Source organism: Mycobacterium mantenii (genome assembly GCF_001667865.1).
Classification (GTDB): domain Bacteria; phylum Actinomycetota; class Actinomycetes; order Mycobacteriales; family Mycobacteriaceae; genus Mycobacterium; species Mycobacterium mantenii_A.
In genome coordinates this window covers 1-57388 of record NZ_LZJP01000042.1, presented here as the reverse complement: position 1 = coordinate 57388, position 57388 = coordinate 1, and the positions used below count along the sequence as shown (strand labels likewise).

Genomic DNA, 57388 nt, shown 5'->3' with positions numbered 1-57388 from the left:
CAGGTCCTTCTCCCCCAGCCCGCGGGCATGCACGAAAGACTGATACAGGAAGTTGTCCGGCTCAATGTCTTTCATGTTGTCGCGCACCATGATCGCGCCCGGGCCACCGGTGAGGGCGTCGGTGTGGCGCACCACCCGGCCCAGCGCCTGCAGATCCAGACCGGCGGCCTCGGCGAGTTTCATGGCCTCGCATGCCACTGCGTACGAGGTGAACGTCAACATGTTGCGGGCCAACTTCATCCGGGTGCCCGCGCCGGGCTCACCGGCATGGATGACCATGGCCGCCCAGTGTTTGAAGGCCGGCTTGATCCGTTCGTAGACCTCGCGGTCGGCGCCCACCATGGTGGCGAGTTCGCCCTTGGCCGCCGCGGCGGCCCCACCGCTGACGGGCGCGTCGACGATGTGGATGCCCTGCGGTTTGAGTTCGGCCGCAAGTTCCACCGCGGTGCTGTCGCTGATGGTCGAGTGGATGGCGATCACCGTCCCGGGCTTGGCGTGTGCCGCCAGCTCGCCGACTACCTCCCGCACCTGGGCGTCATTGAGCACGGTGATGTGAACGATGTCGGCGGCGGCGATGTCGGCGACGCTGTCGGCCACCCCGGCGCCCTTTTCCACCAGCGGGGTCATCGCCTCGGTCCGGATATCGTAAACCGTTATTCCGCCCGGCCATTCGGTCATCTTCGTGGCCATCGGGGCGCCCATGTTTCCCAGGCCGATGTAGCCGAGCTTCAGATCGTCACTCATGGCGCCACTCCTGTTCATCGCTTCGCTTTGCATCGTCGCCGGCGCGGCTCATGACCGTATTATCTGCCCGCCGTCGACGTTGAAGATCTGCCCGGTGATCCACTGAGCCTCATCCGAGAGCAAGAACAGACACATCCCGACCAGGTCCGCGGGAGTACCCATGCGCGACAACGGAAGTCCCTTGACGATGTCGTCCACCATCTCCTTGGGCGTGGTGGTCCGGTTGGCCTCGGTGTCGATGGGCCCGGGTGCGATGGCGTTGATGCGGATGTTGCGGCCGCCTAGCTCCCGCGAGAGTTGTTGGGTCAGGCCGTTGATGCCGACCTTGGCCAGGCCGTAGTAGTTGGAGTACAGCCAGGCGGCGGTGGACGACTGGTTCACGATCGCCCCGCCACCGCGCTTGCTCATTTTCTTGTAGACCGCGCGGGTGCACCACAGCGCGCCATCGAGATTGACGCTCATGAATTTCTTGTAGTACTCGGGGTCGATGGTGAGCAGGAAGTCCAGCTTCATGCCCCCGAAGATCGCCGCGTTGTTGACCAGGTAGTCGATGCCGCCGAACTCGGCCAGCGTGCGATCGGCCATCGCCTTGGCCGACTCCGGGTCTGACACGTCGACCGGGATGCTGATGGCGGTCCCGCCGTCGGCGACGATCTGCTTGGCGACCGCGTCGGCGGCCTCTGCGTTGATGTCGGCGACCACCACCGCGGCGCCCTCGCGGGCCAGCGCCTCGGCGTACGCCTGCCCGATGCCGCCACCGGACCCGGTGACGATGCCGACTTTATTCTCGAATCGCATGTTTTCCTCTCGGTCGCCCAGTTGGCGCGGTCACTGCACGGCTGTGGCAATGGTTTTGATTTCCAGGTACTCCTCGAAGCCGGCCAGGCCCATTTCGCGTCCGTTGCCGGATTGCTTGTAACCGCCGAACGGCGCGTCGGCGGAATACCAGACACCGCCGTTGACATTGACGGTGCCCACCCGCATCCGCGACGCGAAGTTGGCGGCGCGTTCCGGATCGGCACTGAACACGGTGCCCGACAGGCCATATGGCGAGTCGTTGGCGATGCGCAGTGCGTCGTCTTCGCCGTCGTAGGCGATCACGGTGAGCACCGGCCCGAAGATCTCCTCACGGGCCGGCCGGGCGTCGTTGGTCAGCCCCGCGATCACGGTCGGTTCGATGAAGAACCCGACGTCCTTGTCCGCCGGGCGGCCGCCGCCGCACGCGAACGTCCCGCCTTCGGCGATCGCCAGATCGAGGTAGCCCTGCACCCGCTCCCGCTGCCGAGCCGAAATCACTGGCCCGCAGACGGTTCCGGAGTCGTTGGGGTCGCCGGGCTTGATCGAGCCCATGGTGCCCGCCGCGATGGCGACGGCCTCGTCGTAGCGGGACCGCGGCACCACCAGCCTGGTGGTGATGGCGCAGCCCTGCCCGGCGTGCATGGCCGCGGTGAACGCCGACATCGAGCACGCCCCGCCCAGGTCGGCATCGTCGAGGACAACGAACGCCGACTTGCCGCCCAGCTCCAGGAACACCCGCTTGATCGTCGCGGCGGCGTCGCCCATCACGCTGCGGCCGGTCGCGGTCGATCCGGTGAACGAAACCATGTCCACCCGCGGGTCTTTGGACAGCAGCGCCCCCACGCGGTGGTCGTCGGACGTGATGATGTTGACGACACCGGGCGGAAACTCGGTGTGTTCGGCGAGGATCTCGCCGAGCACCGCGGCGCACCAGGGGGTGTCCGGTGCGGGCTTCAGCACCACCGTGTTGCCCGCGGCCAGCGCGGGGCCCAGCTTGGCGAGATTGATCTGGTGCGGGAAGTTCCACGGGGTGATGGCGCCGACGACACCGACGGCTTCGCGCGCGATCGTGCGCCGGGTGGGGATGCCCATGGGCGATGCCTGGCCGAGGTCGACGTTCCACTCGTAGGACTCGGCGGTGTCGGCGGCAAAGCTCAGGTCACCGACCGGTCCCTCCAATTGGGCGGCCGAGGTGAGCATCCGCGGGGCGCCGACCTCGGCGATGGTGATGTCGCGCAGTTCTTCGATGTGGTCACGCATCGCATCGCGCAACTGCCGTATGCAACGCACCCGCAATTCGGTGTTGCGGGACCAGTCCGTCTCGTCGAACGCGCGCCGCGCGGCGTCGATGGCGCGATCCATGTCGCCGGCGTCGGCGTTGGCGGCGACGCCGAGCACTTCCTCGGTCGCCGGATTCACCGTGGGAAAGTTGCCGGCGCTGCCGGCCGACAGCTTGCCGTCGATGAAGAGTTCACTCACGCCGTCGGCCAACAAGGCCATGTCCCGCTCCCGTCTGTGCGCGGCCAACCCGGCACGCCAATCTAGTGGACAGTTGTCCGATATTGTCCGATCGAACCATAGCCGCCCGGTCGTCAGCGGTGCAAGAGCCGATCTCGAACGTCGGCCGACAGCCGCGACAAAATGACGATTAAGCAGCATATTCTTGGATCGGGCTTGCTTCGCGAGGATCCGATCCACTAGCTTGGACATGTGTCCAGCGACGCACTGGTAACGATTCCAACCGACGGCGGCCGCGAGGCCGGCCAGCCGGCGCGCAACCGTCGCCAGGAGGAGACCTTCCGCAAGGTGCTCGCGGCCGGCATCGAAACCCTGCGCGAGAAGTCCTACGCCGACCTGACGGTGCGCGCGGTGGCGGCCCGCGCCAAGGTCGCCCCGGCCACCGCCTACACCTACTTCTCGTCGAAGAACCATCTGATCGCCGAGGTCTACCTGGACCTGGTGCGGCAGGTCCCCTATTTCACCGACGTCAACGACCCGATGACCACCCGGGTCGAACAGGTGCTGCACCACCTGGCCCTGGTGGTCGCCGACGAACCCGAGGTCGGTGCGGCCTGCACGACGGCGTTGCTCAGCGGCGGTGCCGACCCCGCGGTGCGTGCCGCGCGCGACCGGATCGGCGCCGAGATCCATCGCCGGATCACGTCCGCGATGGGTCCCAATGCCGACCCCACCGCCGTGTCCGCGCTGGAGATGTCCTTCTTCGGGGCACTGGTTCAGGCCGGCAGCGGCGAATTCAGCTACCGCGAGATAGCCGACCGGCTGGCCTACGTGGTGCGGCTCATCCTCAGCGGCGCCGGGCGGACGAGCCAACCGACAAGCCCCGACGCAAACCCCGAACGATTAGGTGGAGACGCACGATGACCGTCCATGTGGGCGACCACGAGCTGGTCCTGGATCCCTACGACTACGACTTCCACGAAGATCCGTACCCGTACTACAAGCGGCTGCGCGACGAGGCCCCGCTCTACCGCAATGACGAGCTGAAGTTCTGGGCGCTGTCGCGCCACCAAGATGTGCTGCAGGGATTCCGCAACAGCACAACGCTTTCCAACAAGTACGGCGTCTCGCTGGACCCGGCGTCGCGCGGCCCGCACGCCAGCAAGACAATGTCGTTTCTGGCGATGGACGATCCCGCCCATCTGCGGCTGCGGACGCTGGTGTCAAAAGGCTTCACGCCACGCCGGATTCGCGAACTCGAGCCCCGGGTCACCGAGATCGCCACGCAGCACCTCGACATCATGCTGGAAAAGGCTCGGTCTTCAGCGGACGGCACCGTCGATTTTGTCGACGAGTTCGCCGGGAAGCTGCCCATGGACGTCATCTCCGAGCTCATGGGTGTTCCGGAGAAGGATCGCGATCAGGTACGGGCCTGGGCCGACGGGGTGATGCACCGAGAGGAGGGCGTCACCGACGTGCCGCCGGAGGCCGTCGAGGCTTCGCTCAACCTGATCGTCTATTACCAGGGGATGGTGGCCGAGCGGCGCGAGAAGCTGACCGGCGATCTGACCTCGGCGCTGCTGGAAGCCGAGATCGACGGCGACCGGCTCACCGACGACGAGGTCCTGGGCTTCATGTTCCTGATGGTGATCGCCGGCAACGAGACCACCACCAAACTGCTTGCCAATGCCGCGTTTTGGGGCCACAAGAACCCCGATCAGCTGACGCAGGTCTACGACGATCTGTCGCGGGTGCCGCTGTGGGTCGAGGAGACCCTGCGCTTCGACACCTCCAGCCAGATCCTGGCCCGCACCGTGTCCGGCGAGTTGACCCTCTACGACACCACCATTCCCGAGGGCGATGTCCTGCTGCTGCTGCCCGGTTCCGGGCACCGCGACGAGCGGGTCTTCGACCGCCCCGACGACTATCTGATCGGGCGCGAGATCGGGCCCAAACTATTGAGTTTCGGTAGCGGCGCACACTTCTGCCTGGGCGCGCACCTCGCGCGGATGGAGGCACGGGTGGCGCTCACCGAATTGTTCAAGCGAATTCGCGGCTACGAGGTGGACGAGGCCAACGCCGTCCGCGTCCACTCGAGCAATGTCCGCGGATTCGCTGACCTACCAATGACCGTGGAGGTCCGCTGAATGCCCCGCTTTGAATCCTTGCCCGAACGCCGGCCTGCCATCGTGGCCGGCGCTTCCTCAGGCATCGGAGAGGCAACCGCCATCGAGCTCGCGGCGCACGGTTTCCCGGTTGCCCTGGGCGCCCGACGGGTCGAGAAGCTCGACGACATCGTCGGCAAGATCAACGCCGAGGGCGGCGAGGCGGTCGGATTCCACCTGGATGTCACCGACCCCAACTCGGTGAAATCCTTTGTCGCGCAGTCGGTCGACGCGCTCGGCAACATCGAGGTGCTGGTGGCCGGCGCGGGTGACACCTACTTCGGAAAGCTCGCCGAGATCACCACCGACGAGTTCGAGTCGCAGCTGCAGATTCACCTCGTCGGCGCGAACCGGCTGGCCGCCGCGGTGCTGCCCGGCATGCTGGAGAGGCAGCGCGGGGACCTGATCTTCGTCGGCTCCGACGTGGCACTGCGCCAGCGTCCGCACATGGGCGCCTACGGTGCGGCCAAGGCCGCGCTGGTCGCGATGGTCACCAACTTCCAGATGGAGCTCGAGGGCACCGGCGTGCGGGCCTCGATCGTGCACCCCGGCCCGACGAAGACGTCGATGGGCTGGAGCCTGCCGGCCGAGAAGATCGGTCCGGCTCTGGAGGACTGGGCCAAGTGGGGCCAGGCCCGCCACGACTACTTCCTGCGCGCGGCGGATCTGGCACGCGCCATCACGTTCGTCGCCGAGACGCCGCGCGGTGGCTTCATCGCGAATATGGAGCTTCAGCCCGAAGCCCCGTTGGCCGACACGAAAGATCGCCAGAAGCTCGCGCTCGGCGAAGAGGGGATGCCAGGACAATGACTTCTTCGCGAATCGACGATGCGGCGCGAAGCATTCGCGCCGAGGAGGAGTGAGCAAGTGACCACTGCTACCGTGCCGCGGGTTTCCGGCGGCGAGGAGGAGCACGGACACCTCGAGGAATTCCGCACCGACCCAATCGGTTTGATGCAGCGCGTCCGAGAGGAGTGCGGCGACGTCGGCTGGTTCCAGCTGGTCGACAAGCACGTCATCCTGCTGTCGGGCGCGGGCGCCAACGAGTTTTTCTTCCGGTCCGCCGACGAGGATCTCGACCAGGCTGCGGCGTATCCGTTCATGGCGCCGATCTTCGGCAAGGGTGTGGTGTTCGACGCCAGCCCCGAGCGGCGCAAGGAGATGCTGCACAACTCGGCGCTGCGCGGCGAGCAGATGAAGGGCCACGCCGCCACCATCGAGGCTCAGGTGCAGGGCATGATCGCCGACTGGGGCGACGAAGGCGAGATCGAACTGCTCGACTTCTTCTCCGAGCTGACCATCTACACCTCGACGGCCTGCCTGATCGGTGTGAAATTCCGCAACCAGCTCGACCACCGGTTCGCGGAGTACTACCACGAGCTGGAACGCGGCACCGACCCGCTGTGCTACGTCGATCCCTACCTGCCGATCGAAAGCTTCAAGCGTCGCGACGAGGCCCGCGTCAAACTCGTTGCGCTGGTGCAGGAAATCATGAACGAGCGGCTGGCCAACCCGCCGAAGGACAAGGCCGACCGTGACATGCTCGACGTGCTGGTTTCCATCAAGGACGAGGAGGGCAAGCCCCGATTCTCCGCCGACGAGGTGACCGGGATGTTCATCTCGCTGATGTTCGCCGGGCACCACACCAGTTCGGGGACCTCGGCGTGGACCCTGATCGAGTTGATCCGGCATCCCGACGTGTACGCCGAGGTGCTGGCCGAGCTCGAGGAGCTCTACGCCGACGGCCAGGAGGTGAGCTTCCATGCGCTGCGCTCGATTCCGAAGCTGGACAACGTGGTCAAGGAGACCCTGCGGTTACACCCGCCGCTGATCATCCTGATGCGGGTGGCCCAGGGCGAGTTCGAGGTCGAGGGCTTTCCGATTCACGCCGGTGATTTCGTCGCGGCGTCCCCGGCGATCTCGAACCGGATTCCGGAGGATTTTCCCGACCCGGATGCGTTCAAGCCCGATCGCTACAACAAACCCGAGCAGGCCGACATCGTCAACCGGTGGACCTGGATTCCGTTCGGCGCCGGCCGGCACCGCTGCGTCGGCGCCGCCTTCGCCCAGATGCAGATCAAGGCGATCTTCTCGGTTCTATTGCGCGAGTACGAATTCGAGATGGCCCAGCCGGCGGACAGCTATCACAACGACCACTCCAAGATGGTCGTGCAGCTCGCCCGGCCGGCGAAGGTCCGCTACCGCAAGCGCAGCGCGTAAGGAGTAAGTCCGATGGGCGGCTTCAGAATCGAAGCGGATCTGGATTTGTGTCAGGGCCATGCGATGTGCGAACTGGAGGCGCCGGACTACTTCCGGGTGCCCAAGCGGGGCAAGGTCGAAATCCTCGACCCCGAACCGCCCGAAGACGCCCGCGACGAAGTCGAGCGCGCGGTCGATATGTGCCCAACGCAAGCACTATTCATCAAAGAAAAGGAAGACTGACAATGGCGTCACACTCGCGTGCAGACCTCGAGGCATGGGTCGACCGCTGGCTGCAGGCCAACAAGGACTGCGAAAAGGCCGGTGACTGGCGGCCATTGGCGGATTTCTACACCCAGGACGCCACCTACGGCTGGAACATCGGCCCCAAGGAAGACGTGATGTGCGTGGGCGTCGACGAGATCCGCGACGTCGCCCTCGGCCTCGAAATGGAAGGTCTGGAGAACTGGGTGTACGAGTACCAGAAGGTGCTCATCGACGAGAAGCAGGGCGAGATCGTCGGCTTCTGGAAGCAGATCGTCAACAAGGGCGACGGCACCCAGGACGAGATCTACGGCATCGGCGGCAGCTGGTTCCGCCTGAACAGCGACCAGCAGATCGAGTGGCAGCGCGACTTCTTCGACTTCGGTCACGTCGCGTACATGTTCGGCAAGCTCATCGAGTCCGGCGACCTGAGCGAGGGCATGCAGAAGCGGATCGAACGCAGCATCGCCGGCGAAAAGCTGCCCGGCTACTACCCGCTTGGCCAAGCCCCGGTCCCCATCTGGTGACGGGTCCAATGGCGGGCCGCTGCGCCCGGCTCCGCCGCGCTTGCGATCGCCGCGGAGCCAACCAAGCATTTGATTTGTTGCACGCGCTATGCTGACGCGACAAGGGTGCCTGTGGCACCTGTCACCTAGCTGGCCGGCATGAAGGGGCCGGTCAGCTCTGATCAATTCAAAGGCGAAATGGGGTCAGGACCATCGTGAAGACAAAAGGCGCACTGATCTGGGAGTTCAACCAGCCCTGGTCCATCGAGGAAATCGAGATCGGCGACCCGCAAGCGCATGAGGTCAAGATCCAGATGGAAGCGGCGGGCATGTGCCACTCCGACCATCACCTGGTCACCGGCGGTATTCCGATGGCCGGTTTCCCGGTGCTCGGCGGTCACGAGGGCGCGGGCATCGTCACCGAGGTCGGTCCCGGCGTGGAAGACATCGCCCCCGGTGACCACGTCGTGCTGTCGTTCATCCCCTCCTGTGGGCAGTGCCCGACCTGTCAGGCCGGCATGCGCAACCTGTGCGACCTTGGCGCCGGCCTGCTGGGCGGCGCGGCGGTCTCCGACGGCACCTTCCGCATCCAGGCTCGCGGCCAGAACGTGTACCCCATGACGCTGCTGGGCACGTTCTCGCCCTACATGGTCGTGCACCGCAGCTCGGTGGTGAAGATCGACCCGTCGGTCCCGTTCGAGGTCGCCGCGCTGGTCGGCTGCGGCGTCACCACCGGCTACGGTTCGTCGGTCCGCACCGCTGACATCCGGCCCGGCCAGGACGTCGCCATCGTCGGCGTCGGCGGCGTCGGCATGGCGGCGCTGCAGGGAGCCGTCAACGCCGGCGCGCGCTACATCTTCGCGATCGACCCTGTTGAGTGGAAGCGCGACCAGGCGCTGAAGTTCGGCGCCACCCACGTCTACCCCGACATCATGGCCGCGATGGCGGGCATGGCCGAGGTCACCTACGGCCTGATGGCCCACAAGGTCGTGGTCACCGTGGGCGAGCTGCACGGCGCCGACGTGGACAACTACCTGAACATCACCCAAAAGGGCGGCACCTGCGTGCTGACCGCCATCGGCAGCCTGCTGGACACCAACGTCAACCTGAACCTGGCGATGCTGACCCTGATGCAGAAGAACCTGCAGGGCACCATCTTCGGTGGCGGCAACCCGCAATACGACATCCCGCAGCTGCTGTCGATGTACAAGGCCGGCAAGCTGAACCTGGACGACATGATCACCCGCCAGTACAAGCTGGAACAGATCAACGACGGCTACCAGGACATGCTGGACGGCAAGAACATTCGCGGCGTCATCCGGTTCACCGACGCCGACCGGTAAACCACCGGTCATCGGCCGCGTCCATTCGGTGACCGGCTTCGGCCACCTCATGGCGCCGGGACGAATCGGCGCCATGACGGTGCGCAACCGCGTGGTCATGTCTCCGATGGAGACGATGTACGGCACACCGGACGGGCTGCCGTCGGAGCGCACCCGCGACTACTTCGCGGCGCGCGCCCGTGGCGGGGTCGGGCTGATCACGTTGGGCGCCACCGGGATTGACCACCATCACCCCGAGACTCCCGGTGGTTTGCATCTGGGCACCGACGACGCGGTGGGTGCGCACCGGGCGCTGGTGGAGGTGGTGCACGAGCACGGCGCCAAGATCCAGCCCCAGATCGTGCACGCCGGGCCCGACGGCCTGGGGCCCGAGATCTTCGGGGCCACCTCGCTGGGCCCGTCGGTGATTCCGTCCTATCTCACCGGGCGCCCGTCGGCCGAGATCAGCACACAGCAGCTCGCCGAGGTGCTCGATCTGTTCAAGGCCGCGGCCCGGCGTGCCGTCGAGGCCGGCTACGACGGCATCGAGCTGCACGCCGCGCACGGCTACATGCTGCTGGGCTCATTCCTTGCCCCGCAACGCAATCGGCGCACCGACGACTATCGCGGCGACTCGGCGCGCGGCCGGGTACGGTTGGTGCTCGAGGCGCTGGCCGCGATCCGCTGCGAGGTCGGCGACGCCCTGCCGATCACGCTGCGCATCTCCGGGTACGAACGCGTCGCCGGCGGCCGGGCCATCTACGAAACCGCCCTGCTGGCACCCCAACTCGTCGCCGCGGGCGTCGACGCGTTCCACGTCAGCGGCGGCGTCATCGATCGGCTGGTCACCGGCATGGTCAACGGCGCCGACGACGGCGACGAACTCAACGTCGGCGCGGCGGCCGCCGTCAAGCAGGTGGTCGACGTGCCGGTGATCGCCGTCGGCCGCATCCACGACCCGGCCCGCGCCGAACAGATCCTGGCCGACGGCCGTGCCGATTTCATCGCCATGGGGCGTCCGCTGCTGGCCGACCCGGACCTGCCCCGCAAAGTTCTGTCCGGACAGGCGTACCGGGTCCGCAAGTGCATCTCCTGCGAAAACTGCATCGACGCAATGGAACAGCGCTTCTCGGTGGACTGCGCGGTCAATCCGCGCACCGGCAAGGAACGACAACTGTCCGCCGCCCGCGCCGCCCGCACCAAGCGTGTGGTGGTGATCGGCGGCGGACCGGCAGGGCTGGAGGCCGCCCGCGTCGCCGCCGAACGCGGCCACCGCGTCACGCTTTTCGAGCGCAGCGCCGCACTGGGCGGGGCGCTGCGCTGGGCGTCGGTGCTGCATCCGGAGAACCAGCCGTTTCTGCGCTACCTGTGCGACGAGCTCAAGGCCGGCACCACCGACGTTCGGCTGGGCCACACGGCGTCGGTGCACGACGTCGTCGCGGCCGCACCCGACGCGGTGGTGGTGGCCACCGGCGGCCGCGTCGCGGTGCCACCGATTCCCGGCGCGGATCACGCGCACGTGCTCACCGGGCCCGGACTACGCGAATTGCTCGGTGGCCGTGCGCAATCCGGCGCTCCCGCCTGGCAGCGCGTCGGCGCCTCGGCACTGTCGGGCTGGCGACAGCGGCTGGTGCGGCCCGCCGCGATCCGGTACGCCAGCCGGGTCTGGATGCCGTTGGGCCGCCGGGTCGTCATTATCGGCGGCGACCTGGTCGCCCTCGAACTGGCGGAATTCCTTGCCGGCCGGGGCCGGTGGGTGACCATACTCGAGGCCGGCAGAGACATCGCTCCAGAAGTGGGCAACAAGCGCAAGACCGAACACATGGACCGTCTCGACCGCCTCGGCGTCACCGTGCACGTCCGCGCGGCCACCGAACGCATCACCGTCGATGCGGTCATGTTCACCCCCGACGGGGGGATCACACGGCGGCTGGCCGCGGACAGCGTCGTGCTGGCCGGCACGGTCGAGCCCGACACCACCCTGTTCGACGCCCTCGCCGGCGCTCTGCCCGGCGCCGAGGTGCACGCCGCCGGCGACTGCACCGGGCTCGGCCTGATCCGCAAAGCCACCGAGGAAGGCGCGCGCGCCGCGTGCGCTATCTAGTGACAGGAGAAGAGAAATGACCGAAACCGCGAAAGCTCAAGAATCCCAGGCATCCCCGGCCCTGGCCGCGTCGCAGTCGTCGTGGCGGTGCGTGCAAGCGCACGACCGGGAGGGCTGGCTGGCGCTGATGTCCGACGACGTCGTCATCGAGGACCCGATCGGCAAGTCCGTCACCAACCCCGACGGCAGCGGCGTCCGCGGCAAGGAGGCCGTCGGCGCCTTCTTCGACACCAACATCGCCGCCAACCAGCTCTCCATCACCTGCGAGGAAACCTTCCCGTCGAGTTCGCCGTACGAGATCGCCCACATCCTGGTGCTCGACAGCAAGTTCGAAGGCGGCCTCACCAGCTCGGTGCGCGGGGTGTTCACCTACAAGGTCAACGACGCCGGTCTGATCACCAACATGCGCGGATACTGGAACCTCGACATGATGAAGTTCGGCCAGGAGGGCTGAGCGGGGCCGTGTGATCGCCGCACATATGCTGGGCCCATGGCGTCGATCTTCACCAAGATCATCAACCGTGAACTCCCCGGCCGTTTCGTCTACGAGGACGACGACGTCGTCGCGTTCCTGACGATCGAGCCGATGACGCAGGGGCACACGCTCGTTGTGCCGCGCGCCGAGATCGACAACTGGCAGGACGTCGACGGTCCGGGCTTCGCCCGGGTCATGGGCGTGAGCCAGTTGATCGGCAAGGCGGTGTGCAAGGCTTTCAGAACCGAGCGGTCCGGCGTGATCATCGCCGGGCTGGAGGTGCCTCACCTGCACGTGCACGTCTTCCCCACGCGCAGCCTCAGCGACTTCGGCTTCGCCAACGTCGACCGCAACCCGTCGGCGGAATCGCTGGACGAGGCCCAGGCGAAGATCAAGGCGGCGCTGGCTCAGTTGGCGTGAACCGGCTCGTGCGCGGGCACGTCACTGATGCGCGGCAGCGTCACCCGGAAGCTGCATCCGTCGCCGGGCGCGGTGGTCACGCTGACGACGCCGCCGTGTGCCCGGACCAACGACTCGACGATGGATAGCCCCAGCCCGGTGCCGCCGCTGGCCCGGGCCCGCGACGAGTCGGTGCGGTAGAACCGCTCGAACACCCGCGACGCGTCCTGCTGGTTCATGCCGGGACCCTGGTCCGCCACTTCGAGCACCGCGTCGTCGCCGTCGGTCCCGACCCGCACGGTGACGGCGGCGGTTTCCGGGGTGTGCTGCAAGGCGTTGGCGATGAGGTTGCTCAACACCTGCCGGATGCGCGGTTCGTCGCCGAGCACCTCCGGGGTGCCGGGACCGTCGAGGACCTCCAGGGTGATGGTGCGTTTGGGGTCCATCGCCTGCCCGTCGTGCACCGCATCGCTGGCCAGCGCCAGCAGGTCCACCCGATGGTGTTCGAGCGGTCGTTGCACATCGAGGCGGGCCAGCAGCAGCAGGTCGTCGACCAGCAGGCCCATCCGGGAGGCCTCGCTTTCGATCCGCGACAACAGCATCGCGACGTCACGGGCGGCGCCCTGCCGATACAGTTCCGCGAAGCCGCGGATGGTCGTCAGCGGGGTGCGCAGTTCGTGGCTGGCGTCGGTGATGAAGCGCCGCATCCGGTCCTCGGAACTGCGGGCCGTTTCGGCCGAGGACTCCGAGGACGCCAGCGCTTCCTGGATCTGCGCGAGCATCCCGTTGAGCGCCAGCGACAGCCGGCCCACCTCGGTCCGCGGATCTCGTTCCGGCACACGGCGATCCAGCTGGCCCGCGGCGATGTCCGCGGCGGTGTGCTCGACCTCGGTGAGCGGGCGCAGGCTGCGCTGTACCACCGCGAAACTCGCGATTCCGACCACGGCCAGCACCACCACCCCGATGCCCATCTGCAACCAGACCAGCGAGCTGACCGTGTGCTGAAGGTCGGACAGGTCGATCGCAACGGTGGTCAGCCCGTGCGGGCCGTGCACCGAGACGGCCCGCCATTGAATGTCCGAGCCGTTCACCGAGGGCAGCGTCGTGGGGTTGGGGCCCACGTCGTTGTCGGCCGGTAACGCCGGTTCGGCGTTGCGGTCGTTGATGGCGGTGAACGGGGTCCCGTCTGTGCTGACGCCGCGCACGTAGAACTTCGACGGCGGCCGGCCCGGGTCGGGCCCCTCGTAGGGCGGCGGCGACTCCCGCCGCGGGGCCTGCGCCCAGCCGCGGGACGCGTCGAGCAGGGTGGAGTCGATGCGGCTGACCAGGCTGTGCCGCAGGATCGACGTCACCGCGATACCCGAAACCGCGAGGCCGCAGGCGACCAGGGCCAGGGTGGCGGCAACGAGCCCTAACCGGAGGGGCACTCCACGCCGAGGCTTGGTGACCATCTGTCTACTTCTCCGCTACCACCGCTGGCCGCTCTGTGGCTCAGCGCGGTTCCCGCAATACATAGCCCACCCCGCGCAGCGTGTGCAGCAGTCGCGTCTCCCCGGTGTCGATCTTGCGGCGGAGATACGACACGTAGGACTCGACGACATTGACGTCACCTCCGAAGTCGTAACGCCACACGTGGTCGAGGATCTTCGGCTTGCTCAACACCGTGCCCGCGTTGATGACAAAGTAACGCAGCAGGGTGAATTCGGTCGGCGACAGCGAGACCGGCTGACCGGCCTTCCACACTTCGTGGGTTTCTTCGTCGAGCTCGATGTCGGCGAAGGTGAGCCGCGCGCTGCGCGGTTCGGCCCCGCCCTTGCCCGCGCGGCGAAGGATGACCCGCAACCGGGCAACGACCTCTTCGAGGCTGAACGGCTTCGTCACATAGTCGTCGCCGCCGAGCGTCAGGCCGGCGATCTTGTCCTGCAAGGAATCCCGGGCGGTCAGAAACAATGCCGGCGCCTCGATGCCGTCGGCGCGCAGCCGCCGCAGCACCCCGAAGCCGTCCATGCCCGGCATCATCACGTCGAGGATCACCGCGTCGGGACGCGCCTCGCGCGCCCGATCCAGGGCTTGGGCGCCGTTGGTTGCCGTATAGACCTCGAACCCCTGGAATTTCAGACTCACCGAGAGCAGCTCGACGATGTTGGCTTCGTCGTCGACCACGAGGACGCGAGCCTCGGGTTTCGTTTCGTTGGGGGTTGCCGCTGTCATCAGATGCTTCTGTCCCTTACTTGAACGTTTGCTATGTGATGGTTGTGCACTTCCTGAAAGCTCAGTGCCAACCGTCTGATAGTAGTCTGCCAGGAATCATCGCATTGCCTTGGGACGTACAGGGCTAGCCGGCCCGAGTCGTGAATAGACTCGTGGAATGAACCTCGCCAAAAACATCGTGTCGGCCGCGACCGCGCCCGCCCGGGTGGGGCTGGCCGCCGCGGACGCGAGTTTGACCGTCGCGAGCGCGGCCGTCGGCGTGGCGAAGCGAGCACTCGGTGACGGCGGGACCGGCGGCACCAACGCGATGACGTCCATGCTGGGGATCGACGACGCGATCGTCCGGGCCAATCGGCTGGCCAGGCTGCTCGACGACGACGCCCCGCTGGGCCGGGCGGTGGCCCCGGACGGCCCGATCGATCGCCTGCTGCGCCCGGGCGGGGTGGTCGACATGCTGACGTCGGAGGGCGGTCTGCTCGACCGGTTGACCGCCGAGGGCGGCGCCCTGCATCGCACGCTGCAGCCCGGCGGGCTGGCCGATCAGCTGGTCGCCGAAGAGGGGTTGATCGAGCGGCTGCTGGCCGAGAACGGGCTGGCCGACCGGCTGCTCAGCGACGGCGGCCTGGTCGACAAGCTGACGGCGAAGAACGGACCGCTGGATCAGCTCGCCGACGTCGCCGACACCCTGGCCAGGCTGACGCCCGGGATGGAGGCGCTCGAGCCCGCCATCGCCACCCTGCAAGACGCCGTCATCGCGCTCACCATGGTGGTCAACCCGCTGAGCAATATCGCCGACCGGATCCCACTGCCGGGACGGCGGCGTCCCTCGTCGCGTCCGGTGCGCTCAGCACGCGTGATCGACAGCGACCAGTGACCGATTAGGCTGGGTCCGGTTTTACCCCGCCTCCTTAGCTCAGTGGTAGAGCACTCGCCTTGTAAGCGAGCGGTCGTCAGTTCAATCCTGACAGGGGGCTCCCACTTTCGGTTCCGGTCGGTGCTGGTAGAGGCGTTTTCGCCGTCGAACGATCGTGCGGTTGCGACGTTCTTGCCCACAGTTTGCCCACACTCTCTGCAACAGATGAGAGATCTGAGTCGAACAAATCGGCGTAGACGTCCAGGGTCATCGCCGCGCTGGCGTGCCCCAACATCCGTTGCACCACCTTCGGATTCGCCCCGGCACTGATCGCGAGCGACGCCGCCGTGTGCCGCAGGGCGTGAGCCGTCACGCGCGGAAACGTGGGATCGGCCTTTCGGCACCGTGCGACCGCGCCGGATAGCCAGGAGTCCTTTGACGCGGGCGGCCCCATGTAGCGGCCGGACGGCGTCGGCCAGAACAGATCGTCGCGGCCCTTGCCCGCGGCGGCCTCCGCTAGTGCTTCGATCACGAACTCGGGCAAGACCACAGCCCGGTTCTCATTCGATTTCAGGGTGCCGACCACAATCTTGGTGCCCACCTGCACGGCGTTGCGGTGCAGGTCGATGCGTCGGCGCAAAAAGTTGACGTCGCCAACCCGTAGCGCCGCCGCCTCGCCCCAGCGCAGTCCTCCCACTCCCAGGAGCAGCACAAGCGAGCGGTAGCGCCCCGATTCGTCGGCAAGCCTGTTTAGCTGGCCTGCGGTCAGGTACACGTTGCGCCGTGGGGGGCGCTTGGGCAGCTTCACGCCGCGGGCGGGGTTCGACGCCAGCAGGCGGTCTTGTACCGCGTCGTCGAGTATCCGTGCCAGTACCGAGTAGGCCGTCTGCACAACGACCGGACCTCGGTTTGTAGCGAGTTGCGAGACCCATGCCTGCACCGCGGTGAAGCGGATCTCGGACACCCGGCTGCGTCCCCAGGTTGGCTCGACGTGGACCCGCCAGGCGCTTTCGTACGACCGGAAGCCAGACGGCTTCATGTGACCCTGGCGGCGCTCCAGCCACGCCGGGCCGAGTTCCCGTATGGTGATGCGACCCAGCGTCGGTGAGATGTACTCCCCGCGCAGCTTGGCCACTTCCACGGTGGCGGCGAATTGCTCGGCGTCCCGCTTGGTCCTGAAACCGCGCTTGTCGGTCTGCCTGCGGTCGGGCGTGCGGTACCGGACGCGATAGCGCTTTCCGTGTGCAGTGTCGTAACTACTTATCGTGGCCACGAGCCGCCGCCTCTATCGCAGCCTGGAGCTCTTTCCGCAGCTCACGGCTGACTTGGCCGCGCTTCTGGGCGTTCGCCCCTGGGCCCGCTCTGCGGTCGCGTTCCTGCGAGAAGGTCCGCTTCCACAACGCCGCGGACAAGTGGGCTAGCAGCATCGAAGAAATACCAAGAGCCTTTTTGGTCCGCTCCTCCGATGCGCCAGACGCCTTGATGACCGCATTCAGAATGCCGGGGCTGTAGAAGGGCAAGCGCGCCGTGATTACCGCTTCGTCAGGCTCTAGCTCCGTGAATGTTCTGGGAACCCCCTTCCGCTTGTGCCCAAAGGGGTCCGGCTTCCCGGCCGGCTGCCCGCTGAGCAGCTTGATCACCTGTTCGTTCCATAGCGCCAGCGAATCGTTGATCTGGATCGGCTCGCCCGAGACCGGCTGCAACAACTTGGGGAATGTGGCGTCGGCGCAGCCCACATCCTGCAACGCAAGGACGACCGCGACTAGGGTTGCCAGGTTCGGGGCAACACGTCCAGATTCGAAATCTGCGACGCGCGCTTCCGACCAGCTGAGGCCGCGGTTCCGCGCCGCGATGCTCACTTGGTCGAGTTTCAATCCTGCGTTTGCCCTAATCCGACGGGCGTTCTTCCCGATAACAGTGGCCAGACGCCGGTCAATTGTGTCCGGTCTCTGAACCTTCTCGTCCACGAGTTCAGCCTACTAGAAATCTGGAGAGTTGACAGGACCCACCGATCAGGAGTATCAAGATATCAACCTTCTAGAAACCCAGAAGCTTGATCGGAGGCTCTGCATGATCTCAGAGCTCGCTACCCCCGCGGAGGTGGCGAAAGCCTTGCACACAACGCCCGCGAGCCTCGCTCAGATGCGGTACCGGGGTGACGGACCCAACTTCGTGCGCGCCGGGCGGAGGCGCGTCCTCTACAGGTGGGCCGACGTGGATCAGTGGATTACCGACTCCCTACACACCCGCACGGATGACTAGCCCTGGGGCACCGCCGGGGTCTCGACTCCGGGAACGCCAGTGTCAGCGAGCAGACAAACGTAGTGAAGACTTCGACGTTTTGTTCGAGCACATTGGCGAGTACTTCGACGATGTGCTGGTCAGCCCGATATATGGCGCGCGCAGCGAGCGCGCGGTGGCCGCGATCAATGCATTGCCATCGTGGGCCCGGCGCTGGGACGCGGCCTTCGAGGTCTGGCGCATACACCCCGGCTACGCCGACCGGCTCGCGATTAACTTGTCGAGGCTCGGCTTTACGGTCGGCGACGGTAATGGTCGCTGGTCCTCGCGGCGAAATGGTGCACGAGGAAGGTGGCGGAGTGCAACTTCCAGGATCACGTGTCACGCGGAAGGCGGAGTTCTGTGACCGCGCGGACCCATCTGGCCGAGGTTTTAGGGGAGCAGGCTTCGCGTGATGAACATGCAGACTGCCTCGGCGCGGAGGCGGCCAACTTAACCACAAGCACCACCGACCGCAACTACGTGACCGGCTGCCCGGATTCGACAGGCTCTGGTGAGGCCGACGCAGTCTCGGCTAAACGGGAAGCGCCGCCATACGGCAGCATCGACGGCGCTGCGGTGCTTGACAAGGTCGAGGCGTGGTATCGGCGGTTCATAAGGGTGACCTTCGATCACGACTATCACTTGCTGGCGCTATGGACGGTGCACACGCACCTGGCCGAGGAGTGCCACACCAGCCCGCGCCTGCAACTCGACTCGTTGATGCCGGGTGCAGGCAAGACGACGGTTCTCGATCACTTCAAGCGCTTGTGTCACGACCCGGTTCTGATTGCCTCCATGTCATCCCCGGCGTTGCTCCCGCGCATGCTCAACAACGGCATTCGAACAGTCCTGCTCGACGAGGTCCACCGAACGTTAAGTCCCGACAAGCCCGGGGTTGGGGACTTGGTGGCCATCATCAACACCGGATACCGGCGCGGTGCGAGTCGCCCGGTCAACGTGCCGGTGAAGGGCGGCGGCTGGGAGGTGGTCGAAATGCCGACCTTCGCACCTGCCGCTTTGGCGGGTAACGACCCGAACCTCGCGGAAGATACCCGTTCACGCATGATCCGCGTCTTGCTGATGCCCGACCTCGACGGCACCGTGGAGGACTCTGACTGGGAATACCTCGAAAACGAGGCCGACGCGCTGCAGGACGAGATCGCCGAGTGGGCCGCCAGCGCCCGCGAGAAGGTCAAAGGTATGGTCGTCGATCTTCCAGCTGGATGCGTCGGTCGCGCCAAGGAGAAATGGCGCCCGATCAAGCGGGTTGCCGTGGCGGCCTGCGGGCGTTGACCGGGGATCTCCGACGAGCTGATCGAGAACGGGATGGCGGAGGATGCCGCCGTGCGCGAGGCTGGGCTGAAGAAGCAGCCGCCCGGCATGGTGTTGCTGACTGACCTTCATGCGGTCTGGCCCGCCGGCAGGGACTTCATGCCGACCCTGGACTTGGTTAACCTGCTCGTGGCCCACAACCCGGGGTACTGGGGCGACGATAGCCCTTACGGCAAACGTCTCACGGAGACGCGGCTTGGACGCATGCTCAACCAGTCCACCAACACAACTTCGGTGCGACCCGGCGGCAAGGGTCGTCGGGGGTACCCACTATCCGCGCTTCGGACGGCGTGGGACAGGTTGCGCATAGGCCGAACGATTCCCGATACCGCAGCAAGGAACCGGATAAATCCGGCGAACTTGGAGCATAAATCCGGCGAACCGAAAACCCACAGCGCCGAGTTAACCGAGTCCTCCGGGTGCACCGGGTTAATTAAGAAAGCCGCCGAGTTCGACAAAGCCCTTTCTCCTGCCCAGGAACCTATCGCCACATGCGACACCGACAACAGCTTTAACGCGCTCCGCGCTGAAATAATGGCCACCTTCGCCACTGCCGGCCAGCAAACGGCCGATAGCGGTGAGGAGTACCGCGCCGGAGTCATCGAAACAGACACAGACCCTGGCCTCCCGGGAGCCATGGCGAACTCCACCACTGGTCTAACCGATCGGGTCCAACGGGCATTGGCGAAGGCACGCGCCACCACCGCGATACTGTGATCGCCGGTCAAGCTACCGGGCGTACATCCGATGGCGATAGGAGAGGCCGGGGTGGGCCTTCTCACGGCTGCCGTCCTACGGCGCGTTGCCCAAGAGGGGCTGACGAACTCCGCGGGACCGCTGCCGCCGCGCTACTCCGCTGCGATCTAATCTGGCGCTGGTCACCCGGACGCGGGGGTGGTGAATCAAAGTGTCAGGGCGCTCGCGTGACCTGCACCTCCAATGCGGTTTGAGGTGCTCGGTGATGCCTACGCCGGTGCCCAAACCATGCCACGCAAGCGTTCCGGAAGGCGCATCGCGCTTTGAGGCGTCACGGAATCGGCCGCGCCCGTTTCTTACACGAAGCCGCCGGATGGTGCGACATCGATCTCCATGAACCCGGGACACCCGGAGAACCCGGCGAACCTGGGGCGGGGATCGGCCGAATATGAACCCGACTGTGCCGGGTTAGCCGAGTTCTCCGCGTGTACCGGCTGCTGCCCCGGGCACCTTCCCCCAGAGAAGCCAAAGTTCCGGGTCTCGCCCGTGTCGACAGCATGTTGGAACGAGGCGAACGTCAGCCCGCAAGGAAACCCACGGCGCCGTATTCACGCGTGAACCATACCGGATCACAGCCCTAGGAAAACTCGTCTCAAATGCAAGTACGGACGTCGGTGCCGGTCCGGGCGCGCGAGGAATTTCCGAGTGGGACCCGATTAACTGGGCTTTTCGCTGGGCCGGTCAGTGCCTTCGCCGACACCTGCCCAAACGTCCGCAATGATCGTCAAATAATCGCCGACCGGCGATCAACCAGGTGGGGCAGCCGATCCCGCCGTGCCGGGTCTGCCACCCGGCTAGCGATGCCGGACAACGCACTTCACCTAAGCAGGCCGAGCAGGCGGTGGCGCCCTCGGCGGCCGACGGCCGCTGCGAAATTCACGGACCGGCCCCGGACAGTGCCATAGTCGAGGCTTGGGCCGATGACTACATCCGCTTCGAGTGCCGACCCGCCTGGCAAGAGCGCCTACGGACCGAGATCCGCAGCCGCTGCCGACAGCTCGAACCGCCAGCTGGGATGGTGCTGCACGCCACGTTTTTCGGCGACAAGCTCCCGAACGCCGACGTCGAGAATCTCGTGCTCTACAACATCGGCTCGTTTGCAGTCGCCGGCCGCAACGGGACCCGCTTCGAGCTCGGCGCCGCCGTACCTGCGGCTCCCGATGGTGCTGAGTACCGGTTCGGCTATCGCTACGCGCTCGCGCCGCAGTCCGGCGCCTTCGCCGACTGGCAGCAGGGGCGGACGTTGGCGTCGTTCGACTGGACCGACCTCGGGGCGTTCGCCGATGACGTGAAGCTGGCGCAAGTGTGGCTAGCGCTGCGCGGTCGCCAGGTCGAGGTGGACGGGTCGCCGCGTGCGCCCGAGACGCCATTCGCGGTCAAAGTTCAGGTCCGGCCGCCGCGCGGGAGTCAGCCGGTCTTGGGCAATCTGGTGAAGGGGATCTTTGACGGGGTGGTCTGCGCTTTCCAGGCCCACACCGACACGGCGGCGCTGCCGGAGGTCGTGGCCCGGATCGCGAGGGCACTTCGGGTAGATCCCGTCGAGATCGAGGAGCTGCTACTTGATCAAAGCCGGGCCGTGCTCGGCGTCGTGCCGCAGCTCGTCGCCCCGTACGGCGAGGGCGTCAGGTGGGACCCCGCGGACCACCTGTGCGTTGCCGGCGAGTTACTCCGCGCTGAACCGATCGGTCCACGCTGGACGATCAGAGGTGAGATCGTCGAGCTCGCCCGCTAACACAGCGGATCCATAAGGAGCCCTGAGACCGGCACCCAACCAAGCAAGAAATCGGCACTGCCAGCGCCTGCCTTGAAGCCCTTGAGGATGCTTTCAAGCACAGCAAAGAGCAGAGCTTGTAACCGACCTTTCGGCTCCTGAACGTGCTGCCGGTGCACCGTGCTGTGGTTGCTAGACCGCCTGCACCACTACGTCCTGCTTCTTCAAGATCTTCAGGGTCCTGAACACCGTGCTCCGACTGATGCCGAACATGGAGGTCAACTCACTTACCGGTTCACCCTGTTGGTATAGGCGGAGGAGTCGCTTCTGCTGGGCAGCATCAAGTTTCATGGGCTTGGTGGCGGCCAAGCCACGGGCGAGCCGAGCCTCGCGGGACGCGGCGCGGCGCTCCTTGCCGAGTTCGAGTTCCAGCTCCGCGATGGTGGCCATGATGCTCGTAACGGCACGCCCCGTGGGGGTGCTTGTGTCCACCCCTTCGCGCAACGACCGTACGTGGACACCGCGGCTGGTCAGCTCGTGCAGTGCAGTTGCGACTTCCCGAACAGACCGTCCGAGTCGGTCGACGGCGACGACGACGAGACAATCGCCTTCGCGGAGCCAGCCCATGCACTCGCGCCAGCCCGGTCGGTCGCTGCCAGCACGCCCGGAGGAGGTGTCGCTGAAGGTCCGGTCGGGCGCGATTCCTGCGGCGGCGATCACGTCGTGCTGCTGATCGACGGACTGCTGCCCGGTAGACACCCGGAGGTACGCGGCGGTGCTCATGGTCATACAGAACCACCGCGGTGCGACATTTAATTCGATGTCAGATCCTCAGAAGTCGGACTCGCCTTGTGACACTAGGAAATCGGACTCGGCGACCTGCGCAGATCTGGCGCTTGCAGTCGACCGTGCGCTTGGTCCCAGATGTTTAGAAACGGAACCTGGTCGGCGAACCGAGATGCGGCATGGACTCGACCGCCTCGAAGCGGGCGACTCGCACAGTAACGGCACCCAAGTTCGGGCGGTCTAGTAAGGTCGCTAACGCTGAGCACATCCTGACCGCAAGAGGATGCAGGGTGACGGCCACACAGGTAAGGCGATCGCCGTATCTCGGGGGCCAGCCGGGCGACCCTTACCGGTATCTAGCCGTTGATCAAAGCTCGGTGCGATGAAAATTTCAGCACCTGGGCCGGCGCAGCTTCCAGATCTGCGCCGCTTGCACGAGGCGAAAGCAGTCCCTTAGGGAAGAATGGTCCGATGGAACAATCTGAGGCGAGGGACGTAGTCCTCGACGCCATTTTTGGTCGGCCTAAGGTGGAAAAGGCCCCGCAGCTAAACGCGGAAAATGTCCTATCTCTGTTGGATGATTCACCGGAGCTGAACGGCACTATCACATCACCGGCGGGTGACGTCCTCTACGAAGGGCCGCGGTTCACGGTGCAGTACGCTGCTACCTACTTCGACGTCTCCGAGACCACAGCTCGGCGGAAACTGTATCAACTCGCCGATCGCGGATTGTTGGCGATTACCGCTGTGCATACCCCGGGCGAACGCGGTCGGCGGCTTTGGATTCACCGCAAGGACTAGGGCTCAGGCCGTGCGGGATGCCACGCGGTCGACGCTTTTAGCGCCGCCGAGGTCTGAACGTGGATGAATCCGACGACGACTGGGACGCGGTCCTGAAGCCACGGATGTGGCGTCGAAAGCCTTCAGGCCGAACTCCGAAGTCGGACAACGGCTTCGACTTGAGCGGCAACCTCGCCAGGAGGTTGGTGTTCCCACACCCTCACGACCGCCCACCCTGCGTCGATGAGCCGCCGGTCTGTATCGGCGTCGCGGGCTCTGTTCCGTTCCATCTTCGCCGCCCAGTACTCCGGATTTGCGACGGTCCTTGGCCGCCCGTGGTCGGGGCAGCCATGCCAGAAGCATCCGTCGACATAGACCGCTACCTTTGCGCGACCGAACACAATGTCTGCCCGACGCCGAAGGCCTTTGAGAGGCGCGCGGTCCACCCGATAACGGAGACCCGACGCGTGCAACAGTCGACGGATCGCCATCTCTGGCTTAGTGTCACGCGTTTTCTGCACCTGCATTCGCGCCCTGACGCCGGGCGTGCTCGCATAGGAATTCAACGCGGACTCTGGTCGGCGCACACGCACGCTGCCAGAAGGTCTGCCATCACTGCCCCTCGCCTTCACGGACCCATTCTGGCGCGCGGAGCCTTCTGCGTGTCACTCAACTTGGGCCACTTTTCGCTGACTGGTGTGGCCGCCGGTCGCTGATCTGCTTGTTTTGATGATGGCGGACGTGGATGTGTGTACTAAATAGCGGGCTTGGTCGTGTCGCGGTGGCATCTGTGGGTGTCGTACCCATCGGCGCCTCGGTCGGACCCGCCACGCCGTCGCGGTGAGCAGAACTGTCGGAGGCGGCTGGCACGCTGGTCGAGCTATGACCAAAGTTCGCACTGTCAGATTTCACACCGAGTATGGCCCTGCGCAGTTGTTCGATAAAGCACGCGAGCAGCTGAAAGACTTGGTCGGCCTCAGTTTGGAGATACCGCACGCAAAAGCTCGCTTCGAAGAACGTGGGATCCCACTGGAGTATCTGACCGACTTTCGCCCTGAGTGCTGGGAGGTGATCACTGTTGAGACCGCTGTGCGCACTGGCCGCATCATCTATATGTCGCTGCAGCGCAAACTCGAAGGCAAGAAGTACCTTTGGATCGTCCTCGCCTTCGAGCAGGTAATCACCGCGTTGATCACGGAAAGCCCCAGCAACCGCGCAACGAATCCGCTGATTGTGAAAGATGGGCCTGCTTGGGACGCCGCTGCGGAGGGCCGGGAGCCGACAAGTACTCATGCCATGGCCGAGTGGGAGGAGGCATACGCTCGTCGCGTTCGCGCGCATCGGATACTCGCCGCGCTCGCCACCGTGCCTGAGCGTGCCAGCGGGGACCGACTCGCGCATGCGGCGAGATTTGTTCTCGCCGGCGGCACCTGGAGTCAAGCTGCGGTTGGGGCTGGGTGGGCTACCCGCGAGGGCATGGACGCCGCGATCGCCCGCCTGCTCCGGGCGGTCAAGCGCGGCGGCTCCGCAGGGGATGGTGATTAACCCCTCCCGGGGGGCACGCGAAGTCAGACGCAACTCGTCGCGGTTGAATCATCGGTTCCGGTCCCGATGCAGGGCTCGGCTCGTGCGGGTCTGCACTGCCGATCGATCAAACGTCACGACGTGCATTGACGCGGCTCAACTCAGGTGGCGCGTTAGTGCCTTCAGCGTGTCAGAACAGGGCCGCATTAAAGTGGCTGAGTCCTACATTGCCAAATCTTCCGAGCGACGTCGGGTTCTGCTCCCATGCGAGCATCGGATTGTTCGCGAACTTAGAGGATTGCGAGTAGCCGCCTGGCGATTGCGGCGGCCATCGGTGGTGGCACGGCGTTGGCGACCTGTAGTGGTTGCGCCGCGCGCGGACCGCTGAACGTATACGAGTCCTCGAATCCCTGAATGCGGGCCGCCTCACGAACACTAATGGTGCGGTCGAGCGTCGGATGGACCGGTAGGGCCCTGTGGCCGGCAACGATCGTGCGGGCGAGGTCTTTGTGGAGTCTCCGATAAGAGATCGGCCCTGTGCCCGGTTCGATGAGCGAAATCTTCTTTAGAACTTTGTCCGAGTGAGCCATTGTGCTCGCATTGGTAACGGTCCGCCCGCCTACTTCACGGCATTCGGCGTACTCTCCACAACCGAATAAGGGCAGGTCGGCAAGAGCCTCTATAACGCTTAGCGTCTGCGGCAAGTCGCAAGGTTGTGGATGGACAGCGCAATTTACGCCCGCCCATTCGGGGCAGTGTGTGGGTTCTGGTGCGCTCGGCGCATCACCTCTAGTGGCTTGCTGCGCTAGGAACACGATGCGACGCCGGAGTTGCGGGACACCGAAATCGCATGCACGCAGAAGGTATTCCTCGCCAGCGTATCCCGCGAGGCGAAGCTCATCGATGACTGCGGTCGTAAATTGAACCCCACTCACGCCGCGCATGCCCGGCACGTTCTCGATCGCCACGAAGCGAGCATTTAACTCGCGAGCTAATCGTGTCACCTCGCAAAATAGTGCGTTTTTCTCATCGCCAGGTTGACGTTTGCCGGCCGCGCTGTAGCCCTGGCATGGCGGCCCTGCGATGACGGCGGTGGGCTTACCCGCCGAGGGGACGAGAGCGCGCACCGCGCGGCCACTGATCGTCCGAACATCAGCTTCGAGGACCACCGTCCCCGGGTGGTTGAGGCGATAGGTCTGAGCGGCCCGCTTCTCAGACTCGATCGCTAGTGCGATCCGAAAGCCTTCTTTCGCGAAGCCGGTACCGAGACCCCCAGCGCCAGAGAACAATTCCACGGCAACGGGACGAGCGTCTCGCCGGGCGGCCAACCTCCCCGTCTTGCAGAACGAGATCAGCACACATGCGTCACACGAAGGTTTCGATTCGCGGCATATTCGCTGGCCATGTTTGTCCAGATTTTGGTACAACCTGTCGGCGGTTGATCCGCCCGGTCGGTTCTCTTGCCCGCCCTGGGCATTCTTCGCGATTAGGCCTATCCTCCGCAGAACCCGATTTGCTTGCCCCGCAGATGCTTTCCCCTTCACGAGTTTGGCCTGCTGTCCCGAATCGCCCTCTGCGGCTGCCCTAGAAGGCCGGGTCCGTTCGCATGGCTCCTTACTTCGGTAGGTGAACTCAAGTAGTTCATGGACGCGGTCGAAGACCGCCCGCTCCTCGAAGGAGGAGAGAACATCGCCTGGCAGTGGCGGCAGGGAGTCGGAGTTCATCACCATCGATCCTGGCATGCCCCAATGACACCTCGCCGTCCAGCGGTCTAGGACACGCCGGACGCGGTAATCAACCGGCTTGCCAACGGCCAACCTCTGCCACCGCGTCAAGCGGCGTACATAGGAACCCCTGCAAGTGTTCAAGTCTCCCGCCATGGTCAAACAGCAGGTCACCTTTATCGCGGAGCGACTCTGCCCCACCGCGCCCAATGATGGTTATTGAGTCCTGAGACGCCTGCACTCTAAGCGCCACACGCGCTGTCAGGTTGGCTTTGATATCGCCCGTTATGATCTGGACACTCGGCCTCTGGGTTGCGAGTACGAGGTAGATGCCAAGTGCTCGAGTCATCTGGGCGAAACGCTTCACGTTTTGCATGAATGCGGCTCGTGCGTCCCGTTGCAGTGCGTCGGTAAGGTCTGCGAATTCGTCGATGATGATCACCATCTGTCGGAGTTCTTCCGGCACCCCGCCCTCTTCATAAAATTCGAGTGCGCTGGTCACGCGGGCTGCACGCAACGTCGCGCGTCTGCGGTCCAGCTCCCGAGCCAACGTGTCGTTCAGCTGTCCGACCATCTCTAGAGGGTCGGTGATGATACGGCCTTCGACCAGGTGCATCCCGCCTTCGAACGGCTCGTAGTTGACGGTTTGCGGATCGCACACAAGTAGTTGCAATCCCTGGGGATTTCGGGCCCGCACGAGGCTCGAAACCAAAGCCCTAAGGAGCACACTTTTTCCGCTGCCGGTCGCGCCAGCCACCAGCAGGTGTGGCAGCCTCGCGAGATCTGCTATCCGAACCTCCCCGCTCGGGGCGACACCGAGCAAGAAGTTCAGGGCGCCTGGTTCTGCAGGGCCGTCCAGGAGATGCGCATAGTCGCTGTACCTGACGGTTTCGCGTTCTGCCCGAGGAACATCCACGGTGACGTAGTACGGCTCCTGGTCGATGAGCAACCCTTCGGCGACACCCACCTCACGACCGAGATCGTCTGCCCGCGACTGCAACCCAGAAAGCGTCTGCCGACCGAGAAGGCGCGTGCGCAGCCGGATGATGCTTGGACCGACTTCTGCCAGGGCCGGGTCGAATGGCTCAACGTTGAGGCCGTATTTTGCCGCCGCCTCGGTGAGTTCGGATGCAACGCGTTGAGTTTCGGCATCCCTAGCAGGGTCCCGGCGCCCGGCGGGAACGCGCACTTCCGGCTGGTCAGGTAGCGGCGCGTCGGGGCTTGGTGACGAATCCCCGGCGGCAGGCGTGGCACCGCCTGAGTCCACAGGGGTGTCTGGTGCGCCGGCCGGGCCACCATGGCCGGACGGGGCGGGCCCTTCCGGAGGCACGATCGACGGAACCGTTGCTGGTTTAAATGTCGCTGGCCCCGGTACCGGGGCACCGGCCGCGAGCGCCTCCAGCACGGGTCTGCCAAGCCTTAACCAGCTGAGCGGTTGACCCGTCCCAGGCAACACCTGCCGGTGAGCGGCGAACCCGCTGTCCGCTTCAACCGAGATGAACTCGCCGTGGAAGCGGCGTGCCTCAACGTCGAACGAAAGGTCTAAATGAAACTCTCCCTGCGACACCTGCTCGAGTCTGGCCTCGACAGCATCGATGACTGGGCCCGATGCGACCTCGGGTATCAGACCGAAAGCCTCGCCGCGGGCAATCCCTCCACGAATCAACTCCGCGAGGTCACGTGCCCGAAAAAGGCGTGACGGACCGTCGCTGTTGAATTTGGATGCCAGCCACTCCCGGGCTGCTTCCAACTGCGGTCGTGCGAGCGCCGGCAGCTCTGGATCGCTGACGCTCCGGTACTTCACCTCCAGTAACCGGCCGCTAATCCTGACCGGCCCGTCGGCTACTGGCGTTGTCCCGCCGGTTAGCGGCATCGTTAGGACAAGAAGGTCGTCACAGTGCCGCCCGAGCGGCCTCGTGCGTCCATCAGTCGGCAGCGCATCGAGGACCTCATCGAGCGCGAGCATGACGGTGACAGATTCTTCTTTCGGGGTAAATGCACCGTCAAGATCAGCAACGGCTGCAATCCCTGCGACAATGCCGACCCGTTCCCGGATACGCGAAGGGTCCGCGCCGAGCAGGTCGAGGGCCCATTTGCCATTGACACTGTTCAAGTGCGAGAGAATCCGGTCTAGCGCGGACCGTCGAGGATTGCCGATCTCGCGCAGCACCTTCCGAAGTGCCAGATGGTAAGGGTCGACGCGCTCTGTGGCCGTAATCGCGTCGAGCCCAGGCTGGCCAGCCTCCGCCCGGTCTTCGTAGTCGATTAGGTAGCGCTGATTCTCGCCTGCCCCGCTTGCCGCGAAGGCCTCGAGCCCAAGCAGCCGGTCGAGGTGTACGACCCAGACACTGCGGGTGTAAATCTCAGTGAGGAAACCTGTTGACACGCGTGTGCTCGGCATCCGCGTGGAGTTCGGAACGATCTGCTCGCGCGGCATACCGCCAACCACTTCCAGACATGCGTGAACAAGCCCTTCTAGCGAATCGCCCTGTTTTGGTGAGCGCCCCGGGAAGGTACCCCACGAAAACTGAGTCTCGTTGCGCCCCGGAGTTGTCTGGCGACCGGGGGCGGATGCGAGACCACCGACGAAGAGTGTCGAGGCGCGCGCCGAGAAATTGAGCGTGGCGGGCTGCCTTCGCAATGGACTGCGGAAGATGAAAGTGAGGTGGGCGAAGTCTGGCCGCTGCTCACCGGGCTCCGCAACGGTCAGTGACACCCGGTCGCGCAGTACAGCGTCCACAAGCTCGTCAATCGCGAACATCGCCCGTTCGAGCTTCTCGGGCCGATTGCTAGCGACAACGGTCAGGTCGATGCTCGGAAGCGGCGAGGCAGTTCGGCCCGGTCCCGCCACACGGGCAAGAGGCTCATAGAACCTCCGCAACGCGGTAAGCACAGCTCCGCCGTCCCCTGGCTCAATGAAAGATACCGCCAACACCTGCCGGTCATCTCGATATTCCGGGAACACCTCGAGGAAATGATGCAACCGGCGGGTTATGTAACCCGAATCGTGGTCGGTCCCCAGAGCCGCAGACGGCAGCTTGCGGTAACGTCGCCAAAGCATTGGGACGCCGCCTACCGATTCGTACCAATTCTCCCGTAGCGCGAAGGTTGGGAGCAGGTGACGGATTGAGCATGACTTCAGGTCAGCGTCAAGAACCTCTACGGCTTTTGGCAACCACGATGTGACCTGGTCATCAAAGCGCTGCAAGAACGCGATGGTGACTGGGTTCGTAGGAGCCAACAGTAGCTCTCCGCTGGCGACGTCGGTGATGACGTCGCACAAGATCAGTCTTTCGTACTCGGCACGGAAGGGGCCACCTAAAGCGGCGCGCTCCAGCAACTGCGCGTACGCCTTGACGTACCTTGATGCCTCGTCACGCGCCACACCTGCTGCTATTGCGTGAGCACTGCCATGAGGTTGCAGCGCTTGAAACATATCGCGCCTAGCGGACCAGAACGCCTCAAGCTCGGCCTCGCCTAAGTCGTCGAGCGCGAGGCGCTCAAGCAGCGAGTCCGGTTCCAGCTGCAACTGGCCCTCTTCAAACCCGGCAGTGTATGCAGTCGCTTGGGGCAACGCGAGGATCTGCCTTTCCAGGTCAAGTCCATTGACGGTCACTCCGCCGATCGATAGCCGTTGTGGCGAAAGCTTCGGCGAGGGGCCGCCCATGTTGCTTATGAATCCGCGGCCGTCAGCGACACCGAACTTCACGGCGCTCAGGTCGGCATCCAGTTGGCGCCTCGCAACTTCGAGCTTGGCGTGAGGAACACTCGGTAACGGATCCGGGATCGCAGTACCTGGCAGAGGCGTCTGTGAATCCCCACCACCATCCGGGAAATTCGACTGATCATCGCCGTCGCCGCTGTCGCCGGGCTCGTCTACACCCTGAGCACCCGGCTCCCCCGGCTCGCCGGGTGTTTCGGCTCCGACCTGGCCGGTGTCGAGTAAATAGATTGGGTGGCTCTCAGAGCCCCATACAGCGGCGTATTGGATCGGCTCGCCCGCAACGACGACCCCGGTGCCGGCCGGTTCGATACCGGGGGCGAAGACGATCGTGCCGCTGCTGTCCACTGCCACGACTTCGGGTTCGCCCTCATAGAGGAAGCAACCGGTTTGAGGGTCAACGTCGAACGAAGCCTCTGCGGGGAACCAAGACCCCTCACCGGTGAACACGGCTAGCCTCAGCGGCACACCTTGTCCAAGAGCAAGTACGCCGAAGACCCACTCACCACTCGCCTCGCAGGGTATGCGCAGTTCTCGGCGACCTGCGTCAATCACCGCTTCGTCGGGTTGGGCGCCCCTCCATGTAATTGTCGCGTGATCGGCCGGAGAAGGCGTGCCCTTCAAGAGGATTGCGAACGTGCCTCCCCCAGGAAGCCACAGAGCGACGCTGTCGCCGCCGGCGACAGCGACGGCACCACGGACATTGACGGGCCTCGCGATGGTCAGCCGATCCTTCGGGAGCGCCTCCGGGAGATCGTTTAACGTGAAGGCGCTGTAGTCGATGCCGAACGCAGTCGCCGCGTTGAGAATCTTCTTGCGGCCTGGCGCTTCCGCGTCGCCGTAGGCAGCGGTGAGCTGCAGAGCAAGATCCTGCCCCGGTGCGCTCCAGCGTTCTAGCTTGGCGCGCCAATTGACACCCCGGCGGAGCCGCTGAGGATCGTCGGTGGCGAGTTGCGGATCGGACAGGTAGCACCCGAGCTCGTACAGGCGTGCGCCAAGTTGGGTGTCAGTTCCGCTTTCCCGGAACAGGCGTAATAACGCTGCAAGTTGTTCCGCGTCCTGCGGCACGTCTCGCTTTACGAAGTCGGCGACGACGGACTGTGAAATTGGCGGCGCCGCAGGCAAGTTGGAGACCGCTCGTTCAACAAGGGCGCTCCATTCGAGTTCGGGAAGTTCGCGAGCATCTTTCGCGGCTGTGAGGACCGTATCAACCGGCTCGGGGTCGAGCACTAACAGGAGCACGGGACGCTCACTCGCCGCGTACTGAACCTCGTCGCGGACCCTCGCAGCGAAACCGGCTGAGCCGCAGTTCGGCTTATGGGAGCTGCCTTCAGTACCGTCGGTGCGGGTCACGAGGTATGGGATGAGGGTCGCGCCTGCGGTCGGAATACCGAGAAGCCCGATGTGTCCTCCGGGGATACCAATTTCCACTGCGGGCGTCGGGTCGAACTCGGCTTCTAGCGCTAAGAAGACGTCGGCGGGCTCAAGGCCGAACAAACTCGGCAAGTAGACGCGTTGCACGCGCGGTGTCGCGGCCGCGACATCGAGCATCGCGGCCGCGACTAACTTTGCGGCGTCGACGATGCCCGGCGCGGATTCAGTGCGGGTAGTGGACATACGCGGACTCCCCAGCGTCGGAATAGCGAACAAGGAGGCCGAGCCTTTCCAGGGCATCGGCGAGGCGGTTCCGTTCTTGAGGGCTTTGTGGCACAAGGCCGTATTCTTTGAGGCCAAGCAGGAACTCGGCAAGGGGCACGGGGTCGTCCCGACACACCAGCCGCACCAGCAGCTGAAGGAGCCGTTCGTCAATCTCGTAGTACGCGATGTTGCCGTTGCGGTTAATCAACGAACCTGCGCCCGTGTTTTCTACGAACAGCAGCTGATTGAGGATGTCCCTGCTTTGGTGGCGCAAATCACGCCGACGCAGACGGAGTACGTCTTCCCGGAGCGCGTAGACGCCTGGACGAAGCCTGCCAACCTGCCCGGCATCGGCGAGCTCGTGACGGAGCGCGGCAGGGCCGCGGTGTGCCGCATGGTGGATGACAGCGATTGCGGCGCATGCGGCGTCGAATGTTTTACGGAACTCAGCGTCGACTCGCAACTGTGATACGAGCGGAGTGACGTCGCGGATGGTGGTTGCCTCAGCGTTACGAAGCCCGGACCACGCAAGAGTCGCGAGGTTGAGGGTTATGAGGGTCGCGGGAAGCGAGTGCAGCCAGCGCTGGTCGAGGCTCGCATAGCTCGACCTTGCGCCGTCACGGAGGCGGATTGGTTCGTAGCGCCCGGTGCCCGTGCGGAATTCGATCGCGCCGGCCATCGGGCATTCGCGTAATGATGTCGGGTCGCACCCAGCGCGGTGCGCATGACAACCCTCAACCTCCGGCGCGGCTACATCAGCTGCAGCCGCGATAACGGCGTCGAGTTGTGCCCCCTTGACCAAGGCTCCGCGGTACATCCAAAGCCCTATGTGCAGGCTGATTAATAGGGTCAACCAGGCAACCTTGTCCGACCGGGGCAGGTCGGTGGACAGCACGGTGTCCAGGTCCCGCCTGAAGCGCGCAAGGGCCGGGGCGCAGAATGGACCGCCGGCATCGGACATGTCGGCGCGGATCGCGGCCCCGTACTTGTTCAGCAGCGACTCGGCGTTTGGGACCGCCTCGGGATTTGCGGCGGTTGCGCTCGCAACGTCCAACAAGAGCTCGTCAAGGCGCGTGAGATCGCTATTTCCGTCGATCACCCTAAGGACGCGGTCCATGAGATCGCGGTCAAATTCGGACCTGGGCTCATCCCATAGCAGGAATGGGAGGAGTATCCCGCTGAACATTCTGTATCGGGCGGGCTGACGAGTGCGAGTGCTATGCGCGTAGTTCGCAGGCAGCACCGCCTGCAGCGGTAGCAGGACGCGCGCCTGTTTGCGACTGTAGAAGCGGTCAACGAGTGCATCTGCGACCGCTTCGCGCACCTCACCCGGCGGCAGCGGCAGCTCGGCGCGGAACTTCTCCTCGAGCTCTAAGTCAAGAGGAGGATTGGGCCAGCGATCGGGAGTTGGATCAGCGGACGCCTCCTGATAGATGCGCCAGAGCAGCTTGTCCCGATCATCGGCACGCGGGACCGTCGGCACAAATCCTTGCGTTCCCAGGAGTTCTTGCCGCTCACCCCATAACCGCGGCAGCTCAATGCGATGCCCGGCTACAAAGAGTGTGGTAGGGGACTTGGCGGGTTCCCCAGGCTCCCACTCGACGCCAACGCCGGTCGCAGCTGCGACATCGGCGAGCGCGGCGCTCACCTCCGCCGCTACGGGAGGTGGGGGTGTTCTGTTCGTAACCAATTAAAGGACCTCATTCGCACGAAGTATTCGGCCACCAGGACCAAATGGCGCGATCCGGAACTTCCGATTGCTCCCCCGACGGCGGACGAGCAAAGGCAGCATCCGATCCTGACCGGCAAGCCGTCCAACCGACTCCATCGCTCGCCTCAGTCCGAGGAAACGCTCCTTGTCGACCGATGACGGAACGGTTCCCGCGGCGGCGCGGCCCAGCAGATCCCAAAGCGGGAGACTTACGTCAAGGGGCTGGATCACGGCAGTTCCGCTGCCCCTTCGCTGGGCCTGCACGGTGAGCTGCATCGCGATGGTGAGTGGACGGTAACCTACAACTTTGGCGCCACGCGGATTTGCGGCGACGATCGGGTCGCCATCTGGGGGTGGCCACAACATGCCCTCCTGGACAAGATCCGCGCGGACGAAGACGTCCGTCTTCCTCGTCACGCCCGCGCCATCGTCAGTCGGGAAAAAGGACTCGGGCCCAGAAACGACGCCGAAACCCGAAGCGAGCCCCTCTGCGACGTACTCGATCGCCTCGAGGAGCTCCCGCGGTGTCTCTGCCCCGTCTGACAAGCCTTGCTGCGCAATCAGTGCGGCGGCAAAAGAATCTGGGATTTGCGCGCGGGAGGGCACGAGACCGCCCAGCCAAGCGGCTCGTGCGAGCTGTCGGCCGCCGATCGCCGCCCGCCCTTCACGGATTGCGGCGGCGGCGGTCTCGACAGCCGGGCGGGTTCCGGACTCACCGGCCAACGCGCCGCGGACCACTGAAGCGTCAGCGTGCGGATCCAGACCTGCCGCCGCCACAAGGTCATGAACCTGGCTCGATGGAGCCAGGCTTGGGTCGGCACCAACCAAGTCAGCGCATAGGCCCGTCCCGTCATCAAGTGCGGTCCCTGTTGCTAGTCCTTGGATGACTGCCGTGATGTCATTCGCCTCCGCAATCTCTGCGATGACATCGCAGGGATCATTTTCATTGGTGTTTATGCCTCCGAGCGCAAGCTGTCCAGCTAGGTCCCAAAGCGCGCGAGGCGCAAGGTTTCTGCCTCGTCGCAGTGCGATGTCCCCAACCGCACCATTCAGCGCGGTCCGGCCCGGCTCGCTGCTCATTATTTGTGCGTTTGCGCGCGGATAGCACCAACCAATGACCTTGCACGTCTCACATCGTGGCGCCCCTTCGAGCACTCCATCGACCCTGTCCGGGTCAAGCCGCTCCAGCATGAGATCGAAGATGTCGCCCGCCTGTCCAGCAGTCGGCCGATGATCCAGATTGATGATCAAAACCGCGTCGTTCAGCCAACTGGGGTAGTCAACGCTGACTGACATCGGGACGTTAAGGCGTTCCTTCATGTAATGCTCAAGGGCAGCATATTGATTGGCTCGTCCCCGGCGAGACAGGTCCCTGAAGAACTTCAGCACCATGCCGGTGTTCATCGCGATCAGTCTTGTCGGTCCACCAGGCCTGTCCGTGCCCACGAACGGCGAGAAAAAGTCCGCAAGCCGATCTACCTGTTCTTTATTGGGCGCTTCGGCATGCGTCGCATCTGCGATGCAGTCGCCGAAATTTGTGCCCGAATCGTCAAGGACGTGGCGGATAATCGCTGACTTCCCCCCGCCGGCGGAACCGGCGATTACAACCAAGTCGGGCCGACCGTCGTCTCTCACCAAATCGAGCAGGTGACGTTCGAGGTCTCCCGCCTGGTACATGCGCTGCTGCACCGAAGAAAGGGTTTCACCTACAACGGCCTCACCAGCCGACGCGAGGAGGTCACGAAGTCGGCCGATCGGGCTTGGCAAACTTCGATCGAAGGGCTCGGGAGTCGTCATCGGCCCCACCCCGTGATTGGAGGTAAATCCATCAGACCCTCCTCGACAAGCCGACGGCATGCGAGCCACCCGGGAACGTTCAACTGCGTCGCCACGCGCGTCACGATGTCGACCCATTCCGGCGAAGCCTCCCCCGCCACTTCCGGGAGGCCGATTGCCCAGAAGTCGGCCTGCTCGTCAGCACGGGCAATTGCGACAACCGCCTCGTCGTGGGCACGCCTAACGGCTTCTTGCGGCGCCAGCAACCGAATGGCGACATTGTTCGCCATCACCTCTACCTCAGGCAGGTTTGAGATGGCGCCGAACGCCCGCAGAGATGACGACAGCGCGGGCAGGAATTGGCAGCGGTCTTTACCGAGCAGCCGGTGCGCCGCGGCGTGGGCGAGGGCGAATTGGTAAACGGCCGGAGATGCCGCGGCTGGCAGCGCAATTCGCACATCGACCCTCTCTGGAGGCTGGTTGTGAACCGGCTTTGACGTGAAGGCCACGAGTGGCGTGTTGGGTCCCATGTCTGACGGCGGAACAAAGAAGGGCCGGTTGATTTGCCCGATGCGGGCTAAGACGTGGTCCGGCACCGGGATGGGCGGCGGTGACGGGTCGCGCGCGTACACCTCCTCCGCAATAAGTTCGGCCTCGATCCGCCTAACCGTGTCGATCGTTATCGGCAGGCCGTTGCTCCCGACCGCCCGTCGGTAGACGGAGAGCTTCTTCTCCGCTGTCTTCGGCAGAATGCCGAGGGCAACGTACAACCGGCCTTCGTCATCCGGCAATTCGAAGACCGCGAGCTGTTCGACCGTTTCCCGGGCAATCTGCTTGGTCGGCCCGTTTTCCCACTTTGCGACTGTGCTGGGGTCACAGTTTTCGATCTGGGCCGCGAGCCTCGCCCGTGAAAGCGGGGCGTCCCCCGGCCGCCGCTCCTTACCGTCAGCGTTCAGCTTCTCCCGCTGCTGATGGAGCACATTCCTGAAGGCGTCGGTCATAACCACCGTGTCGGCGGCGCTGCGGGAAGCCATGCGGTTGAGGATCCGCTTTAACGCGGGCCCCTGTCAAGCGCTCGTTGCGCATTGCGCATTGCGCAATAGACCCTGGCCCCAAGCCGCGCTATTCGGGAAAGTCGGAGGCATACAGCGCCGACAAAAGCCGGCCACTATCAAGGAGTACCAATGATCGATCCCATTCGATTCCATAAGACCCGGCACGGGGTGCCCTTTATTGTCGCACCCCAGCGGGGACAACCACTGACAGTTGCCCTGGCATATGCCAACCGGGCACGTGCCGAGCGCCAGGCCAGCGCCTGGAATGCATTGCAGCCGATCGACGGCCTAAGGGTCAAGGTCGGGTGCCGAGACGACAACGGCCAGTGGCCGTTGGTCTGGACGGAGTCGGCGAAATGACTGTCATAAAGGGAGGTGTGCCCCCGGCGGCTAAGTCGTCGGGCGCTCATCTCGTCCCAGGGCTTGGCCTGCACATTGCGGGCGTCGACATTCTCGACCCTGTAGTTGCGGCCGAAGCGCTGCACTGGCCGACCGGTACCCGTGGGGAACCAGTCGACGAAACCGTTGCGGAGGGGCTGGACCTGACGCCGTTCGTGTGCGAGGCGGTCGCACTGGGAGCACGCGTGTTGTCAGCAACCGCGGATTCCGCCGGTGTTGCGGCGCTGAACACAACCGTCGCCGCGCTCACCGAGCGCGCCGAGAGTGCGACGACTGGCTTGGTGGAGACTGCGCAACGTGCGAGCACCAGTGCGATTGAGGCGTCGGCGAAGGTGTCCGAGGTGGTACAGGCCGCGCTCAAGCGGTTCCAAACCGAGTCCGCCCAGACGCTCGATGCGCCCGTAAAAGCAGTGGCCGAGCGACTCGACCGGCTGCTCGCCGCCGACGGGAGCCCGATTGCGGCGTCAATCAAAGAGGTCGTCAGCGGCGCGATGGCCGAGGCCCGGGAGGGTTGGCACCGTTCACTGACGGACACGCTGACGACAGTCTCGCGGTCACTCGACGCCACAGACCCGGGTACACCATTCGGCCAGCTCAACCAACAGCTAAAAGACGACCGACAGCGCCAGAATGCCGACCTCTATGCGCGAATCGACCGGCTCATGGAGCTTGTGGTCGAGGTGCGGAACGCGGCGAACACGACGGCCGCCGTAGCGGCGGTACGGAAGGCGTCGCCGGCGAAGGGCAAGCCATACGAAGAGGCCGTCGGCGCCGTGGTCGAGGGCATTGCGTGCGGTATCGGCGCGTCATATACGGAAACGTCGGACGTGGTCGGCGAAATCCGTGGTTGCAAGAAAGGCGATGGTGTGATCGAGGTCGCCGCCGCCGACTCTGCTACGCCTGCTGCGCGGGTCGTCCTCGAATTCACGACGAGCGGGGCGACGCGAAATTGGCCAAATTACCTTGCCGACGCTGAGCGAAATCGCGGCGCGCAGGCGTCGCTGGGCATCGTGCCGACGCGGGACCTGGTTCCGGGCAAAGAGATGATTGCCATCCTCGGGCCCGGCCGTGCGGTGATCGCTTACGACGTCGAGGACGACCCGGGGATGGTGCGTGCGACGATCCAGCTTCTGGTCGTGCAGGCGCAGCGGCGGGTCGCGGAGGCACGCGGCGGCGACCTCGGTGTCGCTGACCGCAAGATCGCCGAGGCACACCAGCAGCTCGTCACGATGCAGGACATCCTCAAATCCGCCCTGACGGTTCGCGCGGGCGCGAGCAAGGTGGTCACCGGCCTCGAGGCCCTGCACGTCACGTTGTCGCAGCTGCTGGGGCAGGCGCAGGCCGCAATCCGCGCGAGTGTGCCCGCGGCAGGTGACCAGTGAACCTGCGCGCGGCTATCAATGTCCGCTGTGACCAGCGAATATCGCAATCAAATACGACCTTGGAGTTAACCAATGCATACGCAACAGACGTCTAACCTCGCCATCGTTTACGGCGATGCCGACACTGTCCAAAACCATGCCGACCTGGTTAGAGAGCTCGCACATAGCGTCGGCCTCGACATCAAAGCGTGGCACTCTGATCCCCACGGGACACGGCAGGTTGATCCGCTAGACAGCGCCGACGGCCTCGTGTCCGCACTGTCGGACTGCGCGCGCCTTCACGCTGCGCTGTTTGTCCCGTATCCGGTAGATATGCCAGGGGCGCAGACCCCGAGACTGGTCGCTAATTGGCTGAACCGTCGCGGACTTCGGCTTCAACTGGGGCCCGCGATCTACTGTTGGGAGCACCCGGTCGACGAGTTCGATTTCGCGGTTCGCCGCACGCTCGATGCCGCTCAGGCGCTTGATGCCGCGGTCGTCGGGCGCCGAGCCGTGCCGACGATTGAGGCTCTACTGGACCAACTGACGGGAGGCCTTGCCCAGCCGGACGACAACGGGCATGCGGGTGTGCTGGACACCGAGCCGCGATTCCGTCGGCTTCGGATCCGCCGCGATCGTGACTTAGCTGCAGGGCTACAGGTCCCACCAGAACCCGATCTGGCAGCGGCGTGGCCTGAGCGACGCCTGCAGACACGGGCCTTCGCCAGATGGCTGCAGTCCTACGCCTCCCAATCGCTGATCGCCGATGTACTGAACTCTCGCGGAGTCAAACCGCAACGCGGTCACCGCTGGACCCAGCCTATGGTCAGCCGACTGCTGCGCGGCGAGCGCAGTCCGCACGCGCGTTCCGATGCGGCGTAGATGGTGTTGGCCCATGCTGAACTACGTCTCCCCACCCGCCCACGAACGGCACGCAGTCGGGCACCAATTGGGTCTAACCGGCCCTGGTGGCTGCAGCATCAATAGCGGCCAACGGAAGAGGAGGAATGACAGTGACCTTGATACCTGAGTCTGACCCTGAACTGGTTGCCGCTGTCGATGCTCGTGCGACGTCACGCCATGCGCACCATGAGGCGGGGCATGCTGTCGCAGCTGTCGCACGAGGCGGAAAGTTGATCCGTGTTTCGCTCGGCCATGTCGACTGGTCCGTCCCGGATGAAAGTGCGGATATCCCCGGCGAGACGGAGCACAGCAGCGCGTATGCCGACCAGCCGTTCGTGACCTTTGCAGGACCGTGGGCGGAGGCGATGTGGACTGTTGAGCACGAGGACGAAGTCGACGATCTGGGCGAAGCTCTCGAATATGTCTGGATGGAAAACAGCGACGGCGACACCGATAAGTATGAAAGCCGTATCGAGATGCTGTGCGCCTTGGCCGAGATGCTCGGCTTCGGCCCAGTCGGGCGTGTGTGGGAAGGGGCGTGGCTCGACGAACTGGATGTCCTATGGCCCGCAGTGTGCGAGATCGCCGCGCTGTTGATCGACGGCAAGCCCGTGACCCACGAGCTGGTCCTTGCCACGGTGGATCGGTGCCAAAGAGACTGAGATTCGCAGACGCCGTTCGTCTACCGGGCTTCACGATGCCGGGAAGCAAGATGCACCCGGCCCGAGGGGGATTGCGCGGCCATAGGTTGCGACTGCGCCAAGTTCGTGCGGAGCAAATGTCGGCGGACGAAAGCGGTAGCGAAAGTGGAGGTGGCTGATATGAATTGGTATGAGAAAGCGGTCCGGGCTGCCGACCGGATCGACACGGCCCACACAACACCGTGGAAGTTGGCGAGTGCCTACGCCCTGCTGTCCATCGCAGAAAGCCTCGCGCGGCAGTTGCCAGTCAGCCGACAATCGGCGACTACGCGCCAGGAGCCAGCAGTTGCAGCGCCCAACGGCGAGATTCTTACCCTCGCCGAAGTGGCGGAGATGACACGACAGCAGCCGTCCACATTGCGGTGGTGGAGAGCGGCGGGCCATAGTGGACCTAAGTCATTCAAGCTCGGTCGGCGGGTGATGTACCGCCGCGCCGACGTTGAGCAGTGGCTGGCTACACGGGTGGACGGTGCAAGATGAGGGGCCAGGGCGCCGAGACGATCGAGAAATACCTCGACAAGGTTCTGCCCGGCACCTCAAACCGCCACACCGTCGAGCAACGGCCGCCAGCGATAGAGGCAAAGCAACGCCGCCTGCCCGGTAAGCCACGGCCAGCCGATGTCGTCCTTGCCGAATATGAGAGCCGCAACAGGAAACGACGGGAACACATCAAGCCTCCGCTTTGGAGGTTCTGGGCGCCCGACCCCAGCGACGTATTCCGGTGGCGTATCGAACTCGATTGCGGGTGTATTGAAGAACGGTTGAAGAACTCGTATTGCGCCGAGGGCAAAGTCAAGCCGGATAGCACCATCGCCACGTCTTCCGATTTTGACGGGTTGGCCCAGGAATGGTTGCCACCGGGCGAGTTCCTGTGCTGCGGCAAGCACCGAAAGAGGCTCAAGCCAATCCGCAATGTTGCCGATTGGGGCTACTGCGAGGTGCGGGAGTTCCCGGCCGATCCAGTCGAGCCGCCACAGATGTGGGCCGACCACCCCGACATATGGGCAGTCATCCAGCACCCCGAGCCGCACAAATCGGCGTTCTGGAAAACCCTGCTGGATTGTGGACACTTCGCCGACGTAGTTACCGATGTTGATTGGAAACCCGAAGACGGCCCGACCCATCCCACGCCCGAGCGGCTCAAGGAAATGCGGGCCGAGATGGCGGAGCTAGATAGGTGGCACAAGCACCTGCTGGACGCCGGCTGGCCTCGTCCCGCTCCATTCCACGAGTGCTACATGTGCTCTGTGGTGCGGAGGCTGGTGGCCTACGAACCCATCGATTGGGTTTCGCCCAGGCCAAAGCCCGTCAAGCCAATGAAACCCAAGCCCTCGCGCACGGCGCTGGAACGGCGTTTACAAAAGCTCGAGTCCGATGCTGCGCAGCTGCGGGAACAGCTGAGGAACCTTCCAATCGAGGATTGAGCCAAAAGGCTCCGACCCGCCTGTCATCTCTACCAAGCGGGTCGAGCGACAAGAACGGTGCACTTATGACGGGCTTCGCTACCCGAACTGTCAGTCGATTACGGATGTTCTTCGAGCGGCTTCAGAGCAATGCTGCGCGCGCGCCGATGGCGGCGATGCAATTGTCGAAAGCAGGGCGTGTGCCGTACACCAGTCCCATCACTTGGTTGTAGCCCCGATTTAGGACCGCCCGGCTGGGGTGCGATGGATCCACCAACGGGCTGCAACCGTACCCATCGTCGGGACGGGGAGTGAAGGTGAACTCTGCGGCGTGGCTGTGTTCGTCGATATCGGCGCACAACCGCATGACCCCATCAGTCCCGATCGCCTCGAGTTCTGCTACGACGTCGGGGCAGACGAGCATCTGGTGGACGTCGTAGATGTGCCGGCCTGCCTTCAGCAGCCGACCGTCACCTTCCTGTTCGTAACGTGATACTGCGTCGTGCAGCAACGCGAGCTTCTCCAGAAGTGTCCGAACCGGAGCCAGAACCTCGACGGCGACGGGGGCGAATTCGTCCCAGGTATCCTGTGATTCGTTGAGCTGGTGGATCGCGTAATCGGCGACCATCGAACGCAACTGGTGCTTTTGAGTGGGGTATGTGCCGCCACGGCAGCCCATTTCCAACAGCACGCCGGAACTCACGGGGCCGTGGTCGGGCACGGTTGAACCGGGATAGTGGTATCGCACGTTGCGTTTGACACCGGTGGTGGCTGCCTCGAGCGTCAACTGTGTGGCGTCCAACCTCAGATGGTCGGCCACGTCGTCACGAATGCCCTTGAGAACCTTGTCTTTGGCCCCAGGGCTTGCGTCCACATCGGGGAACCGCACCAGCAAATCGACGTCCTCGGAGAAGCGTTCGATTAGCCCATAGATACGGCTCAAGCTGGTGCCACCCTTAAAGATCGTGCCGGTCGGGTGCTTCGTTCCGTCTCTGGCTGTCAGCATGCGGGGCACGGTCGCGGCGCGCAGCACTTCGGTGACCCAGAAATCTTTCTCCAGGAAAGTCTGGTCGAGGGCGCGCGTAGCGGCTGCGGCGCCGATGAGGCCCTGAAGGTCTTCAGGGTGGTCGCGCAGCAGCGCCATTAAGCGGCCACGCCACGGCCGCGCAGCTCCTCGACGAGGTGGCTGAAGTGCGTCCTCGCAGCCGGTGACCGTTCTCCGTCAACCGCATCGCCGACCTGTTCTAGGCGGACGCGGCCATTGCGGACCGCGTCATCGGCGGCGTCGACGAGCGCGTTCCAGCCGTCGTCGACGGTCTGTTCCCAGTCACCGCGTAGCAACTCGAGCAGCGCGACCTCTGTCCATCTCAGGTCGCGGCGGCGCATGTTGTTGCGCTTGGACACCTTCAGTCCGTGCACCGTGGGTACGGGACCAGCAACGCTGAACGTCGGTTCTGCTGGGATCTGGGTGGTCAGCCCGAATGTCCGGGCAGCCGAGACGCCCACCGGTCCAGCGCCGATGGTTCCGAGCACCTGCACTGCGATCTGCTCGGCCGTCGGCCGCGTCATCCCGTACCGACTCCTGGCGCCCTTGAAGTAGAGGCCCTTGGCGATCGGCACCAGGTCGCCCGCTTTGTGGGCGCGTGACGCCGCACAGCTGGCAGCGGCGCGGCTGCCGGGCAGGTCATTGACTCGCACGAAGCTACCGACGGGCACCTCGGCGAGGGCCGCCCCTGGGGTCCGAACGTCCTTCATAACACCAAAGCGTACCGAAATTCTGTCATATGAGAAAGAGGGGTGTCGCTGACCAGGCATAACGTTGAGTATCTCGCCGCGGCCCTCGAGCTCGCGTACGTGTGACGCCGGAGCGCGTCGAATTTTGACGCGAGGCGGCGGCACTCGTCTAACACCGCCAGCGGCGGCCAGCGCGGCCAACAGCGAAGCGGAAGCCAGGCGGGCTGAGCATGCCCGCAAAATGCCCACAGTTACAGACATCTCACATGATCACCAGTAATGAACTTGCGCTGCTAGGAAGGATCTTCGTTCTCCCTTGCTGGCTCGTCAGGCAAGTTCAATCCCGACAGGAGAAGTACGAGTGCGGCCCACTCCGCCGGTCAAAGGGCGAAAAAGTCTGTCGGGCCATGCACTCGCCGCCGGTCGACCGCGCGACGCGATGAACCCCGGACAAGTCGCGCAACAACCCCATTAACCGGTGCACCCTCATTTACGAAGAGCTGTCAATCCTCGTCGGGGCGCTCCTTGGGCCGGCGCGGGCGCCGCAGCGGTGGCTGGGTCCGCCACGCACCGCCGGCGCGGAACAACTCCGGCGGCCGGCCGCCGCGCGGGCTGGCTTTGGCCCGCTGGCCGGTCGACACGACGTAGCTGTCCGGCGTAGCGGCCGACGGTGACGGCGGGGCCAGGCTGCGACGGAAGTTGGCCGGATCGATATCGGCGTGCCACAGCTCCTCGTAGACGCGCTGCAGGTCCGACAGCGCGAAAGTCTCGCCGACGAACGCCGTCGCCAGGCCGGTCTGCTCGAGTTGTTCAGCCGCCCGGTCTAGGGCGTCGGAGAGGATCCGTTGGTGGTCGAACGCCAGCGGGAGATTCCGCGCGTCGGCGACCGGCCAGAACCGGGCAGCGGCGGCATCGGTGTCGGCCCGCGGGCTGCCAGGGTCCGGCGTCACCGCGAGGTAGGCCACCGTGACCACGTTAGTGCGCCGGTCACGCCCGGGGTCGCCGTAGGCACGGAACTGCGCCAGGTGTTTGGGTGCGATCACCGTGGTCTCTTCGCGCAGTTCGCGCCGTGCTGCATCGTCGAGAGTCTCGTCGGGCCGTTTGAATCCACCGGGCAGCGCCCACGCGTCGGCATACGGTTCGCCGCCGCGCTGGACCAGCAGCACCTGCAGGCGGCCCTCCCGCATGGTCAGGATGACGATGTCGACGGTAACGGCAAAGGAGGGGTAGGCCGAAGCGTCGTAGCCCTCCGGGGCGCCCGGCCGTGGCGTGTTCATGGGCCCAGCGTATCGGGATACTTGTCAAAACGACAAATACCTATTATGGTCATTCAGACAAATATTTGTCGGAAGCCGGAGGTAAGCAATGACGAAACCCATCCACACCAACAAGACCGTCATCGTCCTCGGCGATCGCGACACCGCGACGCGAGCGGCCAAGTTAACGGAAAAGGCAGCCGAACACGGCGCGACGATCACCGAGACCCACGCCTTCGACATGGGCGAGGCGGCCTCGCACCACGACCTCACCGACGTCGAGGAAGTGGTCACGGCACTGCGCAGTGCCATCAGCACCCGCACCGACATCTGGGTCCCGTTCCCCATGCCGGACCTCTGCCGCGAGCAGCATGTACGCCGCCTGAGCCTGGTCCTGCAGCGCCACGGACTCGACCTGTTGTTGGGCCGCGAACTAGCGCCGTGCCCGACCACCGGTGGGTACAACGAGGTCGACTTCGCCTTGCGGTCTGAGGTCCGTGCGGTCGACACCCTCGACCACGCGGCCATCGCCAGCGCCGGCATGGTGACGCTGAGCGAAGAGATCGAACGGGCACTGACCGAAGCCGCTGAACAGTCACCCGAATCACCCGCCGGGCCAACCAATGAGCCGGCCGACGATGCCGACGTCCCCGAGAAGTCCTTCAGTACCACCGAGGCCGCGCAGTTCTTCGGCGAGTCCGTGCAGTGGATCTACTCGGGACTGCGCGAAAAGCTCTTCACCCACCTGGACGGTTCAGCCATCGAACCGATCCGCGTCGGCACGAGCGGCCGGCGACGGTTCACCATGGCGGTCCTGCGCGACATGGCCCTGTCATGTTATCGGCGGGGCATCTTCAGCCAAGACCAACTGGAGGAGGTGCTGGCAAAGTTGTCCCTCGCTGAGATCGCCCAACTGGCCGCCGATTTGGCCGCCAAAGAGACCGCGGCCAAGGCCATCCGCACCACCCTGAGCGGGAAGATCGTCCAGGCCAAAGACGCTGGCCTGTCCAGCTATGCCATCGCCAAGGAGGCCGGGCTGTCCCAGCCTCGCGTCATGCAGATCATCAAGGGCTCCAAAGAACACGCCTAGACGAGCCTCGCTCAAGCCCAGCGTGTGCCTGTCGGCATGACCGCATCCACAACCGCATACCCGACCCATTCAACGAAAGGCAACAGCATTGACATTCGGCCCCACTCTCCCCGAAACCCTCGTCCCTGAGATCGCGCGCCCTTACACCCCGTCCTGGCCGCACGACCAGATCCTGCACGCCTGGTGGGTGCAGCCGGGACGGCTGCTGGCCGGCGAGTACCCCGGTTCGATCGATCCGGTCGAAAGCGCCCGCAAGCGGACGGTCCTGCTCGACGCTGGCGTCGACTCCTTCGTGGATCTCACCGAAGTTGGCGAACGGGCCAGCGGCGGGCAGAGATTGACGCCCTATCACCACCTCCTGTGCGCGGAGGCCGACTCCCGCGGTCTCACGTTGCCCAGACATAGCCGCCGCCCCATCCCCGACACGTACATCATCGACGATGCGGGATACGACCGGATCCTCGGGCACATCCGCGGCGAGCTCGACGCCGGCCGAGTGGTCTACGTCCATTGCTGGGGCGGCAAAGGCCGCACCGGAACCGTAATCGGAGCCTGGCTCATCGACAACGAAGGGCTCGACTACGAGTCCACGTTGGCGCGCATGCAGGAATTGCGGTGCGGAACCCGCAAAGCCGACCACCGGGTTCCAGACACCGAAGTACAGGACGACGTTCTCCGGCGCCGGGCCGCGCGGAAGGGAGCGTGAGCATGTCGGGACACCGTTCAACGCCACGCCCGGTCACCTCCGGCGACTGGTTCGAACACCTCATGGGATTCACCGAAGAGGCTGGCTACGACGCCACCCAGCGCCGGTTGCTCGTCGATGGCGATGAGCTGGTGTCTGCCGTGAACGGCAACCGGTACGGCATCGGGGAGTTGACGCTGCCGACGCTAGCGCAACTGCGTGAGCGGGTGAATCCGACCGGACACCAACGCAGTTCGGTGGGAATCGTGGTCGGAGACGTCCGCGCCCTGCATAGCGATCCCGCCTTCGAGGGCGCCCTGTTCCAGGTCGCCTCGCAATTCAACCTGCTGGAGATGACCTCGCAAGACGTCACTCCCGAGCAAGGGGTGGGGCGCTACGCCTACGACCCCACCCAGGGGCCCGCATGCGCGATGGCCGCCGGCGCGGCAACGATCTACCGCAACTACCGCGTTCCGGTCGGCGACGGGATCGGTCAGACCCGTAAGCGTCAACTCGACGCGCTGGCCGGACTCGGCGCGGCGTTGTCGGACGCGATAGGGCTGCCGGTCAGCAGGTTGTGGCGTATGCAGAACGGATACGCCCTATGCGGCAGAGAGGGTCTCGCGGCGATCACCGCACTGCTGAACACGGCACCTGAAGACCTGGTCGACACGCTGCGCGGCCACCTAGCCATCGGAATGCACCGTGACGTCGAGGTCACCGATGGAGCGCGCCGGCGGGTCTCGCAGGCCTTCTGCTCGGCGCTTCCGGTCGCCTATTCGCCGCAGCCCCCGCGTGACTGGGAGCCCTTCGCGCGGTTGGTCCTACAGGCCGCTTACGAAGCGACGCTGCTGGCCGCGGCCGAGCAGGCCAGCAAAGGCGGCTCCAACACCATTCTGCTGACCCGGTTAGGGGGTGGCGCCTTCGGCAATGAAGACCACTGGATCGACAGCGCCATCGAACGCGCCTTCGCCATTGTCGAGCATGCGGGCCTGGACATTCGGATCGTGAGCCGCGGCCAGGTCAGCCCCGCAGTCCAGGCAATCGTCGAGCGGTGGCGCTGACGGCACCACCGGGCAAGCGCCATGCTCACCTGGAGCTTTCACCCGGGCGGCTCACGTCCCACCAAGAGACATGCCACTACCGCGCCGCCGCCAACGGCCGCACCCTGGCTCACGAGTGCTACGGGTCGCGTTCGCGAAGGGACGTAAAGTTCCGAATCGAGAGGGTTTTCTGGCCGGTTGCGCTGACGTGGCGAGCAACTTCGCGCTCGCCCCAGTTGAGCGCTGAATCGTGGCCGGGGGCCGGAGGCCTAGCTGATCTCGAACAGGTCGTGACACTGCCGTTGCGGTTCTGACGGATCATGCTTGTCCAGGCGGCGGCACTGGCCCTCTTCTTCCTTTTCGCACCGCGAGCTACTGCCCCGCTCAGAAGTGCCCCGTGCCCCCATCTCCGCGTGCACACGGACGCTGGCGCCAGCATCGGCGATGCCCGCCATGCCCAAGACGTAGCGAAGTCCGTCGGATGTGATTCTGGCGTGAACCGCTACGCCCCTGCCCACAAATTGCCCCCAACTTGCCTGCAGTTACAGATATCTCCCGCTATCGCCGGTGATGAACTTTCGCTGCTAGGAGGGGTTTTCGCCCTCTCCCGCTGGCCCGTCGGGCGAGTTCAATCCTGACAGGGGGCTCCGACTATGCTCAGGCGTTTGCGCGGGTAGACGGCGCTTTATCCTTATTTGGCGGTCCAGCCCGCAGCCGCGCGTCAACTCGTCGCGATATTGGGCACGCTCTCGAAGCGGACGCAGCGGCGTGGGAAGCTCGCGGTCGTCAAGTCGATACTGAGAAAGTCGGCGCGCCTACGTAGTTGACACTTCGAGGCTTACCGTTGATGACCACCGCCGCCTACGGGCAGAACGCCCGCTTGGCCGCGCCGATGATCCAGCTCGCGTCGGCGCGGCTGACGTTGCCGGATACTGCCCCGGCCACATCCAGCTCGGTGCTGATTTCGTCCTTGCCCTGAGCCAGCTCCCGGCAGGCCATGTGACCAGCGGCAATGGCGGTGTTCATGTCGGAGATGTGCTGGCTGACGTTATGGCTGTCCAGGTAGGCGATGAACATCTGGTCCTGCTGCGTGTTCGCCTGCGCCACCGGGGCGCAGGCGATCCCCGCCGCCAGGACGGCGGGGATCAGCACTGCTTTGGTCATCCTGTCTCCTAACCGCCGTTCGTCACCATCGCCTTGCCCGGGTGGCCCGGGTCCGCAACTATGTCCCCGGAGCAGGGCACTTGGTTGGTAGCAATCGACATGACGTGGCAGTGGGCCGTTCTCGACATGAGCGGGCTCGCTCCGGGGCTAGCGCAGTCGTACCCCGACTGCATCAAGGCAGTCGGGTCGGTGACACCCGCGTTCTGTAGGGCGCTGGTGCAATCGACGCAGATTTGCCCACCTTGCTTGCAGGGCGGCACTGAACTGTTGGCGACTTGGGGGCCGTTGTACTGCTCGCAAATCTGCTTCATGGTTCCGCTGACCGGATCAAGGACCATCGAGCAGGTGGAGTTGGCGTGGGGGGCGACGCTCGTCAGCACCGCGTACGGCACCAGGGCTATGGCGGCGGCAATCACTATTCTCATTGGTGCGCTCCATGCAGCTCGTCCTCACACCGCTGAATGTCGCCGGGCACGTGATACTGCGCGCACTGCGGGTCTGGTGCGCCTTGCGGCGGCAGAACCGGCACCACTCCGGGCGGTGGCTCGGCAGGCACCCCCGCCGCCCGCGCCGAGGCTAGACACCCCCCTACGATCTGGGACTGGACGCTGGCGGGAAGGGTGTAAAAGCTCGGCGCTTGCACCGAGCACGCGGGGGCGGCGTGGGCGGTCCCCATCGTGAGCGATGTGAACCCGATGGCTGCGGCAGCCGCCGCGCCGATCAATAGTGTTCTCACTACGCCGCTCCCCTTCCCTGCCGGCGCTCTTGCTCGCGCGCCTTCAGGTCTCTGATCTGGAGCTTCCGCAACTGGTGCTGCTTGCGGAACTGATAGACGGCAAAGCTCGGGATGCCGACGAAGATGAGGAGGATAACCAGCACGACGATTAATGATCCCATTTGAGACTCCTTGTATGCCCCCAAAGCGGTCCCCGATTACTGCGCTGCATCTCCCTTCGCCGGACCGTCTGGAATCTGCTCAGTGTCACACTTTGCGATGAAGTTCTTCAGAGTTTGAACAAACAGGTTGTAGTTACTTCCGCTTTGTGTTATCGGCATTACTGCCCAAGCGGTTGTCGCGCACAGTGACCACTCGCGGCGCTCATCCCAGCAGCGAATCCGCCACGCCTATCGACGGCAGCGGCCCACCCCGCACCCGCGCCGCACGCCGAAGGGCCACCACCAGTCGTAGCTCGGAGTCGATGGCCTCGATGTCGCGCACGCCCGGAGCATAGGTTCGTTCGGTTAAGGCGACACTTCAGCTGCGGCGAAAGCGGTGCCGCTGAGAGCCGCCGCAGGGGGCTCCACGAGCCTGTTTTGCGTCGGCGCGCAACGTCATCCGTCAGCGGCGTCGGCTGCGGCGATCAACGCCCTGCCCAGCTTCCGGGCTTCGGCCGGCGCGATGATCGGGGTATCGGGACAGTCGATGACGACCTGGCACTCCGCGCGCCCGTCAACGTATTGCCGCCCGATGACGGAGACCACGATATCGACCGGTGGCCCGTCGCCGGCGTGGTTGATACTCCACTCCGGGCCGTCGAACACCCGGAAGGCCGCCCCGATGTTGTCCCACTCGTCGACCATGGTTGCCCCTGTCGGCGGTGCCAGCTTGGTTTTCATGGCTAGATCGTTTCCGCGATCCCGGGCGCGGGCACGAGTATTGCGGTACCCCACTTGTGCTGACACGGTCACCGATCAGGGATGGCCCGGGATGGCGTCCAGGCCGCCTTCAATGTCGTGCAGTTTCCCTTGGATGCCTTGCAGATTCCGTTCGATGTCCTGCAAATCAGACAACGATTTCTGATAATCCGGCTGCATCGGGTCCGGACCCGTAGGCCGGGACTTGGGGCAGTATGACACGATGGCGCCCGCGGTGACCTTCGCGCTTTGATCCGCGTCCCAGATCGAATTCCGCTGCACAAACCCGACCGCGTCCGCGAAGCTCGGTTGGTGCGTCAGGAAATCGCACACCGCGTGCCCTTGGTTCGTCACGTATTCCTGGCTGGGAACCGGCACGCCTTCCCGCCGCAACGCGGCGACGAACGCCGAGTCGACCGCGTCGACTGCCGGAGCGGATGCCTTCGGTGCAACCGGCGTGGAGGGTGCGGCCGACGGCGGGGGGTCCTCCGGTTGTGCCGACGTATCGGACCGGTGCAGCGCGAACATCACCACCACCGCGGCGACGGCGGCTACCAGCGATAACGGCAACGCCGCGAAGAGGCCCACGCGCCGCAGCGCAGCACCCGTTCGTCGCCGCCGCGTGAGGGTGCGCGTGGCGCCATCCCGCGTCGGGGCGGCGGCGGCCGCGAACTCGGCTTCCCAGTCCTCTACCGCGTCGACACCGGACATCCCCGCGCCGTGGGCCAAGATTTCGTCGAGCAGCGCGTCGGCCTCCAGGGACGAGGGCTGACCACCCTGCTCGCGGATCGCTTGACGCCGCAGCGCGATGAGCCGCAATTCCGAGTCGATCTTCTCGCGGTCGCGCATATCAACCAGTTTGAGAGCGCCGAGCGATTGTCACAACACTCGACGTAGAGAAAGACCGTCACCTCGTTGAACTCACGCGGTCCGATGCGACAGACTCGCTTCAGGCCAACCGTTGGGATCGAGGCAATGATCACCGTGAGCCGTAACCGGCGCACCGCCCCGCTCGTCGTCGGCGCGATCATGTTCGCGCTCGTCGCGTGTTCGGCCTCGCATCCGTCGACCGCCACCGGCCCGAGCCCGACCACCCGCCCCGCCGCACCACCGCCCCCTCCACCGACGACCCGCATGGTGCCCGCCGACGCGGGTACGCCCGGCGGCGCGCAGCCCCGCCTCGCGTCGGACCCCGCGCAGTTGGCCGACGACCTTGTCGCAGACGAGCGCGCGCTGCGCGACCCGGGGACACCGGAGCCGGCGCTGACCGCGGCCGCGCATCGCGAGCAGGCGGCCTACCGCGCCATCGGCCGCCACCCGGAATGGGATGCCACCACACGCCCGCGCATCCCGCCGGAGTTGGCCGATGTCTACGACCGCAACGTCGACGCCCGCCGGCAACTCACGGCGCTGACCCAGGTGCGGGCAACCCTGCCGGCATGGCGCATCGAGCCGCCGGCACCGGCCGACGAGCTGATGAACTACTACCACCAGGCGGAGGCGGAATCCGGGGTCGGCTGGAACTACCTGGCCGCCATCAACTTCGTCGAGTCGCGCTTCGGCAGCATCGTCGGTGCGAGCACCGCCGGCGCTCAAGGCCCCATGCAGTTTCTGCCCTCGACGTTCGCCGGCTACGGCCAGGGCGGTGACATCCACTCGCCCCACGACAGCATCCTGGCGGCGGGCCGCTACCTGGCCGCCAACGGCTTCGCCAACGACCGCGATCACGCCATCTACGGCTACAACCACGCCAACGAATATGTGCGCGCGGTCGACCAGTACGCCGCGCTGATCGCGGCCGATCCTGCGACGTTCGCCGCCTTCTACCGGTGGGACGTCTATTGCCTCACGACGGCCGGCGACGTGCTGCTGCCCATCGGCTACGACGCGTCGTCACCAATCCCGGCCGCCGATTACGTGGCATCCCACCCGCAGTAGACCGTCGCGACGTCACACATACTTGCGGGCGATGTCCTGCAGGTGCGATCGCACATCTTGGCCGGTGGCCTTCTCGAGCCTGATGCCCAGCTCGCCGGCGAGATTGACGAAGCCCATCAACAGCATGATGTCGCCGTCGGGGTCATCGATCACGTTCTCGACCAGCCGGTTCCAGGTGAATTCGTGGCCGCTGTCGGACGACCAGGCCGTCATGACGTCGATGGCCCGGCGAACGTTCTCTCTCACGTCCATCTACCGGAGCCTGCCATGCCGGTGCTCCCGCCGCAGGATCGAGACGAAGCCCGAAGACGGCTCAGCGGGCGCGCCGAATGACGGCTGCGCCCGCCGACACCGACGGTCGATCGGTACTGAATCAGTACAGGGGCACCCAAACCCCGAAGAACCAGTAACCCCAACCCCCGTACTGCCAGTTGTAGACCGGGATGGCGGTGAAGGTGTTGTAGTTGAACGGTCCGAAGTCGCCCCGTGCCGCCGCCACGTCACGCGGCGGTCCGCCCCACGGCCGGTTCCAGCCTCCCGGAGGCGGCGGACCGTCCCAGCCCCCTGGAGGTGGCGGGCCCTCCCAGTACGGCGGCGGGTGGCCGGGAGCCCGGCCGTCGTTCCAGCCGTAGCCGTGCTCGCGCGGCGGCGGCGGCGCGCCGTGGCCGACGATGCTGAATTGGACATCGCCGGCGGGGCCGCCTATCTGCGCGCTGGCGGTGACCGTGTCGTGGCGCGGAATGTAGGCCGGGTGCGGAGGCTGAGTGTCCGGCGGATTCAGCGACGCATACCGCTGCCTGTTGTTCGGCGGCGGGTTCTGGGTGTTGGCCGGCGCATTGGTCTGCCCGCCCTGCGGCGGGTTTTGACCGTGCTCGTTGGGCGGATTGTTCTGACCGGTCTGCGGCGGGTATTGCCCATGCTCATTGGGCGGAGTGTTCTGCCCCGTCTGGCCCGGGTACTGACCGTGCTGGTTGGGCTGCGGCGTGTTCTCGCCACCCTGCGGCGGGTTGGCCTCGCCACCCTGCGGCGGGTTGGTCTGACCGCCCTGCGGGGGGTTCGTCTGACCGCCCTGTTGCGGCGGGCTGTTGTGCCCACCCGGCGCGGGGGCGCCACCGCCGCCACCGCCCTGCGCGGGGGTACCACCGCCGCCACCGCCCTGCGCGGGGGCGCCACCGCCCCCACCACCGGGCGCGGGGGCACCACCGCCACCACCGCCGCCGCCGCCGTGGCAGCCCGGGCACGGCGGCGGCGGGTCGAGCGGAGCCGAGTAGGCCGACCCGGCGCCCAGCGTCGCCGCGGAGATACTCAGGCCAGCGGCCAACGCGGCGGCGCTGACGACACGTTTCATAGACATAGCTGCGTCCCCCCCTTGGGAGTTATCTCACCTGCACTACGGGCAGGTGACGTCCAACTCGAATGGCTTGGTTACCTGCTGCGGTCGCTGCGGGTTACTCATGTCGGTGCCGGTAGCGGTGCCCTTGATCGCCCAGACCTTGCCGTTGACCGCGGCCCCGGCATTGCCGCTCTGGTTGGGCGCGGCGTCGGAAAAACCGAGTGCGACCCCGTTGACGGTGCCCAGCCCGACGGAGTGCACCAGCGGCGGGTTGCCGTTGCTGACCACTGCGCCCAATCCGGCGGTCGGGTCACCGATGCCGATGGTGATGTTGTCGCCCGCGGCGTTGCAGGTGACCTGCCCGCTGATGTTTTGGTTCTGGCCGTCGACGGTGAGCACCGGACCCGCTGCCGCCGCCGCAGACGACGAGCCCGACGATCCGGTACTCGACTTGTTGCTCGAACATCCGGCGCTGGCCGCGAGCACCACGGCCACGCCGGCTACGCCAACCACGATCCCACGCTTCACTGCTTCCCCTTCGTGTCGCTGGTTCCGCTGCCTCTTCACGTTGGCCGCGTCAGTTACGGGTGGACTACCTCAGTCCCTGCGGGCCGACGCGTTACGGCCGGTCCACCTGATACCCGGTACTCGAGAAATGCAAACGCCACGTTACGTGCCGCCGGATGGCCTGCTCACGCTGCCGTGACCGCTCATGGAAGGACGTGAAGCCCCCACTTTCCCAGCAGCGGATTGATCAGCATGAAGTAGGTCGTGTAGTCATCCCCGTCGGGCGACGACATCAACAGCCCGACCGCGCTGACGGTGCCGTCCGGGTTCATCACGAAGCCGGGACTGCCGCTGTCGCCGTCCAGGCTGAACACGCTGGCTTCGACGACGTCGCCATTGATGCCCTTGACGGCACCGCACGTCTCACCGGTCACCGCGCCGATCTTGCAGAACGGCATGCCGACCTGAATCTGCTGGCGGCTCAACACATCCCGAACCTGATACCGGCCGCCGACATCACCGACCGGCATGCCGACACTCGGGTCCAGCCGGATGATCGCGGCGTCTCGCTTATCACCCTCATGCTCGCTGGCCGAGATTCTGCCGAGCGGAGCATCGTTGCCGTACGTCCATTCGGCACCATCGTGCGCGTCGCAGTGGCCGCTGGTCATCAGGTAGTAGCTGCCGTCGGAACCCTGCGCGGCGAATCCCGCTGTGCACCTGCCGGATTCATGATCGACTCCGATCCCCGGCGACGGCGGCGGCGACGGCAGAGCCGGGGGCGGCGCACCCAGAGCGGTTTTCGCCACCGTCGTCGCGGCCACGATCACCGCCCCTAGGAGCCCCAACCCCCGCACCAACGGTTTGGTCACGCCGTCCCTTTCCATCCGCTTGCGCCCGGCAGATAGTAGCAGCGCCGCCAACCTGAAATGACGTGGCGGCCAATCCGTTCCGGGCACGTGGCTCACCCGGCGTCGACATGCCGGGCGAGGAAGGCCAGCACGGCGCCGGCGAATATGTCGTTGCGGTCGCCGGCCACCATGTGTCCCGCGCCGCGGACATCGGTGAATTCGACATCCGGGAAACGCTGAAGGAATTCGTCGGCACGCTCCTGGCTGACCAGGTCGCTCATCTGACCACGGATCAGCAAGATGGGCACCCTGCTGCGCAGGATCGCCGCGACGGCGGCGTGCATCCGATCGGGATCGGTGACCTCAAAGGGCGGGAAAGCCGCAGTGCCACTGATGAACTGGGGATCCCAATGCCAGTACCAGCGATCGCCACGGCGACGCAGGTTGGTGGTCAGGCCTTCCAGATCGGTTGGTCGCGGCCGGTGCGGGTTGTATTCGGCGATCGCATCGGCAACCTCGTCGAGTGAGCTGAAGCCCGAGTCCACCCGGTCCGACATGAAGGCGTGTATCCGGTTCGCCCCGGACTGGTCCATGTTCGGCACGATGTCCACCAACACGACCGCACTCGCGATGCCCGGGGACAACTCCCCGGCGAGCAGCATCGACGTGAAGCCACCCAGGGAGGCACCGACCAGGACCGGCTGCGGGGGCAGCGTGCGCAGCACCTCTTGAACATCAGCGGCGAAACTGACGACGCGATAGTCGCCGTCGTCGGACCAGTCCGATTCACCATGGCCCCGCAGGTCGACGGTAACGGCCTGCCACCCGCGCGCGGCGACGGCGGCGGCAGCCTTGCCCCAGGACCGGCGGGTCTGCCCGCCGCCGTGCAGGAAGACCACGGCGCGCGCGTGCGGATCCCCGAGGCGGTCGGCGACGATCTGAACGCCGCCGGGACCCTGGATCGTGAACGGTTCGGCTGCCGTGGGCATCAGGTGATACTAAGGCGCCCCCACGAAATGGTCGCGTTGGCTTAACGTCAACAACATGCGGCGGCGTCAATAAGTGGGACGTCGGCCAATGCCGGTGCCGCGAGAATCGGACCGGAGCGAAGGAGAAGGCATGCGCCTCGACGAGTACATGTCGCTGGATGCGACCGCTTTGGCCGAGCTGGTCGAGCGAAAGGAGGTGACTGCGGCGGAACTTCTCGCATTGGCGCGGCAACGGGCCGATGCGGTGAATCCCCGGCTCAACGCCATCGTCTGCCGCCTCGATGACGCCGCCGACCGGCAAGCCGCCGACCCGAACCTGAGCGGGCCGTTCGCCGGTGTGCCATTCCTGCTCAAAGACCTCGGCCAGGAATACCGCGGCTTTGCGACCTCGTGCGGGTCCCGCTCGCTGGCCCATGACGTGGCCGACCGGCACGCGCTGGTCACGCAGCGGTTCCTCGACGCGGGCCTGGTGATCTTCGGAAAGACCAACACCCCGGAGTTCGGGGCCAAGGGCGTGACGGAACCCGACTATTGGGGCCCGGCCCGCAACCCGTGGAACACCGGGCACACGCCCGGCGGCTCGTCGGGCGGATCCGGGGCGGCGGTGGCGGCGGGCATCGTTCCGGCCGCCGGCGCCAACGACGGCGGCGGGTCGATCCGCATCCCCGCCGCCTGCAACGGGCTGGTCGGCCTCAAGCCCAGCCGGGGATTGGCACCCTACGGTCCGCAGAGCGGTGAACTGATGCTGGGCATGGCAACCCAGGGGGTGGTTTCGCGTACCGTGCGCGACAGCGCGGCACTGCTCGACGCGATCGTCGGACCCGACCCGAGCGCCGCCTACCGAGTTGCACTGCCCGACAAGCCCTTTGGCGAACAAATCAAGCATCGTCCGGGGACGCTGAGAATCGGGTACTCGGCACGCTCGGCCATTAACGAGAAGCCGGACCGCGAGGCCGTCGCCGCGGTCGAGAAAGCCGCGGCGCTCCTTGCCGAATTGGGCCATCGGGTCGAAGAGGTCGCGCCGCCCTACGACGACGCCGCGCTGGGGCGGGACTTTTTGACCATCTGGTTCGCCCAGTTGCACCAGCAGGTCGCCGACATCAGACAGCGAACCGGCGCGCGCGACAGCGACTTTGAAGCCGACACTCTGGCCATCGCCGAACTCGGCCGGTCCAATGGCGCACTGCCGGTGATGTCCGCGCTGGAAAACAGGAACGCCTACATCCAATCCCTGGCGACATTCCACGACAGCTACGACTTCTTTTTGACCCCCACCCTGGCCACCCCTCCCCTCGCGGTCGGCGCCACCGCGACGTCGGCCGTGTTGCAGCGGGTGGCCCGGCTAATCAGCAAGGTGCGAGCCGGAAAACTGATGGGGCTCAGCGGAATTCTCGATGACCTCATCCAGGAGAGTCTGGGCTGGGTGCCCTACACGCAGCTGGCCAACCTCACCGGCCGTCCGGCGATCAGCGTGCCGCTGCACTGGACGGATGCCGGTCTTCCGCTGGGTGTGCAATTCGTCGGGACGCTGGGCGCAGACGGCGATCTGCTGCAGTTGGCCGCGCAACTCGAAGAGGCGCGCCCCTGGGCCCACCGGCATCCCGCACCCGCCGCGACACCGAATTAGACTTTGGCTGAAGGGTTTACGCGGCAGGCCCGGGGTCTTCGGAGCCGCGTTGTCCTCGTCCCCACAGGCTGGCGAAGCGCCGGGCGATGTTGCCCAGGCGGCCGCCCGCGTGCTGCGAGGCCTTGATGCGGCCGAGGGCTTCGCGCCCCTCGCTCGCGTAGTCCTTGACCGTTTCGTCGCCTTCCTCGGCACGCATGTCTGCCTCCAATGGTGTTCGTTGTTCCGGCACCTGACGCTGCGGCGTCGGGCCCCGGGCGGTTCGGTCGGCGCGAGCCGATCCGGCGTCTCCGCTCTGGCATCTCGCAACGGCCCGGTTTCGGCGGCTCCGACTGCCCGCGCTCAACGCGGCGTACCCGCCGCACCCGGGCACCCAAACGCGCGCGGCGCCGCTGCTAGCTGTACCCGGCAGTCAGGTTGGTGACAGTCGGCTGACCGGGGGTTGACCTCCGATGGCTGAGTGGCGTCGTTGATTGT

55 protein-coding genes and 1 tRNA gene (1 of these 56 cut by a window edge) are annotated in these 57388 nt (G+C 65.3%); 29 read left to right on the top strand and 27 right to left on the bottom strand.

The window, feature by feature from the left end; genetic code table 11:
* The 3 genes in view from A5688_RS06750 to A5688_RS06740 are tightly spaced (at most 48 nt apart) and all read right to left on the bottom strand, a layout consistent with a single transcriptional unit that may run on beyond the window.
* A protein-coding gene (locus tag A5688_RS06750; RefSeq protein WP_082955095.1) for an NAD(P)-dependent oxidoreductase crosses the window boundary here: on the bottom strand, positions 1-744 show its 5' portion. It extends 114 nt beyond the left edge of the window; the window shows 744 of its 858 coding nt (coding positions 1-744); the start codon lies at positions 742-744; its stop codon lies off the left edge, out of view.
* A 48-nt stretch (positions 745-792) separates the two neighbouring features.
* On the bottom strand, positions 793-1542 hold the full coding sequence (locus tag A5688_RS06745) for an SDR family oxidoreductase (RefSeq protein WP_067910776.1): 750 nt from the start codon (positions 1540-1542) through the stop codon (positions 793-795).
* Positions 1543-1572: 30 nt separating this feature from the next.
* Complete coding sequence (locus A5688_RS06740) at positions 1573-3042, bottom strand: aldehyde dehydrogenase (RefSeq protein WP_067910778.1); 1470 nt, start codon at positions 3040-3042, stop codon at positions 1573-1575.
* 210 nt (positions 3043-3252) lie between these two features.
* Here A5688_RS06740 and A5688_RS06735 point away from each other — a divergent pair, with 210 nt between their 5' ends.
* From A5688_RS06735 to A5688_RS06690, 10 genes are all read left to right on the top strand, one after another.
* Positions 3253-3924, top strand: coding sequence for a TetR/AcrR family transcriptional regulator (locus tag A5688_RS06735; RefSeq protein ID WP_067829517.1), 672 nt, complete (start codon positions 3253-3255; stop codon positions 3922-3924).
* Complete coding sequence (locus A5688_RS06730; protein ID WP_067829521.1) at positions 3921-5147, top strand: cytochrome P450; 1227 nt, start codon at positions 3921-3923, stop codon at positions 5145-5147. Before A5688_RS06735 ends, A5688_RS06730 begins: the two co-directional genes overlap by 4 nt.
* On the top strand, positions 5148-5975 hold the full coding sequence (locus A5688_RS06725) for an SDR family oxidoreductase (protein WP_067910781.1): 828 nt from the start codon (positions 5148-5150) through the stop codon (positions 5973-5975). It begins immediately after the preceding gene.
* Positions 5976-6032: 57 nt separating this feature from the next.
* Complete coding sequence (locus tag A5688_RS06720) at positions 6033-7385, top strand: cytochrome P450 (RefSeq protein ID WP_165606887.1); 1353 nt, start codon at positions 6033-6035, stop codon at positions 7383-7385.
* A gap of 12 nt (positions 7386-7397) precedes the next feature.
* Positions 7398-7607 carry a ferredoxin gene (locus A5688_RS06715; RefSeq protein WP_067829533.1) on the top strand — a complete coding sequence of 70 codons (210 nt, stop codon included), beginning with the start codon at positions 7398-7400 and terminating at the stop codon, positions 7605-7607.
* Positions 7608-7609: 2 nt separating this feature from the next.
* Entirely contained in the window at positions 7610-8155 is a 546-nt protein-coding gene (locus tag A5688_RS06710) for a hypothetical protein (protein WP_067910783.1), read from the top strand.
* Positions 8156-8349: 194 nt separating this feature from the next.
* A complete protein-coding gene (locus A5688_RS06705; RefSeq protein WP_067829541.1) occupies positions 8350-9477 on the top strand; it encodes an NDMA-dependent alcohol dehydrogenase in 1128 nt (375 codons plus the stop codon).
* A gap of 28 nt (positions 9478-9505) precedes the next feature.
* A complete protein-coding gene (locus A5688_RS06700; RefSeq protein WP_067910787.1) occupies positions 9506-11560 on the top strand; it encodes an FAD-dependent oxidoreductase in 2055 nt (684 codons plus the stop codon).
* Between the two features lie 16 nt (positions 11561-11576).
* Positions 11577-12014, top strand: coding sequence for a ketosteroid isomerase family protein (locus A5688_RS06695; protein WP_067910790.1), 438 nt, complete (start codon positions 11577-11579; stop codon positions 12012-12014).
* 36 nt (positions 12015-12050) lie between these two features.
* On the top strand, positions 12051-12455 hold the full coding sequence (locus tag A5688_RS06690) for an HIT family protein (protein ID WP_067829553.1): 405 nt from the start codon (positions 12051-12053) through the stop codon (positions 12453-12455).
* Here the strand turns inward: A5688_RS06690 and A5688_RS06685 are convergent.
* A complete protein-coding gene (locus A5688_RS06685) occupies positions 12443-13885 on the bottom strand; it encodes a sensor histidine kinase (protein ID WP_067829558.1) in 1443 nt (480 codons plus the stop codon). The two genes, A5688_RS06690 and A5688_RS06685, sit on opposite strands and share 13 nt — an antisense overlap.
* Before the next feature lie 40 nt (positions 13886-13925).
* Positions 13926-14645, bottom strand: coding sequence for a two-component system response regulator PhoP (gene phoP / locus A5688_RS06680; RefSeq protein ID WP_067829563.1), 720 nt, complete (start codon positions 14643-14645; stop codon positions 13926-13928).
* A gap of 157 nt (positions 14646-14802) precedes the next feature.
* Between phoP and A5688_RS06675 the strand changes: the two genes are divergently transcribed.
* Both A5688_RS06675 and A5688_RS06670 read left to right on the top strand, forming a co-directional pair.
* Positions 14803-15519: a hypothetical protein gene (locus tag A5688_RS06675; RefSeq protein WP_067829569.1), complete on the top strand. Its 717-nt coding sequence runs from the start codon at positions 14803-14805 to the stop codon at positions 15517-15519.
* Between the two features lie 28 nt (positions 15520-15547).
* Positions 15548-15619: transfer RNA gene (locus A5688_RS06670), tRNA-Thr, on the top strand.
* Here A5688_RS06670 and A5688_RS26730 read toward each other — a convergent pair.
* Both A5688_RS26730 and A5688_RS06665 read right to left on the bottom strand, forming a co-directional pair.
* Positions 15596-16771 (bottom strand): site-specific integrase, encoded by a 1176-nt coding sequence (locus tag A5688_RS26730; RefSeq protein ID WP_082955096.1) that lies wholly within the window; start codon positions 16769-16771, stop codon positions 15596-15598. The genes A5688_RS06670 and A5688_RS26730 overlap by 24 nt on opposite strands.
* Positions 16755-17465, bottom strand: coding sequence for a helix-turn-helix transcriptional regulator (locus A5688_RS06665; protein ID WP_068268100.1), 711 nt, complete (start codon positions 17463-17465; stop codon positions 16755-16757). Before A5688_RS06665 ends, A5688_RS26730 begins: the two co-directional genes overlap by 17 nt.
* Positions 17466-17839: 374 nt before the next feature.
* Between A5688_RS06665 and A5688_RS27540 the strand changes: the two genes are divergently transcribed.
* From A5688_RS27540 to A5688_RS06645, 4 genes are all read left to right on the top strand, one after another.
* Positions 17840-18145, top strand: coding sequence for a hypothetical protein (locus A5688_RS27540; protein WP_131812139.1), 306 nt, complete (start codon positions 17840-17842; stop codon positions 18143-18145).
* Positions 18142-19074, top strand: a complete 933-nt coding sequence (locus A5688_RS28520; protein ID WP_131812140.1) for a DUF3631 domain-containing protein — start codon at positions 18142-18144, stop codon at positions 19072-19074. The genes A5688_RS27540 and A5688_RS28520 overlap by 4 nt, the downstream gene beginning before the upstream one ends.
* 33 nt (positions 19075-19107) lie before the next feature.
* Complete coding sequence (locus A5688_RS28515; protein WP_067910799.1) at positions 19108-19830, top strand: DUF3631 domain-containing protein; 723 nt, start codon at positions 19108-19110, stop codon at positions 19828-19830.
* Between the two features lie 1054 nt (positions 19831-20884).
* Complete coding sequence (locus tag A5688_RS06645; protein WP_067910802.1) at positions 20885-21601, top strand: hypothetical protein; 717 nt, start codon at positions 20885-20887, stop codon at positions 21599-21601.
* Between the two features lie 171 nt (positions 21602-21772).
* Here the strand turns inward: A5688_RS06645 and A5688_RS06640 are convergent, their stop codons facing one another.
* Complete coding sequence (locus tag A5688_RS06640) at positions 21773-22369, bottom strand: recombinase family protein (RefSeq protein ID WP_067910805.1); 597 nt, start codon at positions 22367-22369, stop codon at positions 21773-21775.
* A gap of 468 nt (positions 22370-22837) precedes the next feature.
* On the opposite strand from A5688_RS06640, the gene A5688_RS06635 reads away from it, so the two are divergent.
* A complete protein-coding gene (locus A5688_RS06635; protein ID WP_067910808.1) occupies positions 22838-23167 on the top strand; it encodes a hypothetical protein in 330 nt (109 codons plus the stop codon).
* A 122-nt stretch (positions 23168-23289) separates the two neighbouring features.
* Here A5688_RS06635 and A5688_RS26725 read toward each other — a convergent pair whose 3' ends face one another.
* The gene (locus A5688_RS26725) at positions 23290-23673 is read right to left on the bottom strand and encodes a very short patch repair endonuclease (RefSeq protein ID WP_082955097.1); all 384 of its coding nucleotides are present in this window, start codon (positions 23671-23673) and stop codon (positions 23290-23292) included.
* Positions 23674-24028: 355 nt separating this feature from the next.
* On the opposite strand from A5688_RS26725, the gene A5688_RS06630 reads away from it, so the two are divergent.
* Positions 24029-24691 (top strand): hypothetical protein, encoded by a 663-nt coding sequence (locus A5688_RS06630; RefSeq protein WP_067910811.1) that lies wholly within the window; start codon positions 24029-24031, stop codon positions 24689-24691.
* Between the two features lie 269 nt (positions 24692-24960).
* Here the strand turns inward: A5688_RS06630 and A5688_RS26720 are convergent, their stop codons facing one another.
* The 5 genes from A5688_RS26720 to A5688_RS06605 form a co-directional block, all read right to left on the bottom strand.
* A complete protein-coding gene (locus A5688_RS26720; protein WP_165607456.1) occupies positions 24961-26028 on the bottom strand; it encodes a DNA cytosine methyltransferase in 1068 nt (355 codons plus the stop codon).
* 436 nt (positions 26029-26464) lie between these two features.
* Positions 26465-31732, bottom strand: a complete 5268-nt coding sequence (locus A5688_RS06620; RefSeq protein ID WP_067910818.1) for an FtsK/SpoIIIE domain-containing protein — start codon at positions 31730-31732, stop codon at positions 26465-26467.
* Positions 31713-33401 (bottom strand): hypothetical protein, encoded by a 1689-nt coding sequence (locus tag A5688_RS06615; RefSeq protein ID WP_067910821.1) that lies wholly within the window; start codon positions 33399-33401, stop codon positions 31713-31715. The genes A5688_RS06620 and A5688_RS06615 overlap by 20 nt, the downstream gene beginning before the upstream one ends.
* Positions 33402-33443: 42 nt before the next feature.
* Entirely contained in the window at positions 33444-35261 is a 1818-nt protein-coding gene (locus tag A5688_RS06610; RefSeq protein ID WP_131812141.1) for a hypothetical protein, read from the bottom strand.
* The gene (locus A5688_RS06605; RefSeq protein WP_067910827.1) at positions 35258-36274 is read right to left on the bottom strand and encodes a helix-turn-helix transcriptional regulator; all 1017 of its coding nucleotides are present in this window, start codon (positions 36272-36274) and stop codon (positions 35258-35260) included. The genes A5688_RS06610 and A5688_RS06605 overlap by 4 nt, the downstream gene beginning before the upstream one ends.
* Before the next feature lie 150 nt (positions 36275-36424).
* Here A5688_RS06605 and A5688_RS27535 point away from each other — a divergent pair, with 150 nt between their 5' ends.
* The 6 genes from A5688_RS27535 to A5688_RS06580 all read left to right on the top strand — a co-directional run bounded on the left by A5688_RS27535 (position 36425) and on the right by A5688_RS06580 (position 41083).
* Positions 36425-36655 carry a hypothetical protein gene (locus tag A5688_RS27535; protein ID WP_131812142.1) on the top strand — a complete coding sequence of 77 codons (231 nt, stop codon included), beginning with the start codon at positions 36425-36427 and terminating at the stop codon, positions 36653-36655.
* A complete protein-coding gene (locus tag A5688_RS06600) occupies positions 36652-38076 on the top strand; it encodes a hypothetical protein (protein WP_131812143.1) in 1425 nt (474 codons plus the stop codon). The genes A5688_RS27535 and A5688_RS06600 overlap by 4 nt, the downstream gene beginning before the upstream one ends.
* A 72-nt stretch (positions 38077-38148) precedes the next feature.
* On the top strand, positions 38149-38937 hold the full coding sequence (locus A5688_RS06595; protein WP_067910833.1) for a hypothetical protein: 789 nt from the start codon (positions 38149-38151) through the stop codon (positions 38935-38937).
* Positions 38938-39062: 125 nt separating this feature from the next.
* Positions 39063-39620: a hypothetical protein gene (locus A5688_RS06590; RefSeq protein ID WP_131812144.1), complete on the top strand. Its 558-nt coding sequence runs from the start codon at positions 39063-39065 to the stop codon at positions 39618-39620.
* 159 nt (positions 39621-39779) lie between these two features.
* Positions 39780-40139, top strand: a complete 360-nt coding sequence (locus A5688_RS28410; protein WP_082955102.1) for a helix-turn-helix domain-containing protein — start codon at positions 39780-39782, stop codon at positions 40137-40139.
* Entirely contained in the window at positions 40136-41083 is a 948-nt protein-coding gene (locus A5688_RS06580; RefSeq protein WP_067910839.1) for a hypothetical protein, read from the top strand. Before A5688_RS28410 ends, A5688_RS06580 begins: the two co-directional genes overlap by 4 nt.
* 121 nt (positions 41084-41204) lie before the next feature.
* On the opposite strand, the gene A5688_RS06575 is transcribed toward A5688_RS06580, so the two are convergent.
* From A5688_RS06575 to A5688_RS06565, 3 genes are all read right to left on the bottom strand, one after another.
* Complete coding sequence (locus tag A5688_RS06575) at positions 41205-42206, bottom strand: nucleotidyl transferase AbiEii/AbiGii toxin family protein (protein ID WP_067910842.1); 1002 nt, start codon at positions 42204-42206, stop codon at positions 41205-41207.
* Positions 42206-42817 carry a hypothetical protein gene (locus tag A5688_RS06570; protein WP_067910845.1) on the bottom strand — a complete coding sequence of 204 codons (612 nt, stop codon included), beginning with the start codon at positions 42815-42817 and terminating at the stop codon, positions 42206-42208. Before A5688_RS06570 ends, A5688_RS06575 begins: the two co-directional genes overlap by 1 nt.
* A gap of 482 nt (positions 42818-43299) precedes the next feature.
* Positions 43300-44073, bottom strand: a complete 774-nt coding sequence (locus tag A5688_RS06565; protein WP_067910849.1) for an NUDIX hydrolase — start codon at positions 44071-44073, stop codon at positions 43300-43302.
* A gap of 88 nt (positions 44074-44161) precedes the next feature.
* Between A5688_RS06565 and A5688_RS06560 the strand changes: the two genes are divergently transcribed.
* From A5688_RS06560 to A5688_RS06550, 3 genes are all read left to right on the top strand, one after another.
* The gene (locus A5688_RS06560) at positions 44162-45142 is read left to right on the top strand and encodes a hypothetical protein (RefSeq protein ID WP_067910851.1); all 981 of its coding nucleotides are present in this window, start codon (positions 44162-44164) and stop codon (positions 45140-45142) included.
* Positions 45143-45230: 88 nt separating this feature from the next.
* A complete protein-coding gene (locus A5688_RS06555) occupies positions 45231-45848 on the top strand; it encodes a protein-tyrosine phosphatase family protein (protein ID WP_242660285.1) in 618 nt (205 codons plus the stop codon).
* Between the two features lie 2 nt (positions 45849-45850).
* On the top strand, positions 45851-46891 hold the full coding sequence (locus A5688_RS06550; protein ID WP_067910854.1) for a hypothetical protein: 1041 nt from the start codon (positions 45851-45853) through the stop codon (positions 46889-46891).
* An 840-nt stretch (positions 46892-47731) separates the two neighbouring features.
* Here the strand turns inward: A5688_RS06550 and A5688_RS06540 are convergent.
* The 4 genes from A5688_RS06540 to A5688_RS06525 form a co-directional block, all read right to left on the bottom strand.
* Positions 47732-48034 carry a DUF732 domain-containing protein gene (locus A5688_RS06540; protein ID WP_067829574.1) on the bottom strand — a complete coding sequence of 101 codons (303 nt, stop codon included), beginning with the start codon at positions 48032-48034 and terminating at the stop codon, positions 47732-47734.
* A 735-nt stretch (positions 48035-48769) separates the two neighbouring features.
* Positions 48770-48931: a hypothetical protein gene (locus tag A5688_RS27655; protein WP_165606888.1), complete on the bottom strand. Its 162-nt coding sequence runs from the start codon at positions 48929-48931 to the stop codon at positions 48770-48772.
* A gap of 435 nt (positions 48932-49366) precedes the next feature.
* Positions 49367-49651, bottom strand: a complete 285-nt coding sequence (locus tag A5688_RS06530; protein ID WP_067829585.1) for a hypothetical protein — start codon at positions 49649-49651, stop codon at positions 49367-49369.
* 75 nt (positions 49652-49726) lie between these two features.
* Positions 49727-50518: a DUF732 domain-containing protein gene (locus A5688_RS06525; protein ID WP_067829589.1), complete on the bottom strand. Its 792-nt coding sequence runs from the start codon at positions 50516-50518 to the stop codon at positions 49727-49729.
* 126 nt (positions 50519-50644) lie between these two features.
* Between A5688_RS06525 and A5688_RS06520 the strand changes: the two genes are divergently transcribed.
* The gene (locus A5688_RS06520) at positions 50645-51607 is read left to right on the top strand and encodes a transglycosylase SLT domain-containing protein (protein WP_068268093.1); all 963 of its coding nucleotides are present in this window, start codon (positions 50645-50647) and stop codon (positions 51605-51607) included.
* 12 nt (positions 51608-51619) lie between these two features.
* Here the strand turns inward: A5688_RS06520 and A5688_RS06515 are convergent, their stop codons facing one another.
* The 5 genes from A5688_RS06515 to A5688_RS06495 all read right to left on the bottom strand — a co-directional run bounded on the left by A5688_RS06515 (position 51620) and on the right by A5688_RS06495 (position 55287).
* Complete coding sequence (locus tag A5688_RS06515; protein ID WP_067829598.1) at positions 51620-51859, bottom strand: hypothetical protein; 240 nt, start codon at positions 51857-51859, stop codon at positions 51620-51622.
* 121 nt (positions 51860-51980) lie between these two features.
* A complete protein-coding gene (locus A5688_RS27885) occupies positions 51981-52955 on the bottom strand; it encodes an MAP_0585 family protein (RefSeq protein ID WP_067913808.1) in 975 nt (324 codons plus the stop codon).
* A 42-nt stretch (positions 52956-52997) separates the two neighbouring features.
* Positions 52998-53468, bottom strand: coding sequence for a lipoprotein LpqH (locus A5688_RS06505; RefSeq protein ID WP_067913805.1), 471 nt, complete (start codon positions 53466-53468; stop codon positions 52998-53000).
* A 182-nt stretch (positions 53469-53650) separates the two neighbouring features.
* Positions 53651-54334: a S1 family peptidase gene (locus tag A5688_RS06500; protein ID WP_067913802.1), complete on the bottom strand. Its 684-nt coding sequence runs from the start codon at positions 54332-54334 to the stop codon at positions 53651-53653.
* Between the two features lie 77 nt (positions 54335-54411).
* The gene (locus A5688_RS06495) at positions 54412-55287 is read right to left on the bottom strand and encodes an alpha/beta fold hydrolase (protein ID WP_207546616.1); all 876 of its coding nucleotides are present in this window, start codon (positions 55285-55287) and stop codon (positions 54412-54414) included.
* A gap of 130 nt (positions 55288-55417) precedes the next feature.
* Here A5688_RS06495 and A5688_RS06490 point away from each other — a divergent pair, with 130 nt between their 5' ends.
* Complete coding sequence (locus A5688_RS06490) at positions 55418-56914, top strand: amidase (protein ID WP_067828169.1); 1497 nt, start codon at positions 55418-55420, stop codon at positions 56912-56914.
* A gap of 16 nt (positions 56915-56930) precedes the next feature.
* Here the strand turns inward: A5688_RS06490 and A5688_RS06485 are convergent, their stop codons facing one another.
* Positions 56931-57110 (bottom strand): hypothetical protein, encoded by a 180-nt coding sequence (locus A5688_RS06485; protein WP_067828173.1) that lies wholly within the window; start codon positions 57108-57110, stop codon positions 56931-56933.
* Between the last annotated feature and the right edge of the window lie 278 nt (positions 57111-57388).

Coding starts and splice junctions, on each gene's coding strand:
- A5688_RS06745 (WP_067910776.1), bottom strand. CDS start 1,542: ATGCGATTCGAGAATAAAGTCGGCATCGTCACCGGGTCCGGTGGCGGC.
- A5688_RS06740 (WP_067910778.1), bottom strand. CDS start 3,042: ATGGCCTTGTTGGCCGACGGCGTGAGTGAACTCTTCATCGACGGCAAG.
- A5688_RS06730 (WP_067829521.1), top strand. CDS start 3,921: ATGACCGTCCATGTGGGCGACCACGAGCTGGTCCTGGATCCCTACGAC.
- A5688_RS06725 (WP_067910781.1), top strand. CDS start 5,148: ATGCCCCGCTTTGAATCCTTGCCCGAACGCCGGCCTGCCATCGTGGCC.
- A5688_RS06715 (WP_067829533.1), top strand. CDS start 7,398: ATGGGCGGCTTCAGAATCGAAGCGGATCTGGATTTGTGTCAGGGCCAT.
- A5688_RS06710 (WP_067910783.1), top strand. CDS start 7,610: ATGGCGTCACACTCGCGTGCAGACCTCGAGGCATGGGTCGACCGCTGG.
- A5688_RS06695 (WP_067910790.1), top strand. CDS start 11,577: ATGACCGAAACCGCGAAAGCTCAAGAATCCCAGGCATCCCCGGCCCTG.
- A5688_RS06690 (WP_067829553.1), top strand. CDS start 12,051: ATGGCGTCGATCTTCACCAAGATCATCAACCGTGAACTCCCCGGCCGT.
- A5688_RS06685 (WP_067829558.1), bottom strand. CDS start 13,885: ATGGTCACCAAGCCTCGGCGTGGAGTGCCCCTCCGGTTAGGGCTCGTT.
- phoP (WP_067829563.1), bottom strand. CDS start 14,645: ATGACAGCGGCAACCCCCAACGAAACGAAACCCGAGGCTCGCGTCCTC.
- A5688_RS06675 (WP_067829569.1), top strand. CDS start 14,803: ATGAACCTCGCCAAAAACATCGTGTCGGCCGCGACCGCGCCCGCCCGG.
- A5688_RS28515 (WP_067910799.1), top strand. CDS start 19,108: ATGGCGGAGGATGCCGCCGTGCGCGAGGCTGGGCTGAAGAAGCAGCCG.
- A5688_RS06645 (WP_067910802.1), top strand. CDS start 20,885: ATGGTGCTGCACGCCACGTTTTTCGGCGACAAGCTCCCGAACGCCGAC.
- A5688_RS06640 (WP_067910805.1), bottom strand. CDS start 22,369: ATGACCATGAGCACCGCCGCGTACCTCCGGGTGTCTACCGGGCAGCAG.
- A5688_RS06635 (WP_067910808.1), top strand. CDS start 22,838: ATGGAACAATCTGAGGCGAGGGACGTAGTCCTCGACGCCATTTTTGGT.
- A5688_RS26725 (WP_082955097.1), bottom strand. CDS start 23,673: ATGCAGGTGCAGAAAACGCGTGACACTAAGCCAGAGATGGCGATCCGT.
- A5688_RS06630 (WP_067910811.1), top strand. CDS start 24,029: ATGACCAAAGTTCGCACTGTCAGATTTCACACCGAGTATGGCCCTGCG.
- A5688_RS06620 (WP_067910818.1), bottom strand. CDS start 31,732: ATGTCCACTACCCGCACTGAATCCGCGCCGGGCATCGTCGACGCCGCA.
- A5688_RS06610 (WP_131812141.1), bottom strand. CDS start 35,261: ATGACGACTCCCGAGCCCTTCGATCGAAGTTTGCCAAGCCCGATCGGC.
- A5688_RS06605 (WP_067910827.1), bottom strand. CDS start 36,274: ATGGCTTCCCGCAGCGCCGCCGACACGGTGGTTATGACCGACGCCTTC.
- A5688_RS27535 (WP_131812142.1), top strand. CDS start 36,425: ATGATCGATCCCATTCGATTCCATAAGACCCGGCACGGGGTGCCCTTT.
- A5688_RS06600 (WP_131812143.1), top strand. CDS start 36,652: ATGACTGTCATAAAGGGAGGTGTGCCCCCGGCGGCTAAGTCGTCGGGC.
- A5688_RS06595 (WP_067910833.1), top strand. CDS start 38,149: ATGCATACGCAACAGACGTCTAACCTCGCCATCGTTTACGGCGATGCC.
- A5688_RS06590 (WP_131812144.1), top strand. CDS start 39,063: ATGACAGTGACCTTGATACCTGAGTCTGACCCTGAACTGGTTGCCGCT.
- A5688_RS28410 (WP_082955102.1), top strand. CDS start 39,780: ATGAATTGGTATGAGAAAGCGGTCCGGGCTGCCGACCGGATCGACACG.
- A5688_RS06580 (WP_067910839.1), top strand. CDS start 40,136: ATGAGGGGCCAGGGCGCCGAGACGATCGAGAAATACCTCGACAAGGTT.
- A5688_RS06575 (WP_067910842.1), bottom strand. CDS start 42,206: ATGGCGCTGCTGCGCGACCACCCTGAAGACCTTCAGGGCCTCATCGGC.
- A5688_RS06570 (WP_067910845.1), bottom strand. CDS start 42,817: ATGAAGGACGTTCGGACCCCAGGGGCGGCCCTCGCCGAGGTGCCCGTC.
- A5688_RS06565 (WP_067910849.1), bottom strand. CDS start 44,073: ATGAACACGCCACGGCCGGGCGCCCCGGAGGGCTACGACGCTTCGGCC.
- A5688_RS06560 (WP_067910851.1), top strand. CDS start 44,162: ATGACGAAACCCATCCACACCAACAAGACCGTCATCGTCCTCGGCGAT.
- A5688_RS06550 (WP_067910854.1), top strand. CDS start 45,851: ATGTCGGGACACCGTTCAACGCCACGCCCGGTCACCTCCGGCGACTGG.
- A5688_RS06540 (WP_067829574.1), bottom strand. CDS start 48,034: ATGACCAAAGCAGTGCTGATCCCCGCCGTCCTGGCGGCGGGGATCGCC.
- A5688_RS27655 (WP_165606888.1), bottom strand. CDS start 48,931: ATGGGATCATTAATCGTCGTGCTGGTTATCCTCCTCATCTTCGTCGGC.
- A5688_RS06530 (WP_067829585.1), bottom strand. CDS start 49,651: ATGAAAACCAAGCTGGCACCGCCGACAGGGGCAACCATGGTCGACGAG.
- A5688_RS06525 (WP_067829589.1), bottom strand. CDS start 50,518: ATGCGCGACCGCGAGAAGATCGACTCGGAATTGCGGCTCATCGCGCTG.
- A5688_RS06520 (WP_068268093.1), top strand. CDS start 50,645: ATGATCACCGTGAGCCGTAACCGGCGCACCGCCCCGCTCGTCGTCGGC.
- A5688_RS06515 (WP_067829598.1), bottom strand. CDS start 51,859: ATGGACGTGAGAGAGAACGTTCGCCGGGCCATCGACGTCATGACGGCC.
- A5688_RS27885 (WP_067913808.1), bottom strand. CDS start 52,955: ATGAAACGTGTCGTCAGCGCCGCCGCGTTGGCCGCTGGCCTGAGTATC.
- A5688_RS06500 (WP_067913802.1), bottom strand. CDS start 54,334: ATGGAAAGGGACGGCGTGACCAAACCGTTGGTGCGGGGGTTGGGGCTC.
- A5688_RS06495 (WP_207546616.1), bottom strand. CDS start 55,287: ATGCCCACGGCAGCCGAACCGTTCACGATCCAGGGTCCCGGCGGCGTT.
- A5688_RS06490 (WP_067828169.1), top strand. CDS start 55,418: ATGCGCCTCGACGAGTACATGTCGCTGGATGCGACCGCTTTGGCCGAG.
- A5688_RS06485 (WP_067828173.1), bottom strand. CDS start 57,110: ATGCGTGCCGAGGAAGGCGACGAAACGGTCAAGGACTACGCGAGCGAG.